The sequence below is a fragment of the Oceanimonas sp. AH20CE76 genome, assembly GCF_039654065.1.
Taxonomy (GTDB): Bacteria; Pseudomonadota; Gammaproteobacteria; order Enterobacterales; family Aeromonadaceae; genus Oceanimonas; species Oceanimonas smirnovii.
In genome coordinates this window covers 2,756,196-2,812,134 of the sequence record NZ_CP155481.1, presented here as the reverse complement: position 1 = coordinate 2,812,134, position 55,939 = coordinate 2,756,196, and the positions used below count along the sequence as shown (strand labels likewise).

58 protein-coding genes (1 of these 58 running past the window's edge) are annotated in these 55,939 nt (G+C 57.2%); 31 read left to right on the top strand and 27 right to left on the bottom strand.

The features are described 5' to 3' along the window. Positions 1 to 301: 301 nt before the first annotated feature. Positions 302 to 1,573: a dicarboxylate/amino acid:cation symporter gene (locus N2M06_RS13790; RefSeq protein ID WP_019934965.1), complete on the top strand. Its 1,272-nt coding sequence runs from the start codon at positions 302 to 304 to the stop codon at positions 1,571 to 1,573. 42 nt (positions 1,574 to 1,615) lie between these two features. Here N2M06_RS13790 and N2M06_RS13785 read toward each other — a convergent pair whose 3' ends face one another. Continuing rightward, on the bottom strand, positions 1,616 to 2,047 hold the full coding sequence (locus tag N2M06_RS13785) for a PACE efflux transporter (protein WP_019934964.1): 432 nt from the start codon (positions 2,045 to 2,047) through the stop codon (positions 1,616 to 1,618). A 91-nt stretch (positions 2,048 to 2,138) separates the two neighbouring features. On the opposite strand from N2M06_RS13785, the gene N2M06_RS13780 reads away from it, so the two are divergent. Further along, positions 2,139 to 3,026 carry a LysR family transcriptional regulator gene (locus tag N2M06_RS13780; RefSeq protein WP_019934963.1) on the top strand — a complete coding sequence of 296 codons (888 nt, stop codon included), beginning with the start codon at positions 2,139 to 2,141 and terminating at the stop codon, positions 3,024 to 3,026. Here the strand turns inward: N2M06_RS13780 and N2M06_RS13775 are convergent. Beyond that, positions 3,011 to 3,919 carry a folate-binding Fe/S cluster repair protein gene (locus N2M06_RS13775; RefSeq protein WP_346352185.1) on the bottom strand — a complete coding sequence of 303 codons (909 nt, stop codon included), beginning with the start codon at positions 3,917 to 3,919 and terminating at the stop codon, positions 3,011 to 3,013. The genes N2M06_RS13780 and N2M06_RS13775 overlap by 16 nt on opposite strands. 112 nt (positions 3,920 to 4,031) lie before the next feature. Here N2M06_RS13775 and N2M06_RS13770 point away from each other — a divergent pair, with 112 nt between their 5' ends. Together N2M06_RS13770 and N2M06_RS13765 are read left to right on the top strand one after the other, a co-directional pair. Further along, positions 4,032 to 4,295 (top strand): succinate dehydrogenase assembly factor 2, encoded by a 264-nt coding sequence (locus tag N2M06_RS13770; protein WP_019934961.1) that lies wholly within the window; start codon positions 4,032 to 4,034, stop codon positions 4,293 to 4,295. Then, complete coding sequence (locus N2M06_RS13765) at positions 4,264 to 4,647, top strand: protein YgfX (RefSeq protein ID WP_346351062.1); 384 nt, start codon at positions 4,264 to 4,266, stop codon at positions 4,645 to 4,647. The genes N2M06_RS13770 and N2M06_RS13765 overlap by 32 nt, the downstream gene beginning before the upstream one ends. Here the strand turns inward: N2M06_RS13765 and nadB are convergent. Beyond that, entirely contained in the window at positions 4,638 to 6,260 is a 1,623-nt protein-coding gene (gene nadB, locus N2M06_RS13760; RefSeq protein WP_019934959.1) for an L-aspartate oxidase, read from the bottom strand. The two genes, N2M06_RS13765 and nadB, sit on opposite strands and share 10 nt — an antisense overlap. 182 nt (positions 6,261 to 6,442) lie before the next feature. Between nadB and rpoE the strand changes: the two genes are divergently transcribed. The 11 genes from rpoE (at position 6,443) to N2M06_RS13705 (ending at position 16,528) form a co-directional block, all read left to right on the top strand. Further along, positions 6,443 to 7,021, top strand: coding sequence for an RNA polymerase sigma factor RpoE (gene rpoE, locus N2M06_RS13755; RefSeq protein ID WP_019934958.1), 579 nt, complete (start codon positions 6,443 to 6,445; stop codon positions 7,019 to 7,021). A 12-nt stretch (positions 7,022 to 7,033) separates the two neighbouring features. Further along, positions 7,034 to 7,591 carry an RseA family anti-sigma factor gene (locus N2M06_RS13750; protein ID WP_019934957.1) on the top strand — a complete coding sequence of 186 codons (558 nt, stop codon included), beginning with the start codon at positions 7,034 to 7,036 and terminating at the stop codon, positions 7,589 to 7,591. A gap of 14 nt (positions 7,592 to 7,605) precedes the next feature. Further along, positions 7,606 to 8,586, top strand: a complete 981-nt coding sequence (locus tag N2M06_RS13745; protein ID WP_317074238.1) for a MucB/RseB C-terminal domain-containing protein — start codon at positions 7,606 to 7,608, stop codon at positions 8,584 to 8,586. After that, positions 8,583 to 9,029, top strand: a complete 447-nt coding sequence (locus N2M06_RS13740; RefSeq protein ID WP_019934955.1) for a SoxR reducing system RseC family protein — start codon at positions 8,583 to 8,585, stop codon at positions 9,027 to 9,029. Before N2M06_RS13745 ends, N2M06_RS13740 begins: the two co-directional genes overlap by 4 nt. 96 nt (positions 9,030 to 9,125) lie before the next feature. Beyond that, positions 9,126 to 10,922, top strand: coding sequence for a translation elongation factor 4 (lepA, locus tag N2M06_RS13735; protein ID WP_346351061.1), 1,797 nt, complete (start codon positions 9,126 to 9,128; stop codon positions 10,920 to 10,922). 2 nt (positions 10,923 to 10,924) lie between these two features. Next, positions 10,925 to 11,839 (top strand): signal peptidase I, encoded by a 915-nt coding sequence (lepB, locus tag N2M06_RS13730; RefSeq protein ID WP_346351060.1) that lies wholly within the window; start codon positions 10,925 to 10,927, stop codon positions 11,837 to 11,839. Further along, entirely contained in the window at positions 11,839 to 12,507 is a 669-nt protein-coding gene (gene rnc / locus N2M06_RS13725) for a ribonuclease III (protein ID WP_019934952.1), read from the top strand. The genes lepB and rnc overlap by 1 nt, the downstream gene beginning before the upstream one ends. Beyond that, entirely contained in the window at positions 12,504 to 13,409 is a 906-nt protein-coding gene (era, locus tag N2M06_RS13720; RefSeq protein ID WP_019934951.1) for a GTPase Era, read from the top strand. Before rnc ends, era begins: the two co-directional genes overlap by 4 nt. A 2-nt stretch (positions 13,410 to 13,411) precedes the next feature. Then, positions 13,412 to 14,119, top strand: a complete 708-nt coding sequence (gene recO, locus N2M06_RS13715) for a DNA repair protein RecO (RefSeq protein WP_317074210.1) — start codon at positions 13,412 to 13,414, stop codon at positions 14,117 to 14,119. Next, a complete protein-coding gene (gene pdxJ / locus N2M06_RS13710; protein ID WP_019934949.1) occupies positions 14,112 to 14,849 on the top strand; it encodes a pyridoxine 5'-phosphate synthase in 738 nt (245 codons plus the stop codon). Before recO ends, pdxJ begins: the two co-directional genes overlap by 8 nt. A gap of 269 nt (positions 14,850 to 15,118) precedes the next feature. Further along, positions 15,119 to 16,528, top strand: coding sequence for an IS4 family transposase (locus tag N2M06_RS13705; RefSeq protein WP_346351059.1), 1,410 nt, complete (start codon positions 15,119 to 15,121; stop codon positions 16,526 to 16,528). Positions 16,529 to 16,570: 42 nt separating this feature from the next. Here N2M06_RS13705 and barA read toward each other — a convergent pair whose 3' ends face one another. Continuing rightward, positions 16,571 to 19,267, bottom strand: coding sequence for a two-component sensor histidine kinase BarA (barA, locus tag N2M06_RS13700; protein WP_317074261.1), 2,697 nt, complete (start codon positions 19,265 to 19,267; stop codon positions 16,571 to 16,573). Between the two features lie 80 nt (positions 19,268 to 19,347). Here barA and rlmD point away from each other — a divergent pair, with 80 nt between their 5' ends. The 5 genes from rlmD to N2M06_RS13675 all read left to right on the top strand — a co-directional run bounded on the left by rlmD (position 19,348) and on the right by N2M06_RS13675 (position 24,965). After that, a complete protein-coding gene (gene rlmD, locus N2M06_RS13695) occupies positions 19,348 to 20,661 on the top strand; it encodes a 23S rRNA (uracil(1939)-C(5))-methyltransferase RlmD (RefSeq protein WP_346351058.1) in 1,314 nt (437 codons plus the stop codon). 8 nt (positions 20,662 to 20,669) lie between these two features. Beyond that, positions 20,670 to 22,883 carry a GTP diphosphokinase gene (gene relA, locus N2M06_RS13690; protein ID WP_019936072.1) on the top strand — a complete coding sequence of 738 codons (2,214 nt, stop codon included), beginning with the start codon at positions 20,670 to 20,672 and terminating at the stop codon, positions 22,881 to 22,883. Positions 22,884 to 22,903: 20 nt separating this feature from the next. Then, complete coding sequence (gene mazG, locus N2M06_RS13685) at positions 22,904 to 23,707, top strand: nucleoside triphosphate pyrophosphohydrolase (RefSeq protein ID WP_019936071.1); 804 nt, start codon at positions 22,904 to 22,906, stop codon at positions 23,705 to 23,707. Positions 23,708 to 23,760: 53 nt separating this feature from the next. Then, positions 23,761 to 24,423 carry a sel1 repeat family protein gene (locus N2M06_RS13680; RefSeq protein ID WP_019936070.1) on the top strand — a complete coding sequence of 221 codons (663 nt, stop codon included), beginning with the start codon at positions 23,761 to 23,763 and terminating at the stop codon, positions 24,421 to 24,423. Between the two features lie 83 nt (positions 24,424 to 24,506). Next, positions 24,507 to 24,965, top strand: coding sequence for an Rrf2 family transcriptional regulator (locus tag N2M06_RS13675; RefSeq protein WP_346351057.1), 459 nt, complete (start codon positions 24,507 to 24,509; stop codon positions 24,963 to 24,965). A 7-nt stretch (positions 24,966 to 24,972) separates the two neighbouring features. Here the strand turns inward: N2M06_RS13675 and N2M06_RS13670 are convergent, their stop codons facing one another. Beyond that, entirely contained in the window at positions 24,973 to 26,247 is a 1,275-nt protein-coding gene (locus tag N2M06_RS13670; RefSeq protein WP_346351056.1) for a CNNM domain-containing protein, read from the bottom strand. 56 nt (positions 26,248 to 26,303) lie between these two features. Next, positions 26,304 to 27,095: a cytochrome c biogenesis protein CcsA gene (gene ccsA / locus N2M06_RS13665; protein ID WP_317074264.1), complete on the bottom strand. Its 792-nt coding sequence runs from the start codon at positions 27,093 to 27,095 to the stop codon at positions 26,304 to 26,306. 145 nt (positions 27,096 to 27,240) lie between these two features. On the opposite strand from ccsA, the gene ffh reads away from it, so the two are divergent. From ffh to N2M06_RS13635, 6 genes are all read left to right on the top strand, one after another. Beyond that, complete coding sequence (gene ffh, locus N2M06_RS13660) at positions 27,241 to 28,626, top strand: signal recognition particle protein (RefSeq protein ID WP_317074265.1); 1,386 nt, start codon at positions 27,241 to 27,243, stop codon at positions 28,624 to 28,626. Positions 28,627 to 28,791: 165 nt separating this feature from the next. After that, positions 28,792 to 29,043 (top strand): 30S ribosomal protein S16, encoded by a 252-nt coding sequence (gene rpsP, locus N2M06_RS13655; RefSeq protein WP_019936065.1) that lies wholly within the window; start codon positions 28,792 to 28,794, stop codon positions 29,041 to 29,043. A gap of 23 nt (positions 29,044 to 29,066) precedes the next feature. Next, positions 29,067 to 29,588 (top strand): ribosome maturation factor RimM, encoded by a 522-nt coding sequence (gene rimM, locus N2M06_RS13650; RefSeq protein ID WP_019936064.1) that lies wholly within the window; start codon positions 29,067 to 29,069, stop codon positions 29,586 to 29,588. A gap of 27 nt (positions 29,589 to 29,615) precedes the next feature. Next, the gene (trmD, locus tag N2M06_RS13645) at positions 29,616 to 30,362 is read left to right on the top strand and encodes a tRNA (guanosine(37)-N1)-methyltransferase TrmD (RefSeq protein ID WP_346351055.1); all 747 of its coding nucleotides are present in this window, start codon (positions 29,616 to 29,618) and stop codon (positions 30,360 to 30,362) included. A 32-nt stretch (positions 30,363 to 30,394) separates the two neighbouring features. Then, a complete protein-coding gene (rplS, locus tag N2M06_RS13640; protein WP_306079930.1) occupies positions 30,395 to 30,748 on the top strand; it encodes a 50S ribosomal protein L19 in 354 nt (117 codons plus the stop codon). A gap of 137 nt (positions 30,749 to 30,885) precedes the next feature. Then, positions 30,886 to 32,052 carry an MFS transporter gene (locus N2M06_RS13635; RefSeq protein ID WP_346351054.1) on the top strand — a complete coding sequence of 389 codons (1,167 nt, stop codon included), beginning with the start codon at positions 30,886 to 30,888 and terminating at the stop codon, positions 32,050 to 32,052. Positions 32,053 to 32,361: 309 nt separating this feature from the next. Here the strand turns inward: N2M06_RS13635 and mutH are convergent, their stop codons facing one another. Then, positions 32,362 to 33,039, bottom strand: coding sequence for a DNA mismatch repair endonuclease MutH (gene mutH / locus N2M06_RS13630; RefSeq protein WP_317074267.1), 678 nt, complete (start codon positions 33,037 to 33,039; stop codon positions 32,362 to 32,364). 613 nt (positions 33,040 to 33,652) lie between these two features. On the opposite strand from mutH, the gene rppH reads away from it, so the two are divergent. From rppH to nhaA, 5 genes are all read left to right on the top strand, one after another. Next, positions 33,653 to 34,210 carry an RNA pyrophosphohydrolase gene (gene rppH / locus N2M06_RS13625; RefSeq protein WP_026344952.1) on the top strand — a complete coding sequence of 186 codons (558 nt, stop codon included), beginning with the start codon at positions 33,653 to 33,655 and terminating at the stop codon, positions 34,208 to 34,210. A gap of 15 nt (positions 34,211 to 34,225) precedes the next feature. Continuing rightward, positions 34,226 to 36,484 (top strand): phosphoenolpyruvate--protein phosphotransferase, encoded by a 2,259-nt coding sequence (gene ptsP, locus N2M06_RS13620; protein WP_346351053.1) that lies wholly within the window; start codon positions 34,226 to 34,228, stop codon positions 36,482 to 36,484. A gap of 239 nt (positions 36,485 to 36,723) precedes the next feature. Continuing rightward, positions 36,724 to 37,542, top strand: a complete 819-nt coding sequence (lgt, locus tag N2M06_RS13615) for a prolipoprotein diacylglyceryl transferase (RefSeq protein WP_019936057.1) — start codon at positions 36,724 to 36,726, stop codon at positions 37,540 to 37,542. Further along, positions 37,539 to 38,333, top strand: coding sequence for a thymidylate synthase (gene thyA / locus N2M06_RS13610; RefSeq protein ID WP_346351052.1), 795 nt, complete (start codon positions 37,539 to 37,541; stop codon positions 38,331 to 38,333). Before lgt ends, thyA begins: the two co-directional genes overlap by 4 nt. A 176-nt stretch (positions 38,334 to 38,509) precedes the next feature. Next, the gene (nhaA, locus tag N2M06_RS13605; RefSeq protein ID WP_019936055.1) at positions 38,510 to 39,709 is read left to right on the top strand and encodes a Na+/H+ antiporter NhaA; all 1,200 of its coding nucleotides are present in this window, start codon (positions 38,510 to 38,512) and stop codon (positions 39,707 to 39,709) included. Between the two features lie 652 nt (positions 39,710 to 40,361). On the opposite strand, the gene N2M06_RS13600 is transcribed toward nhaA, so the two are convergent. The 20 genes in view from N2M06_RS13600 to N2M06_RS13505 are tightly spaced (at most 41 nt apart) and all read right to left on the bottom strand, a layout consistent with a single transcriptional unit that may run on beyond the window. Beyond that, positions 40,362 to 42,062, bottom strand: coding sequence for a hypothetical protein (locus N2M06_RS13600; protein ID WP_346351051.1), 1,701 nt, complete (start codon positions 42,060 to 42,062; stop codon positions 40,362 to 40,364). Continuing rightward, positions 42,049 to 42,615: a hypothetical protein gene (locus N2M06_RS13595; protein WP_346351050.1), complete on the bottom strand. Its 567-nt coding sequence runs from the start codon at positions 42,613 to 42,615 to the stop codon at positions 42,049 to 42,051. Before N2M06_RS13595 ends, N2M06_RS13600 begins: the two co-directional genes overlap by 14 nt. Continuing rightward, complete coding sequence (locus N2M06_RS13590) at positions 42,612 to 43,502, bottom strand: hypothetical protein (protein WP_346351049.1); 891 nt, start codon at positions 43,500 to 43,502, stop codon at positions 42,612 to 42,614. Before N2M06_RS13590 ends, N2M06_RS13595 begins: the two co-directional genes overlap by 4 nt. Further along, positions 43,499 to 44,050 carry a DUF4376 domain-containing protein gene (locus N2M06_RS13585; RefSeq protein WP_346351048.1) on the bottom strand — a complete coding sequence of 184 codons (552 nt, stop codon included), beginning with the start codon at positions 44,048 to 44,050 and terminating at the stop codon, positions 43,499 to 43,501. The genes N2M06_RS13590 and N2M06_RS13585 overlap by 4 nt, the downstream gene beginning before the upstream one ends. A gap of 10 nt (positions 44,051 to 44,060) precedes the next feature. Next, entirely contained in the window at positions 44,061 to 46,499 is a 2,439-nt protein-coding gene (locus N2M06_RS13580) for a phage tail protein (RefSeq protein WP_346351047.1), read from the bottom strand. Further along, positions 46,496 to 47,062, bottom strand: coding sequence for a phage tail protein (locus N2M06_RS13575; protein WP_346351046.1), 567 nt, complete (start codon positions 47,060 to 47,062; stop codon positions 46,496 to 46,498). The genes N2M06_RS13580 and N2M06_RS13575 overlap by 4 nt, the downstream gene beginning before the upstream one ends. Next, a complete protein-coding gene (locus tag N2M06_RS13570; RefSeq protein ID WP_346351045.1) occupies positions 47,055 to 48,239 on the bottom strand; it encodes a baseplate J/gp47 family protein in 1,185 nt (394 codons plus the stop codon). Before N2M06_RS13570 ends, N2M06_RS13575 begins: the two co-directional genes overlap by 8 nt. Further along, positions 48,236 to 48,562, bottom strand: a complete 327-nt coding sequence (locus N2M06_RS13565; protein WP_346351044.1) for a DUF2590 family protein — start codon at positions 48,560 to 48,562, stop codon at positions 48,236 to 48,238. The genes N2M06_RS13570 and N2M06_RS13565 overlap by 4 nt, the downstream gene beginning before the upstream one ends. Beyond that, positions 48,552 to 50,909: a phage tail tape measure protein gene (locus N2M06_RS13560; RefSeq protein ID WP_346351043.1), complete on the bottom strand. Its 2,358-nt coding sequence runs from the start codon at positions 50,907 to 50,909 to the stop codon at positions 48,552 to 48,554. Before N2M06_RS13560 ends, N2M06_RS13565 begins: the two co-directional genes overlap by 11 nt. Before the next feature lie 2 nt (positions 50,910 to 50,911). Beyond that, positions 50,912 to 51,058: a hypothetical protein gene (locus tag N2M06_RS13555; RefSeq protein WP_166670299.1), complete on the bottom strand. Its 147-nt coding sequence runs from the start codon at positions 51,056 to 51,058 to the stop codon at positions 50,912 to 50,914. A gap of 41 nt (positions 51,059 to 51,099) precedes the next feature. Further along, positions 51,100 to 51,363 (bottom strand): putative phage tail assembly chaperone, encoded by a 264-nt coding sequence (locus N2M06_RS13550; protein WP_346351042.1) that lies wholly within the window; start codon positions 51,361 to 51,363, stop codon positions 51,100 to 51,102. Continuing rightward, entirely contained in the window at positions 51,360 to 51,611 is a 252-nt protein-coding gene (locus N2M06_RS13545; protein ID WP_346351041.1) for a hypothetical protein, read from the bottom strand. Before N2M06_RS13545 ends, N2M06_RS13550 begins: the two co-directional genes overlap by 4 nt. After that, positions 51,529 to 52,149 carry a hypothetical protein gene (locus tag N2M06_RS13540; RefSeq protein ID WP_346351040.1) on the bottom strand — a complete coding sequence of 207 codons (621 nt, stop codon included), beginning with the start codon at positions 52,147 to 52,149 and terminating at the stop codon, positions 51,529 to 51,531. The genes N2M06_RS13545 and N2M06_RS13540 overlap by 83 nt, the downstream gene beginning before the upstream one ends. A gap of 9 nt (positions 52,150 to 52,158) precedes the next feature. Next, positions 52,159 to 52,530 carry a D-Ala-D-Ala carboxypeptidase family metallohydrolase gene (locus N2M06_RS13535; protein ID WP_346351039.1) on the bottom strand — a complete coding sequence of 124 codons (372 nt, stop codon included), beginning with the start codon at positions 52,528 to 52,530 and terminating at the stop codon, positions 52,159 to 52,161. After that, entirely contained in the window at positions 52,527 to 52,730 is a 204-nt protein-coding gene (locus N2M06_RS13530; RefSeq protein WP_346351038.1) for a TraR/DksA family transcriptional regulator, read from the bottom strand. The genes N2M06_RS13535 and N2M06_RS13530 overlap by 4 nt, the downstream gene beginning before the upstream one ends. A gap of 5 nt (positions 52,731 to 52,735) precedes the next feature. Beyond that, positions 52,736 to 53,191 (bottom strand): DUF2597 family protein, encoded by a 456-nt coding sequence (locus N2M06_RS13525; protein ID WP_346351037.1) that lies wholly within the window; start codon positions 53,189 to 53,191, stop codon positions 52,736 to 52,738. Then, positions 53,188 to 54,312 carry a DUF2586 domain-containing protein gene (locus tag N2M06_RS13520; RefSeq protein ID WP_346351036.1) on the bottom strand — a complete coding sequence of 375 codons (1,125 nt, stop codon included), beginning with the start codon at positions 54,310 to 54,312 and terminating at the stop codon, positions 53,188 to 53,190. Before N2M06_RS13520 ends, N2M06_RS13525 begins: the two co-directional genes overlap by 4 nt. Beyond that, entirely contained in the window at positions 54,309 to 55,004 is a 696-nt protein-coding gene (locus N2M06_RS13515) for a phage virion morphogenesis protein (protein ID WP_346351035.1), read from the bottom strand. Before N2M06_RS13515 ends, N2M06_RS13520 begins: the two co-directional genes overlap by 4 nt. Then, positions 55,001 to 55,498 (bottom strand): phage tail protein, encoded by a 498-nt coding sequence (locus tag N2M06_RS13510; protein WP_346351034.1) that lies wholly within the window; start codon positions 55,496 to 55,498, stop codon positions 55,001 to 55,003. The genes N2M06_RS13515 and N2M06_RS13510 overlap by 4 nt, the downstream gene beginning before the upstream one ends. Next, positions 55,495 to 55,939, bottom strand: partial view of a head completion/stabilization protein gene (locus N2M06_RS13505; protein WP_019934029.1) — the 3' portion only. It continues 14 nt past the right edge of the window; only the last 445 of its 459 coding nucleotides appear in the window; the start codon falls outside the window, past its right edge; it ends in the stop codon at positions 55,495 to 55,497. The genes N2M06_RS13510 and N2M06_RS13505 overlap by 4 nt, the downstream gene beginning before the upstream one ends.

The window sequence follows — 55,939 nt, the reverse complement described above, 5'->3', positions numbered from 1 at the left end:
GATGGCACGGTGAAGCACTGATGATCAGGCTTCAGGACTCATCCCAGTACAGTCAGCGAGGGCGTCAGTGTCAACCAGTTACCATTGAAACAGCTTGATTCTGCAAATTGTTTACATTTTTTTGATATTTTAATATTTATTTTGTGATCTTGATCACGTCAGGGCCGAAGAAGTGGATCATTGTGGTTGCTGTGGTGTTTTTTGAATGTAAAATTTCGGCGCTTACGGAACGACTGGTTAACTTATCTACAAAAATAATAAATAGCAGATAATTACTTTGGCTTTTTCTGAGGATGTAGAAATGAAAGGCTCCCTTTCCGCCCGAATCTTTACCGGGCTTTTTGTCGGTCTGCTGATCGGCAGTGCAATTCAGTATGTGTTTACGGATGTTTCTCTGCTCAATAACGAGCTGGTTGGCCTGGCTGAAGGCCTGGGCGGCATGTTTGTATCATTGATCAAGCTGATGGTGGTGCCGCTGGTCTATATCTCGATTGTGACCGGTATCTGTGAACTGCGTGATGTGGCCAGCTTTGGCCGGCTGGGCAGCCGTACCTTTGGTCTCTATATTATCAACACCATGCTGTCGATTGCCGCTGCCATTCTGGTGGGTGTGATATTTCAGCCCGGCCTGGGTGCCACTTTGCCCCATGGTGCCAGCGGTGCCGTTGAGCTGACCACCACAGAAACTCCGGATCTGGGTGCCATGCTGGTGAACATAGTGCCCAGCAACCCGGTCCAGGCCTTTGCTTCCGGTGATATGCTGCAAATCATTTTTATGGCTATTCTTACCGGCCTGGCCATTCAGGGCCTGGGTGCTACGGCGGCACCGGCAGCCCGTGCGTTTCGTATGGCCAATGAAGTGATGATGAAGCTGGTAGGTCTGGTCATGACCCTGGCACCTTATGGTGTGTTTGCACTGATGATAAGCCTTGGTGCTACCCTCGAAGCCGCCACCCTGATGTCGGTAGCCGGTTATGTGGCCATGGTGGTGATGGTGCTGGCGTTCTGGATTTTGGTGGTATATCCGCTGGCGGTCTGGCTGACGACCGGCATCAAGCCGGGTGTGTTCCGCAAGGCTACCCGAGAGCAGCTGCTGTTCTCTCTGTCTACTGCCAGCTCCAACGCCACCATTCCGGTGACCATGCGTACCCTGACCGAAAAGCTGGGTGTATCCAAGGCGGTAGCCGGTTTTGGTGTGCCCCTGGGGGCTACCATCAATATGTCGGGCTCGGCCATCTACATTACGCTGGCCGCCTTTTTCGCTGCCAACATCTCCGGTACGCCCATTCCCATGGGTGATCTGCTGACCGTGGGCATTACCGTGCTGCTGATGTCGGTGGGTGTGGGCGGTGTGCCCGGCGGTGCTGTAGTCATGGCCGGTGTGTTGCTGCATCAGATGGGCCTGCCGGTGGAAGCCATGGCCATTGTGATGGCAGTAGACCGCATTAACGATATGTTCTGTACCTCTTCCAATGTGGTGGGTGACACTGCCGTCAACACCATAGTAGCCAGAATGGAAGGCAATCCGGACAGCATCGATGACGATGTGACCGAGCCGGTTCGCAGCAAGTAACCAGCAGAAAAATAAAAAACCGCCGACAGGCGGTTTTTTATTTCAGCAGTTGTGTGCTGTGGGATTGGGAACCGGAAAAATCCGATCGTAAGCCAGATTGTAGAAAAAGGTATAAGTCAGATAAAAGCAGGACATGGCAATGTCCATGATAAAGGCATCCCACAGGCTGATATTCAGGTGCCAGGCAATCATCGGCAAAAACAGCAACAGCAGACCGCCCTCAAACAGTATGGCATGGAGTACGCGAACAGGAGTCGTTTTGCGTACGTCTCCCCGCAGTTTCAGCATGCCGTGATCAAACAGAATGTTGTAGAAGTAGTTCCAGACGGTGGCAATTACAGACCCCACCAGTGCCATTAATCCCAGCTCAAACAAATCGTAATGGAATACCAGACTGGCGAGAGGGGCAAAAATCAGCAGACCGATAATCTCAAAGCCAAGGGCATGTCGAATCCGATCTTTGGTGGTACGCATAAAAACTCCTTCAGAAAATGTGTTGCAGACCATGACATTCTATCTGCTATTGTTTGGTTAAAAAGTTAGTAAGTATCGGATTAAAAGATAGATGAGCTTTTCCATTGAACAGCTGCATGCTTTTGTAGCTACGGTTGATACCGGCTCTTTCTCGGCGGCGGCCCGTCGTCTGGGCAAGGCTCAGTCGGTAGTAAGCACAGCCGTGGCTAACCTGGAGATTGATCTGGATAACACGCTGTTTGTGCGTTCAGGCCGCTACCCGCAGTTAACGCCGGCAGGGGAGCGATTGCTGGCGGAAGCCAGAATCATTCTTGAGCGTTGTGAACATTTTCGCGGCGTGGCCAAAAGCCTGGGAGAAGGGGTGGAAACTCGGCTGGTGCTGGCGGTAGATGAGCTTTATCCGTCGGAGCAGCTGGGTGCCCTGATGGATGAATTTGCCCGGCGCTTTCCGTCAGTGGAGCTGGAGCTGTTGTTTCCGTTAATGGAGGATGTAAGCCGGCTGGTACTGGAGGAGCGTGCCGATCTGGGTATTATGTGGCGACAGGAAATTCTGCCATCGGCCCTGAATTTTCATGCCCTGGGACGAGTGCCGCTCAAGCTGGTGTGTGCGCCTGCCCATGCCCTGGCCGGCCAGCAGGTCGGCTGGGAAGAGCTGAAGCGTTATCGTCAGTTAATGGTGGCTACCCGTAACGACAGTGAAGAAAAAGTCCGCCTGCGGGTGGCCGCTGATGTATGGTGGGTGGAAAGTCAGTGGGTTATTGTTGAGCTGGTCGAGCGTAATCTGGGCTGGGCTTTTGTACCGGAACACGTAGTAGCGGACGCCCTGGCCAGAGGCCGTCTGGTGTCGCCGGCGCTGGAGTTTGACGATCAGGACTGGCCCGTGGCACTGGAGCTGGTGTGGCACAAGCAGCGACCTCTGGGAAAGGCCGCCGCCTGGTTAAAGGCCGCGGCAGTGGGGGCGGCTCAGTCTTCCAGCTGATAGGGCAGGGGCAGCAGCTGCAGCCGGCTGTCGGGCTGATCCTTGAAACGCAGCACGGTGCCGGCATCCAGCTCCTTATTCAGCACAGAGGTCAGCACACACTGATCATGCTGCTGGCATACACTGAGCACAGTACCGGCGCGCCGCCAGTTTTCCCCCAGCTGCAGTTCCAGATCCTGATTAACCGTCACCTGAGCGGTAGCCGTGCCCTGCAGAATAAACATGGCTTTCTTATTGGCTCCGCGATATTTGGCTCTGGCAACGGTTTCCTGCCCCATATAACAGCCTTTGGTAAAACTGATGCCGCCAATCGCCTGCAGGTTGAGCATCTGAGGTATATAGTCGCCCTGATGCTCGGCGCTCATATCCGGCAGACCGGCCTGGATCATCAGCCCTTGCCACTCCTGCTCTTCGCCTGTGGGCAAGTCGGGAAGCGTGGCGTCTTTGGGCAGCACCAGCAGGGCATGCTCGGCGGCTACCGGAATAATGACACCACCCTGCCACAGATTACCGTCACCTGCTTCGTGGCTCAGCCAGTGTGACAGGCCTTCACCGGCCAGGCCAAATACTTGCCATTGCGCACTGGCGTCTTCAATATCGGTTTTGGCAAATACCGCAAACTTTTTCAGCTCCGGCAGCTGACGCGCTACCAGCGAGCTGTTCAGCACCAGCAGCAGCTGTTCGCCCTGGTTGGCCAGCCAGAAAGAGGCCCACAGTTTGCCTTTGCTGTCACAATGGCCGCCGGCGCAGGCATCGCCTTCTGCCAGTGAGGTCACGTCGCAGGTTACCTGGCCCTGCAGATATTTGACCCGCTCTTCGCCGGTCAGACTGATCACGGCTCTGTCGGTCAGGGGATAAAGTTTGGGGGAGGAAGGGATGGTAAACACGGGAATACCCTCTGTTTCATTCTTAAAGTGTGACCCTCATGGTAAAGACGGCCAAGTTATTTGTCAGTATTCATTCGACCTTATAACATAAGCTTTGTTTTGCTAGATGGAAGCCGACATGCTCACAACCTCTGAAAAACCCCGCCTTGTCTGGGCATGCCGCCGCGGCATGCTGGAGCTGGACGTGATTCTGGGCCCCTTTGTGGAGCACGAGTACGACGCTCTTGACGAAACTCAGAAGGCTACCTTCTGCCGGTTACTGGAATGTGATGATCCGGACTTGTTCGCCTGGTTTATGGGGCATGAGCGTTCACAGGATGCAGCGCTGCAGGCCATGGTGAGTTACATTCTTGAGCGCAACCAGATTCGTAATCAACGCTGAGCCGTCATGGCTGCTCCGGCTTTATTTGCTGGGGCTGGCGCTGTGCCTGTGGCTTCCGGCTTCGCTGCTGTTGAGTACCGACCGGCTGCTCTGGTTTGCGCCTGTGTGGTTACTGGCGGTAATCATAATGTGGCAGCGCGCCCGGCACTACCGGCCACGGGGTGAGTTTAATGCCGGTATTATTACTCTCGACGGCCGCCGTGGTGAGCTGTCGCGCATCAGCCGGGCCGGTCCCGGCTTTTTGCTGCTGATATTACAGCAAGATCCCTGGCCGCCCTTGTGGATATTTCAGGATGCCGTGCCCGATGCAGTTTACCGGCGTCTGGCACGGCAGCTGTTTTATCAGGGCTGACGCGGGCGATAGTTGGCCGGGCTGAGTACCGTCGGAGCCGGATTATCGAGCTGGCCGGGGTAGTCCAGGGTGTAATGCAGTCCGCGTGACTCTTTGCGTTCCATGGCCGACAGCACAATCAGCTCTGCTACCTGCACCAGATTGCGCAGCTCAAGCAGATTATTACTGACCCGAAAGTTGGCGTAATATTCCTGAATTTCCTGTTGTAGCAACTCAATGCGACGCTTGGCCCGCTCCAGACGTTTGTTGGAGCGTACTATGCCCACATAGTCCCACATAAACAGTCGCAACTCGTGCCAGTTATGGTGAATAACCACTTCTTCATCCGAGTTGGTGACCTGGCTTTCATCCCATAGCGGCAGCATGGGCGGCTCGGGAGTCGTGGCAAGGCTTGCCAGCATATGCTCACCGGCAGCACGGGCAAACACGATGCACTCCAGCAGCGAGTTGGAGGCCATGCGGTTGGCACCGTGCAGGCCGGTGTAAGACACTTCGCCAATGGCATAAAGGCCATCGATGTCGGTGCGGCCATGACTGTCGACCATAACACCGCCACAGGTGTAATGAGCGGCAGGCACTACCGGCATGGGCTGCTTGGTGATATCAATGCCCACCTTGAGGCAGCGCTCATAAATAGTGGGAAAGTGCTGCACGATAAAGTCTGCCGGTTTGTGACTGATGTCCAGATACATGCAGTCGGCACCCAGGCGCTTCATCTCATGATCGATGGCTCTGGCCACTATGTCCCGGGGCGCCAGTTCGCCGCGCTCATCAAAATCAGGCATAAAGCGGCTGCCGTCCGGGCGCAGCAGGTGCGCGCCTTCACCGCGCAGGGCCTCGGTCAGCAGAAAGTTGCTGTCGTCCGGATGAAACAGGCTGGTGGGATGAAACTGATTGAACTCCATATTTGCCACCCGACAACCTGCCCGCCAGGCCATGGCAATGCCGTCACCGGAGCTGACGTCCGGATTTGAGGTGTACTGATAGACTTTTGAAGCACCGCCGGTGGCCATGGCCACAAAGCGGGCACGCACCGTTTCCACCCGCTCCTTATTGCGGTTCCATACATAAGCACCCAGCACCCGGTTGCCGGGTAACCCCAAACGGGCACTGGTGATCAGATCAAGGGCATTGACCCGCTCCAGCACATGAATATTGGGATGGCGCTGCACCTGCTCTATCAGTGTGGTCTGTACTGCCTTGCCGGTCGCATCGGCAGCATGAAAAATGCGTCTGTGGCTGTGGCCGCCTTCCCGGGTGAGGTGATAGCTGGCCTTGCCCTGTTCCAGTTCTTCGGTATCAAAGGGTACGCCCTGGCCAATCAGCCACTGAATGGCGTCGGGTGCATTACGGGCAGTGAACTCCACCACTTGCTTGTCGCACAGGCCGGCACCGGCTATCAGGGTATCGGTAACGTGAGATTCAACACTGTCGGTTTTATCAAAAACAGCGGCGATACCGCCCTGGGCATAGAGAGTAGCACCTTCGGCCAGCGGTCCTTTGCACAGCACATGTACCTGAGCATGGTCAGCCAGCTTTAATGCCAGAGACAGGCCGGCGGCACCGCTGCCAATGATGAGTACGTCGCAGAGGTATTCAACGGGATCCTTCATAAAGTATCATTGGCTCGAAATGGAGAGTCTTTGCATATTATCGCATGTGCGCTTTATGCGCAGCCGTATTTGGCTTTTTGAAATGTCTTCAGAACTTTTTCCCATAACGACAGTCCATGTAAGGTACGCTTGTGACGGGCTGGTGGTCGAGCACCGGAAAAATCGGAGGTTACACGGCTCGTATGAGCGAACATTTGACTGATCAGCAATTGATCGAGCGGGTACAGCGTGGCGATAAAAATGCATTTAACCTGCTGGTAAAAAAATATCAGTATAAAGTGGCGAACCTGGTGTCGCGGTATGTGTCCAATCCCGGAGATGTGCCTGACGTAACCCAGGAGGCATTTATCAAGGCCTACCGGGCATTACCCGGTTTTCGCGGTGACAGTGCCTTTTTTACCTGGCTGTACCGTATTGCGGTAAATACCGCCAAAAATCATCTGGTAACACAGCGTCGGCGACCTCCGGGTGCCGATGTGGACGTTGAAGATGCCGAGTATTATGGCGGCGGTGAGGCGCTCAAGGAGCAGGCTTCACCGGAGCGCCTGATGCTGACAGAGGAAATTCGCCGGGCTGTATATGACACCATAGACAGCCTGCCAGATGACCTTAAAACGGCAATTACCTTGCGAGAGCTGGAAGGGATGAGCTACGAAGATATAGCGAGTGTCATGGAATGCCCGGTGGGCACGGTGCGCTCTCGTATTTTTCGGGCGCGGGAAGCAATAGACAAGCGGGTCAACCCCTTGCTTCGGAGTTAACGGGGAAGTGATATGGCTAACAAAGAGCAAATATCGGCACTGGTAGACGGAGAAATTCAGGACAGGGTGTTACTGGAGGACGTTGCTGGCAACAGGGAGCTGGCTGATACCTTTGGCCGTTATCACCTGTATGGCGATGCGCTGCGTAACGAGTTGCCCAAGCAATTGCCCTTTGATCTGAGCGACAGTATTGCAGCTGCGATTGAGCAGGAGGAAATCCGGACACCGGGCAGCGGCACCGAACAGGCTGAGCACCATAACAAGGTGGTTCGCCCTGTGTTTGGTCTGAGCCGTATCAAGCCGGTACTTCGTCATGCGGGCCAGTTTGCCATTGCGGCCTCCGTATCGGCGGCAGTGATATTTGGTGTGCAGCAATACAGCCAGCCCGATGCGGCTCAGTCACCAGTGCTCAACACGCTGCCCATGAGTGGCGGAGCCTCCCCGGTGAGTCTGAATTACCAGAATGAGCAGCAGCAGCGCCATACCGAACAGCAGCGTCTGGAGCAGGAGCAACGTATCAACGCCCTCTTGATGGATCATGAATTGCAGCAGCGACTGCATCAGCACTGAGGTAGTGGTTTTTGATGATACGCAAACTGGGTGCAACACTGACCCTGCTTTTAGTGACCATTGCTCCGGTCAGAGCGGCAACCGACGCTGACCCCGAGGCTTTGTTGCGTACCATGCAGCAGGCTTATCAGCAGCTTAATTTTGAGCTTACTCTCATTGATTCCGGTATTGGTCCTCCGGAGCCCAAGCGCCTGACCCGCGGACATCTCGACGGTCAGGCGCTGACACACCTGCTTCACCTTAATGGCCGCCCCAGAGAGTTTGTGCAGCGAGACGCTGAAACCAGTTTTTTTGATTATGGTCCCGAGGGTTATACCCTGAAAGACTCCCGGTTACCGGGACTGTTCACGCGTGTGCAGCAGCTGCCGCTGGAACAACTGCTGGATCAGTATGAAGCCGTGATTGCCGGTCGCAACCGTGTGCTGGGACGCACCGCCAATCTGGTACGGCTTTTGCCAAAAACCGAGCACTACTACGGTTATGTGCTTTGGCTGGATCAGCAAACCGGGCTGCTTCTGCGCCTGGATACGCTGGATGAAGACGCGGCTCTGGTGGCTCAGAGCATGGGGGTGGCGCTGGTGCTCAGTGATAAGCCGGCCCCCTTGTTAAAAGAATTGCAGACAGTGAAATTGCCACCGGCCATGCCTTTGGCTGAAGGCCATGCACCTGAGCCAAAGGCTGCATCCTGGCAGGCGGGCTGGCTGCCGGAAGGGTTTAAGATACACAGGCAAAATCGTCATCGTCTGCCACTGACTGAGCAACCGGTGGAATATCTGATGGCTTCAAACGGTATAGTGGATGTTTCCGTGTATGTGGCTGAATCTTCACAGAATGAACCGCGCCAGCAGCTGGTACGCCAGGGGGCAACTCACCTGGTCAGCCTGGTCAATCCGGCCCGCATGGAAGTGACAGTGGTCGGAGACGTACCGGCAGAGACGGCCAGGCGTATTGCCGAGTCGGTAGCACCCCGTTCAGTCAATAACAGCACGCCATGATTGAAGAAATAGCCACAGTAGTGGCAGTACACCCAAATGGCGTGGAAGTCAGCTGCTTCAGTAAGTCGGCCTGTGGTCAGTGCCGGCAAAACAGCACATGCGGCACCGGCCTGGTATCCAAAGCCCTGCCGGGGCGTGATCATCGCTTTGTGATTGCCACCGGACTCACGCTTCAGCCCGGTCAGCAGGTGCGTATCGGTATACCCGAGCACAGCCTGATTACCGGCGCACTGCTGGTCTATTTGTTGCCACTGGTGTTTATGCTGGCCGGCGGCCTGCTGGCGGGGCTGGCCGGAGCCGCCGACAGCGGCTCCATCCTGGGCGCGGCAGCCGGCGGCGGCATGGGTTTCTGGCTGGCTTCATGGCTGGCACGCCGGCGCAGTGGTGATGATCAGCCGGTGATACTGGATACCCTGATACCAACGGTCAGGGCAGCGGATTAGTTGCCCTGAAGCCGACTAAGGATTGGTCACTGTGCCGCTAATCCGGTAGAATCCGCCCTTTATTGTCGCCATTGACTACGGACGCCTTATCGCATCATGAAGCATATTCGTAATTTCTCCGTCATCGCTCACATCGACCACGGCAAATCTACCCTGTCCGATCGCCTGATCCAGGTGTGCGGTGGCCTGACCGACAGGGAAATGCAGCAGCAGGTACTCGACTCCATGGATCTGGAGCGTGAGCGCGGCATTACCATCAAGGCCCAGAGTGTGACCCTGAACTACCAGGCACAGGACGGTAATCAGTATCAGCTGAATTTTATTGATACCCCCGGACACGTGGACTTCTCCTATGAGGTATCCCGCTCACTGGCCGCCTGTGAAGGGGCGCTGCTGGTAGTGGATGCCGGTCAGGGGGTTGAGGCACAGACTCTGGCCAACTGTTATACCGCCCTCGACATGAATCTGGAAGTGGTGCCGGTACTGAACAAGATTGACCTGCCTCAGGCCGAGCCGGAGCGGGTGGCGGAAGAAATTGAGGATATTGTCGGCATCGATGCCCTTGATGCCGTACGCTGCTCCGCCAAAACCGGTCTGGGTGTGGATCAGGTGCTGGAAACCATAGTACAGAAAATTCCGTCTCCGGAAGGAGAGCCCGAGGGGCCGCTGCAGGCACTGATCATTGACTCCTGGTTCGACCCTTATCTGGGGGTAGTGTCACTGGTGCGCATCAAGCACGGCAATCTGAAAAAGAACGACAAGATCAAGGTAATGAGCACCGGCCAGGTGTGGGGTGTGGATCGCATCGGTATCTTTACGCCCAAGCAAAAAGACACTGACGGCCTTAACTGTGGCGAAGTAGGCTGGGTGGTATGCGGCATCAAGGACATTCACGGTGCGCCCGTGGGTGACACCCTGACCCATGCCAAACACGGGGCCGAGAAGGCGCTGCCGGGCTTTCAGAAAGTGAAGCCGCAGGTTTATGCCGGCCTGTTCCCGATTTCCAGTGATGACTATGAAACCTTCCGCGATGCCCTCGACAAGCTGGCGCTGAACGACGCTTCATTGTTTTATGAGCCGGAAACCTCCAACGCCCTTGGCTTTGGCTTCCGCTGTGGTTTCCTGGGCATGCTGCACATGGAAATTATTCAGGAACGGCTGGAGCGGGAATACGATCTGGATTTGATCACCACGGCACCCACGGTAGTGTACGAAGTGGTCAAGACCGACGGTGATGTTATCTATATCGACAGCCCGTCTCAGCTGCCGGCCATCACCAGCATTGACGAAATTCACGAGCCCATTGCCGAGTGTAATATTCTGGTGCCGCAGGAATACCTGGGTAACGTCATTACTTTGTGTATCGAAAAACGCGGTGTGCAGACCAACATGGTTTACCACGGTAACCAGGTGGCACTGACGTACGATATTCCCATGGCGGAAGTGGTGCTCGACTTCTTTGACCGGCTCAAGTCCACCAGCCGTGGCTATGCCTCGCTGGATTATGGTTTCAAGCGCTTTGAAGCGGCAGACATGGTGCGCCTCGATATCATGATTAACGGCGATCGGGTGGATGCGCTGGCCATTATTACCCACAAGGAAAATGCCCAGTTCCGCGGCCGTCAGCTGGTGGAAAAAATGCGTGAGCTTATTCCGCGGCAGATGTTTGATATCGCCATTCAGGCGGCCATCGGCAACCAGATTATCGCCCGCAGCACCGTGAAAGCGCTGCGCAAAGACGTGACTGCCAAGTGTTATGGCGGCGACGTCAGCCGTAAAAAGAAACTGCTGGCCAAGCAGAAAGAAGGCAAGAAGCGCATGAAGTCGCTGGGCCGGGTTGATATTCCGCAGGATGCCTTCCTCGCCATTCTGCACGTAGGTAAGGACAAGTAACCATGGCAAGTACCTTTGCCCTGATCCTGGTGCTGGTGACCCTGGTCACCGGCATTATCTGGGCCTGTGACAAGTGGATCTGGGCGCCCCGACGGGGGCGCGAGCTGGCCGAGGCGCAACAGAGCCACGGCAACAAGGTGGACGCGGCCGCGCTGGCCAAAGCCGCCGCGGCCCCGGGCTGGATCGAACAGGCCAGGTCAATTTTTCCGGTGATTGCGGCAGTGCTGGTACTGCGATCTTTTATTTATGAGCCGTTTCAGATCCCCTCCGGCTCCATGATGCCCACTCTGCTGGTGGGGGATTTCATTCTGGTGGAGAAGTTTTCCTACGGACTGAAAGAGCCGCTCAGTAACACCACACTTATTCCCACCGGCAAGCCGGAGCGGGGCGATATTGCGGTGTTTAAATATCCGGAAAATCCCCGCATTGATTACATCAAGCGCATTGTGGGGCTGCCCGGTGACCATATCGTTTATCGTGACAAGCAACTCTATATCAAGCCTGCCTGTAACGGTAACGACTGTCCCGGCTATGAACCGGTGCCGCTTACATTTAAGCAAAGTGGTGAGTTTACCCAAATGGGAATTCCGCTGGCCCGTTATCAGGAAAACCTGACAGAGCGGCCGCATGACACCCTGCAAAACCCGCTGCTGCCGGACAGAGTATCCATGTATTATCGCCAGCCTGGTACAGCGATAAACGAGTGGATAGTACCGGAAGGGCACTATTTTGCTCTGGGTGATAACAGAGACAACAGCACCGACAGCCGGTTCTGGGGCTTTGTACCCGAAGGCAATCTGGTGGGTAAGGCGGTTGCTATCTGGATAAGCTTTGAGTTTGAACGCAACGCCGACAGCTGGCTGCCCGCCTGGGTGCCCAGTGATGTGCGTTTCAGCCGAATAGGCGCAATTCATTAATGAAAAAACTGAACAATCTGCAAAACAAGCTGGGCCATACCTTTAATGACGAGGCTCTGCTGGTAAGGGCGCTGACTCACCGCAGCGCCGGCTCCCGCCACAATGAGCGGCTGGAGTTTCTGGGCGATTCCATTCTCAGCATGGTGATTGCCGATGCCCTGTTTCATCGCTTTCCCAAGGTCAATGAAGGCGACATGTCACGCATGCGCGCCACCCTGGTGCGGGAAAAAACCCTGGCCGAGCTGGCGCGGGCTTTTGAGCTGGGCGAATACCTTATTCTTGGTCCCGGAGAGCTGAAAAGCGGCGGTTATCGCCGTGAGTCGATTCTGGCCGATGCGGTGGAGGCGCTGATTGGTGCGGTTTATCTCGACAGCGGCATCGACAGCGTTACTCAGCTGCTGCTGAGCTGGTACGACCGCCGGCTGAACGATATTCAGCCCGGCGTGGAGCAGAAAGATCCCAAAACGCGGCTGCAGGAGCTGCTGCAGGGCAAGCGCAAGCCATTGCCGACTTATGAAGTAGTAAATGTCATAGGCGAAGCCCATAATCAGAAATTTACCGTGCACTGTGTGGTGGATGGCCTGGCCGACCCTGTGGTGGGTATTGGAACCAGCCGCCGCAAGGCAGAGCAGGCGGCGGCCGAGCAGGCCCTGGAAACCTTGTTATGACAGAACAACAGCAAACCTATTGCGGCTTTGTGGCCATTGTCGGCCGTCCCAACGTGGGCAAATCCACCCTGTTGAACCGGCTGCTGGGGCAGAAGGTCAGCATTACCTCGAAAAAGCCGCAGACTACCCGCCACCGCATCATGGGCATAGACACAGACGGCGACTATCAGGTTGTTTATGTGGATACCCCCGGGCTGCATATTGAAGAAAAGCGCGCCATTAACCGGTTGATGAACCGGGCTGCCACCAGCTCACTGGGCGATGTGGAAATGGTGGTCTTTGTGGTGGACGGCACCCAGTGGACCAAAGATGACGACATGGTGCTGAACAAACTGCGGCGCATGAGCTGTCCTGTGGTGCTGGCCATCAATAAAATCGACAACGTCGACAGCAAGGAAGCCCTGCTGCCGCACATGCAGTGGCTGGCCCAGCAAATGGACTTTGCCGACATAGTGCCGATTTCAGCAGAAAAGGGCACCAATGTAGACACCATCGCCAAATTGGCCCGGTCCCGGCTTAAGCCTTCTCTGCATTATTTTCCGGAAGACTACATCACCGATCGCTCTTCCCGCTTTATGGCGGCGGAAATCATTCGTGAAAAGCTGATGCGCTTTACCGGTGACGAGCTGCCTTATTCGATTACTGTAGAGATCGAGCGCTATCAGGTGGATGAAAAGGGCGTGGTGCATATTAATGGTCTGATCCTGGTAGAGCGCAGCGGCCAGAAGCGTATGGTCATCGGTAACAAGGGCGAAAAACTGCGTACCATAGGCACCGAAGCCCGGCTCGATCTGGAGCGGCTGCTGGAGCAAAAGGTGTATCTGGAGCTGTGGGTCAAGGTTAAATCCGGCTGGGCCGATGACGAGCGCGCCTTGCGCAGCCTGGGTTACGGCGACGACTGATCATGGCGCATGCCGCCTTTGTTATTCACAGCCGCCCCTACCGGGAAACCAGCCAGCTGGTGGAAGTGTTCACCCGTGAGCAGGGGCGGCAGAGTCTGGTGGCCCGGGGCAGCCGTCAGCCCCGCTCACCGTTAAAAGGGCTGCTGCAGCCCTTTGTCCCCTTGCGTCTTACCTTTGGCGGCAAGGGCGATCTGAAAACCCTCTACAGTGCCGAAGCCACGGCACCGGCCATTCGGCTGGCAGGACCGGCGCTGTACAGTGGTCTTTATCTGAACGAACTCATTTACTACCTGCTTGAAGTACAAACTCCCTTTGATGAGGTGTTTGATGTTTATGTGGAAACTCTGCAAAAGCTGACGGTCGGCAGTGTCCTTGAGCCCTGTTTGCGCCATTTTGAGTTTTATATGCTGAGTGTGCTCGGTTATGGCGTGGATTTTACTCAGGATGCCGAGACGGGAGCAGCGGTTTCAGCCTCGGGCTGGTATGCTTACCGGCCGGAAGCCGGTTTCGTGGCGCTGAGCAAGGCCGAGCCCGGTGCCTACCGGGGTGACTGGTTATATGATTTGGCCGAACTCAGGCTGGAGTCGCCGGAGGTGCTGAACGCTGCCAAACGCTTCAGCCGCACCGCGCTGGCCCCTTATCTGGAAGGACGAGTGCTGAAAAGCCGGGCCCTGTTTATCAAAGGAAAGAGAGGAAATTCCAGTGAGTGAACTGTATTTGGGTGTGAATATTGACCATATTGCCACGCTGCGTAACGCCCGGGGCACCAGTTATCCTGATCCGGTACATGCCGCCGCCATTGCCGAGCAGGCCGGTGCTGACGGTATTACCGTGCACCTGCGGGAAGACCGCCGCCATATCATCGATCGTGATGTCGAGATTCTGGCACAGACCATTGAAACCAGAATGAACCTGGAAATGGCGGTGACCGACGAGATGATTGATATTGCCTGTCGCATCAAGCCGGCTTTTGTGTGCCTGGTACCGGAAAAGCGGGAAGAGGTCACCACAGAGGGCGGTCTGGATGTGGCTGGTCAGCCGGAAAAAATCACTGAGGCGGTGGCCCGGCTGCAAGCTGCGGGCATTAAGGTGTCTTTGTTTATTGATGCCGACCGGGCTCAGATAGATGCGGCCGTCGCCACTGGCGCACCCTATATAGAAATACATACCGGGCGTTACGCTGATGCTGCCGACGAGGCCGAACAGCTGGCCGAGCTCAAGCGTATCGCGGCATCAGCTTCCTATGCCCATGACGCCGGCCTTAAGGTGAACGGCGGCCACGGCCTGCATTACCACAACGTCAAGCCCATTGCCGCCATTCCGGAAATGCTGGAGCTGAATATCGGCCACGCCATTATTGCCCGGGCCGCCTTTGACGGTCTGGAAAAGGCAGTGCGCGACATGAAGCGCCTGCTGCGCGAAGCCCGCCAGGGCATTTGAGCTGTAAGCCGTAAGCTGTCAGCGGTAAGAAAAACCCGGACCATCAGGTATCCGGGTTTTTTGTAGGCGCCTTGTTCAGGAACACTCGGTACCCGCCAGGCAACACCTCTTACGGCTTATAGCCTGTCTCTTAGTCACAAGTTTTTCTTGACATCAATTGAAAATAAAAGGTTGGCCGTAGTGCACTACGGCCAACCTTTTCCACCTAATGTTATTCTCAAACGCCCTATCACTATGATCTAATGGCATTTTGACTCAAAGAGCGTGCCATGTTTGAAGCCGATCCAACCCAGTGGGCAACATTGATTTTCGGAAATGCCAGGCTGGGTGACCCCCGTCGAACCAGAAGACTGACCAAGATGGCGGCAGACATGGCGGCACGCGCTGACGGCTCTGTTGCCGAGGCTGCGGTCGATCCTGCCAGCATTGAAGGGGCATACCGTTTTATTCGCAACGAGGTGATTTCACCGGACACCATTGCTGACGCCGGGTTTGAACGTACCCTTGCCATTGCCTCAGTGCGCCCGCTGGTGCTGGCGTTACAGGACACCACCGGACTCAGCTACAAGCATGCGGTGCGTGAGGAGCTGGGCGAGGTCAACTCCGCCAGTAACAAGAAAGCCTCAGCCAAAGGCAGAACCCTCTATGCCCATTCCACGCTGATGCTGGATGCCGATAATGAGTGCGTGATTGGGTTGGCTAACCAGTATTACTGGCACCGTGAGCAGAAACAAACCGGAAAAGGTCATCAGCTGCAGTGTCGTGAACGGACTAAAAAAGAAAGCTATAAATGGCAACGCGGTATGGAAACACTGGCCGGCCGAGTTAATGACATGAGCCATATCATCGATGTGTGTGACCGGGAGGCTGATATCTATGAATATCTCGCTTACCAGCAGCAGCATCAACATCGCTTTGTGGTGCGCGCCTCCGATAACCGTAATGTCCTCGACGACGAGACCTCGACAGGCAAACTGCATGATGTGCTGCAGGCACTGAAGCCCGTGGCGTGTTACCAGGTCTATGTGGCTCAGCGAGGTGGACGACCGGCCCGAACCGCCCATGTAGCCTTGAGCTATACCCAGCTGACCATCAAAAAGCCACAACGCGCCAACGCGGAGAAAACCCTGACGTTGAACGTGGTGTACTGTCAGGAAGTCGATCAGGACAGGAAAGACCCATTGCAGTGGATCCTGTATACATCAGAGCCGCTGCCTGATGCCGCAGCCGCCCTGCGTATTGTCCGTTTTTATGAGCTACGCTGGCGAATTGAGGAGTTCCATCGGGTGTGGAAATCCGAAGGCACCAAGGTGGAAGACGTGCGCATGCAGACTCGGGAAAACCTGCGCCGGATAGCGGTGGTGAAAGCGTTCATCGCCGTTCGCTTGATGCAGTTGAAAGAAGTGGCGCAGAATCGGGAAGATGCAAAAGCGGTGAGCTGCGAATGCCTGCTGCCCTCGATTGCATGGCGATTGCTCTGGCGTAAGACAGAGAAGAAGGCAGCCTTCCCGACACATCCCCCTTCGCTGTACTGGGCCTATTACGCTCTGGCCCGACTTGGCCGCTGGCATAACACCGCCAGGAATGGTCGGGTAGGAACGAAAGCGCTGTGGAGTGGCTGGTTCACCCTGATGAATTACGTCGAGTCCTATGAGTTGTTCCATGGACTCGACTTGTGACTAAGAGACAGGCTTATAGCTGACAGCTTACGGCTGCTGCTTTTATAAGAAAGCTTTCGCTTCTTCCCGCACCTGCTCAATCCGCTCTTCCAGCTCCAGTAATTCCGGCTCCAGATGATCGAGCGGTTGCTTGTCGAGCAGAGCCTGTTCCAGCCCGGCCAGCAATGACTGCAGCTGAGGCACACCGCAATAAAGGGTACCGCCGTGCAGCTTGTGCAGCGGTCCGTAGAGTGTTTCACTACTTAACTCACCGGCCAGAGCCGCACTCAGCACAGGTGAAAACTCATCCAGACTCTGCAGCAGCAAGCTCAGCATTTCTTTAGCCAGTGTTTCCCGCTCACCTGCTCTTTGCAGGGCCTGAGTCCAGTCGATAAGCCCGGTCGTTTTGGGCTGGCGGGCACAATGGCTGATAATGCGTGCAAGAATAGCTTCGTCAATCGGCTTGGCCAGATAATCATCCATGCCCTGACCCATAAGCCGGTCACGCTCGCCGGCAATGGCATGAGCAGTGACCGCCACTATGGGGGTGGTGGCATTGAGTCCGCCCTGACGGCGAATTTCCTGCGTGGCCTGAATACCGTCAAGCACCGGCATCTGAATATCCATAAAAATAATATCGTAGTGATTGGCCGTGGCCAGATTGAGTGCATCCTGGCCATTGCGGCCGGTATCCACCTGGCTGACCAGCTCACCCAGCATGGCACTGATAAGTTTGAGGTTGGCCGGGTTGTCGTCTACTGCCAGCACTCGCAGTGGTTGCTTGCTGGCGGGCGGAGGCAGGGCAATGGGGACCGACGGCTCCTCATTCTGGCTGCGTGGTCCGGCAAGAGCATGGGCCAGTTTCTGATAGTGCGCCGGTTTGCTCAGGCAGTGGCTGGCACCGGCGGCCAGCAAGGAGTCGCTCAAGGTTGGATCGGTAGAGCTCAGCAAAATAACGGTCTGATTTTCAAAAGCCAGCTGGCGCTTCAGCTCCTGCTCCATCTGGCTGGGCAGAGCATGAGGTCCAAAGCCCAGCAGGGCGATATCAATGGGCTGATCAGCATCAGGCTCATACAATACCTGCATATCCCATTCCCGCAGCAGGGCACTGGTGGCCCGGCGACTGAAGCCGTCTTCTTCCTGATATAGCACCGTCTTGCCTGCCAGCTCCGCCAGCGGCAAAGGCTCTGCCAGAGGCAGGGCAGCTTTATTCAGCTCCAGGGTAAAGCTGAATACCGAGCCGGTGCCGGGCTCGGAATACAGCTCGATGTCACCGGCCATTTGATGTACCAGCTTTTGGGTAATTACCAGTCCAAGGCCGGTACCGCCATAGCGGCGGGAAATACTGGAGTCGGCCTGATTAAACGCCTGAAACAGCTGGCGGCGCTGGTTGTCGGAAATGCCGATGCCGGTATCCTGTACATGAATGCACAGGCCGGTGCGCTCGGGCTGGCCAGCGGGGCGGGCGTCTACGCGAATATCCACGTTACCCTGCTCGGTAAATTTAATGGCGTTGCCCACCAGGTTGTTGAGCACCTGCTGCAGCCTGAGCGGATCACCCACCAGGCTGTCGTGCACAGCGGCATCAATGCGCAAAGACAACTCCAGCCCCTTGTCATGAGCACTGGGTGCCAGCAGCACCATGACTTCCTGCAGCGTGTCACGCAGAGAAAACGGAATTTGCTCCATTTTCAGCTTGCCTGCTTCCAGCTTGGAAAAATCAAGAATGTCATTAATGATGCCAAGCAGGTTTTGCGCGGAGCGCTCTATGGTCTTGAGGTAATCGAGCTGACTGGCGGTGAGTTTGGTTTTTTGCAGCTGGCGGGCAAAGCCGATCACGCCGTTCAGCGGCGTGCGCAGCTCGTGGGACATGTTGGCCAGAAACTCGGTTTTAACCCGGGCCGCTTCCTGAGCCCGCTTTTTGGCCATATCCAGCTCTATGTTCTGTATTTCTATCTGCTCCAGGGTTTCGCGCAGATCTGACGTGGCCTGATCAATGTTTTGCTGCATTTCATCATGATATTCCGACAGCGACTTGGCCATGGCGTTGATGCCGTTTTTGAGCATTTCCAGCTCACCGGTAAACTCGCCGCTGACCCGGGTATCGAGCCGGCCTTCCCGAATTTTGTATACCGCACTTACCATGTCGGTAATAGGCTGAGACACCCCCTTGATCAACCGTACGCCGAACAGGGCGCTGACACACACACCCAGCAGTACGATCAGGCCGGCAAAAAAGGTATCGCGATAATGCAGCAGCATGGCTGAATCATCGGTCAGCTGCATGGCTACATAGCCCAGAGGGTGAGTGGCTGATTCGTCCCACAGAGCGTCGGCGCGGGTGGCGTCGGTCAGCACCGGAGTGCGTAAAATAATACCGTCTTCACGGCTGTCCACATTGGTGGTGGAGGGAATCACCATGCCGTCCGGCAGCCGCAATAATTTATAGTCTTTATGGTAATTGGAGGTAACCAGCAATTTGCCGTCGGCATCAAACAGCGCGATGGACGTCACCAGGGGCGTATTATTACGGTGAATATTGCTGAGCAGCCGGTTGAGTGCCTCGCGGTTGCGAGCCGTCAGGGCCAGTTCACTGGCCAGCGCCAGCGGCTCAATCACGTTGACCCCTTCCTGGATCAGGGCATCTTCCAGCTGCTGATAGCGGTTTACGGAAAAGTACCCCGCCAGCAAAATGCCGATAATCAGGGTGGGAATAATGGTAAAGGCCAGTACCCGGGCTCGCAGGCCATATTTGGTCATAATCGGCTTATGTGGGAGAATATGCGTTTAAAAGACAGTAGTCTCATGATGACATAGCCGGTTCGAGGGCTCCACGTTTTATGGTTCAGTTCTTCAAAGTCAAAAAGCCTTCAGCACCGGCCAAAGCGCCTCTGGATATTCATATTCTTGAGCTTAACGGCCATGGTATGGGCGTGGCCCGTCATCAGGGCAAACCCCTGTTTGTGGCCGGCGTTCTGCCCGGGGAACAGGTGCGGGTACAACTGACCACGCAAACCAGTCGTTATGCCACTGCCACGCTGCAAAAGGTACTTAGCGCCTCACCGGATCGGGTAAAACCTTTCTGTGCACATATTAACGACTGCGGTGGCTGTAATTTGCAGCAGCTGCCTTCCAAAGGACAGCGCCGGTTAAAGCAAAAAGCAGTATTAAGCCTGTTCAGTCGTCACGGCATTGATGATCTGCCCGCTACCGAGTGGTTATATGGCGCAGAACAGGGTTATCGCCGGGCAGCCCGGCTGGCCATTCGCCGCCAGGGTAAGGGCGTGGCACTGGGGTTTCGTCAGCCTCAGTCTCATGATCTGGCAGAAATCGCTCATTGTGGTGTACTCACTCCCTTGCTGTCGGAGCTGATTGCGCCACTGCGGCAGTTACTTAACCGTCTGCGCGCGGTAAAACAACTGGGGCACCTGGAGCTTTACCATGCGGCCGAGGGGGTGGCGCTGCTGCTGCGGCACAAGGGCGCATTGCCGGCGGCAGATCTGGATATACTGCTGACCTTTGCTCAGCAGCGTAACCTGGCGCTGTTTTTACAGGACGATGCTGGCCGGCGGCCTTTACATGTGCCGTTTCCGCTTTATTATCAGTTGGATAATCTGAAACTTGCATTCACACCCGGTGATTTTATTCAGATCCATGATGAGCTGAACAGTCGCATGGTGCAGCAGGCGATAAACTGGCTGGCCCCCGAGCCCGGCACGCCGGTGTTGGATTTATTTTGCGGTATTGGTAATTTCAGTCTGCCCCTGGCTGCTGCCGGTCATCCGGTGACGGGCGTGGAAGGCGTAATGGAAATGGTGGAACAAGCCAGAGGCAATGCTGAAGATAATCAGCTGGCGCAGGCGCGCTTTTACCGCGCCGATCTGGCTGCCGACTTTACGCAGGAGCCCTGGGCCAGGGAAGGGTTTTCCCAGGTGCTGCTTGATCCCGGGCGGGCGGGGGCAGAACAGGTGATGCCCTACCTGGTGGCGCTGGCCCCTGAGCGGTTACTGTATGTATCGTGCAACCCCGTTACCCTGGCCCGGGACAGTGAAGTCTTACTGGCCGGAGGCTATCGCCTGAGCCGGCTGGGGCTTATCGACATGTTTCCCCACACGCCCCATTGTGAAGCAATGGCGCTGTTTGAACTGACTTAAGGACGCTTATGGTTGCCGTGCGCGAAACTCATCTCAAGTCGAGCTTCTGCCTGCAGGAGTGGGCCGATGGCCTTCCGGTAGACGTTAATGAGCGGGCACGGCTGAAAGCCATTTATGAGTATTGCCGGCAGTTGGACATCAGCCCTGACGGCAGTGCTCGTCTGCTGGCACAGGGTGTGGAAATGGTCGGTATTCTGCTGACCTTGAGTATGGATGCCGACACCCTCAAATCGGCTTTGCTATACCCGTTTCTCGAATATAAGGCGCTGACCCCCGAACAAGTTCAGGAAGATTTCGGCGATAACATCTGCCGCCTGCTGCAGGGGGTGGCCGATATGGAAGCCATTCGTTCGCTGCAGCACGTGCACGGCGACAAGGGTAATGAGGCTCAGGCCGACAAGGTGCGGCGCATGCTGCTGGCCATGGTGGAAGATGTGCGCGCCGTGGTGATCAAGCTGGCGGAGCGCATCACCTGCCTGCGTGAGGTGAAGCGCGCCGATGAGGAAACCCGGGTGCTGGTAGCCAAGGAAATTGCCAACATCTACGCGCCGCTGGCCAATCGGCTGGGTATTGGTCAGCTTAAGTGGGAGCTGGAAGATCTGTCATTTCGCTATCTGCACCCGGATACCTACAAGCGCATTGCTAAGTTGCTGGATGAGAAGCGGCTGGCCCGGGAAGCCTATATCAGTGACTTTGTCGCCGGCCTCAAGACAGCACTGAATGACGCCGGGGTCGAAGCCGAGGTGTATGGCCGGCCCAAGCATATCTACAGTATCTGGCGCAAAATGCAGAAGAAGAGCCTCGACTTTGACGAGCTGTTTGATGTGCGCGCGGTGCGGGTGGTCACTCACAGATTACAGGACTGCTACGCCGCCCTGGGCATAGTGCATACCCAGTGGCGGCATATTCCCCGGGAATTTGACGACTATGTTGCCAATCCCAAGCCCAATGGTTATCAGTCCATTCATACCGTGGTGATTGGGCCTGAAGGCAAAACCGTGGAAATTCAGATCCGCACCGAGCAGATGCATCAGGATGCCGAGCTGGGGGTGGCCGCACACTGGAAATATAAAGAAGGTCCGGGCAGCGGCAAGCAGGGCGGCTATGAAGAAAAAATTGCCTGGCTGAGAAAACTGCTGGCCTGGCAGGAAGACATGGCGGAAAGCGGCTCTCTGGTGGATGAGCTGCGCAGTCAGGTGTTTGAAGACAGAGTCTATGTGTTTACGCCCAAAGGAGATGTGGTGGATATGCCCGCCGGGGCCACGCCGCTGGACTTTGCCTACTATGTGCACAGTCAGGTCGGGCACCGTTGTATCGGAGCCAAAATCGACGGACGCATAGTGCCCTTTACCTATCAGCTGCAAACCGGCGATCAGGTGGAGATTATCACTCAGAAGCAGCCGAACCCCAGCCGGGACTGGATGAATCCCAATCAGGGCTTTTTGCGTACCTCCCGTGCCCGTTCCAAGGTCGCCACCTGGTTCAAGAAGCAGGACAGGGACAAGAACATCATTGCTGGTCGCGAGCTGCTCGACAAGGAGCTGGAGCGGCTGGGTATGGGCTTTGCCAGCCTGGATAAAAAGACCCTGGAGCGCTTTAATGTGACCAGCCTGGATGATCTGCTGGCCGGCATTGGCGGCGGTGATCTGCGCATCAATCAGCTGCTCAACTACCTGCAGAGCCAGCATAAAAAGCCCACCAGCGAAGAGCAGGATCAGCAGGTGTTGCGGGAGCTGGAGCAAAAAGCACTTAAAAAACCGCAAGACACCAAACCTAAAGGCCATATAGTGGTGCAGGGAGTGGGTAATCTGCTGACCAATATTGCCCGCTGCTGTCAGCCCATTCCCGGGGACGAAATCACTGGTTTTATTACTCAGGGGCGGGGTATTTCCATTCACAGGGCCGACTGTGAGCAGCTCAAGGAGCTGGCACTGCAGCACCCCGAGCGGGTAGTGGATGCGGTGTGGGGAGAAGACAATGGTGGCGGTTATCAGCTGACGCTGCGGGTGGTGGCCAATGACCGCTCCGGCCTGCTGCGAGACATCACTACCATACTGGCCAATGAAAAAATTAATGTACGGGGAGTGAACAGCCGCATTAACCGCAAGCAGCAGACCGCCACCATCGACATGGATCTGGATGTTTTTAACATTGATACCCTGAGCCGTACTCTGGCTCGTATCAGTCAGCTGCCTGATGTGCTGGAAGCCCGCCGGCTGTAAATCAACTACGGAACTCAAGCATGACACAGCAACACTATTCTCTGGACGATCTGCTGGGCATTATGGCTGCTCTGCGGGATCCGCAGCGGGGCTGCCCCTGGGATCTGAAACAGGACTTTGCCAGCATAGTGCCTCACACCCTGGAAGAGGCCTATGAGGTGGCCGACACCATTGCCCGTGAGGCCTGGAATGAACTGCCCGGTGAACTGGGAGATCTGCTGTTTCAGGTGGTGTTCTACTCCCGTCTGGGAGAGGAACAGTCTCGTTTTGATTTTAACGATGTGGTGCAGGCCATCAGCGCCAAGCTGGTCAGCCGTCACCCCCATGTGTTTGGCGACAAACAACTCAATGACGAAGCCGCCATTAAAGCCAACTGGGAAGCCACCAAGGCCGAAGAGCGTAAAGCGAGAGACGCTGCCGCCACGAGCGCTCTGGATGATATTCCCCTGGCCCTGCCGGCGCTGAGCCGGGCCAACAAGATGCAAAAGCGCTGTGCTGCCGTGGGCTTTGACTGGAATGAGCTGTCTCCTGTGGTCGACAAAATTCGCGAAGAGCTGGATGAAGTCATGGAAGAAATAAACCAGCCTGAGCGCGATGACGACCGCATTGCCGATGAGCTGGGCGACCTGCTGTTTGCTACTGTTAATCTGGTACGTCACCTTAAGCAGGAGCCGGAAAGTGTGTTGCGCCGGGCCAATAGCAAGTTCGAGCGCCGCTTTCGGGCAGTGGAGCAAATGCTGACGGAGCGGGGCAAAAACTGCCAAAGCAGCTCGCTGGCAGAAATGGATGACTGCTGGAGACGGGTTAAACAGCAGGAAGGCTGAACTCAATATTCAGCGGTGCTGGCCGATAACCAAGGCAGTTGAGGAGATGCTCCATGAATTATTTTCCCTTATTGCTTTTGTGTGCAGCGCTGCCTTTATGGGCCGCGGAGACGCCTGCCGGTGCCGGCCAGACGGATGTTGCCAGAGTGCTTGACGGTTTGAAAGCCGTGCCCTTGTACGAAGAAGACGAGCTGATCCTCCTGATTAATAACAACCAGCATCTGCAGCGGGTGCGGGATCGGGACGAGTGTCAGCTGGTGCAGGATATTGAAGCCCGGGCCGAGGTGCTGCGGCTGCCTTCTTATCAGTTTTTGTGGGGCGATATGCTGGCCTGGGGTGTTTGTGTGCCTGCGGAACCGCGCCGTGGTCTGCAAATGATGTGGTCAGCGGCCCGCCAGGGCATGCCGGCGGCACTGGAGCAACTGGGGCGTTATTATTATACCGGCACCCTGGTGCAGCAGAACCGGGAACGAGCCGCCCCCTTGATGCAGGAAGCAGCCAGTCTGGGCTTTGAAAAAGCGCAGTTCACCTGGGCTGCCTGGCTGCTGGAAGGGGCGGGCAGCCCGCTCGATTATCCCCAGGCCTATCTCTGGCTTAAGCAAATTGTCACTGACGACAAGAGCAAATATCAGCAGGCCGAGCGTCTGACTCAAGGACTGGCCAAACGCATGCCGGCCCAGAAGGTAAAAGAGCTGAATCATCAGCTGCTTTATTAAACGGGCTGACATTTAATGTCAGTTTTTATCCTGAATGTGTATCATGTGCATATGTTCGCCCCCATTATCAGGACATTACTAGCATGAAGCTGACGACCTATACCGACTTTGGCCTGCGGGCCCTGATGTATCTTGCTACTCTGCCAGAGGGAGAGCTGACCAGTGTGGCCAAGGTGTCGGCTTTGTATGATGTGTCCCGTAATCATATGGTCAAAGTTATTAACCAGCTGGCCCGGGAAGGGTATATTTATGCCCTGCGTGGCAAGAACGGCGGCATTCGGCTGGCCCGGGAACCCGGGCATATCAATATCGGACGAGTAATCCGGCTGCTGGAAAATAATCTCAGTGGCATAGACTGTGGCCGTCCGGCCTGTCATCTGGTGCCTGCCTGCCGGTTAAGAAGCGCGCTGGCCGAGGCCATGGAGGCGTTTTTGCAGGTGATGGAACAATATACTCTGGCTGATCTGATCAGCAACCGCGATGAACTGCTGCCTATTTTCAGCCACCTTGAATCAGAAAGCCTGCGCCGCAGCGCAGGCTGAACGCTGCTTAACGCCCCGGTAAATAATACTGGGGCTGTACCCGTACCTGCTTGATCACGTTATTTTCCACTTCCAGAATTTCTATCGGATAGCCCGCCACCCGCAGGCCGATATTGGCCTCTGGAATGTCTTCCAGATATTCCAGAATCAATCCGTTGAGTGATCGGGGGCCATCGGTCGGCAGATCCCAGCCCAGCTCCTTGTTCAGATCCCTGATGCTGGCGGTGCCTTCAATCAGATAGGAGCCGTCGTCCTGAGGCTGAATTTCATCACTCAGAGTCGGGCTGATCGTAGTGGTAAAGTCACCGACAATTTCTTCCAGAATATCATCCAGGGTGATCAGACCCTGAATATCGCCGTATTCATCCACAATCAGGCCAATACGCTCCTTGTTGCGCTGAAACTTGAGCAGCTGCACGTTGAGCGGCGTGGCCTCGGGAATAAAGTAAAGCTCCCGGGCGGCGCGCATCAGGCTGGGTTTGCACAGCTCTTCTTTAGCCAGCAGGCGCAGCGCGTCACGAGCATGAATAAAGCCCAGCGCATCGTCGATATTATCCCGGTACAGCAGCACCTTGGTATGGGGGCTTTGCAGCAGACGGCGGTTAATGCTTTTCCAGTCCTGAGTGATGTCGATGCCGTAAATTTCATTACGCGGCACCATGATATCGTCCACGGTCACCTTTTCCAGATCCAGGATGGACACCAGCATGTCCTGGTGGCGACGAGGAATAAGACCGCCGGCTTCGTTCACTATGGTGCGTAATTCTTCAGAGCTGATGGCAGTGTCCTCGCCTCCCTTGGGGTTGATGCGAAACAGCGCCAGCAGGCCGTTGGAGATGGCGTTGATGGCCCATACCGCGGGGTAGAGCAACACCATCAGTGGCCGCAGAATAATGGAAGCAGGAAAGGCGACCTTTTCCGGATAGAGTGCGGCCAGAGTCTTGGGAGTCACTTCCGAGAAAATCAGTACTGCCAGGGTCAGACCTATGGTGGCCACCGCCACACCGTAATCACCAAACAGCCGAATGGCCAGCAGAGTGGCAATGGCTGAAGCCAGAATATTGACCAGGTTGTTGCCAATCAGGATCAGGCCTATTAACCGGTCAGGGCGGGACAGCAGTTTCTCAACCCGGGTAGCGGCCTTATGGCGATTTTGTACCAGATGTCGCAACCGGTAGCGATTGAGCGACATCATGCCGGTCTCTGAGCTGGAGAAAAAGGCGGAAACAAACAGTAGTGTAATCAGGATGCCGGTTAAGGCACCCGTCGATATGTCGTCCAAACAGACCGTCCTGTGTAAAAAACCTGATCAATTTCTACGAGTTTGCCGAAAGTCTGTCAAGAACCGAGCAATACTTCCCGAACAAAGCGACTGCCAAAATAAGCCATGGTCAGCAGCAAACTGCCGGCCACACTGGTCCAGATAACCTTGCGGCCACGCCAGCCAAGCCGGTGATGGCCCCACAGCAGCCCCACATAAACACACCAGGCAATGATGGTGAGCACGGCCTTGTGTACTTTGCCCGGGCTGAACATTTCCTGCAGAAAAAACAGGCCGCTGGAAATGGACAGCGTCAGTACCACCACACCGGCAAAAATCAGCCGGAACAGATAGCGCTCCAGCGTCATCAGCGGCGGCATGGCAGGCAGATTGGTCAGCTTGTGTTTTTTCAGCCGGTTATCAAGAAAGCCCAGCAGAATGGCCAGCAGGCAGGCAATGGCCAGCAGCGAATAGGACATCAGGCCCAGCGTAATGTGCACCAGCACTTCGGGGCGGGTTTCCAGATACATGGTGTAGCTGCCCGGTAACAGAATATCTGCCACCAGCAGCAAACAGGCAAAGCTGTACACCACCGGCATCAGCAGCCACACATTAAAGCGGGTGACCAGCACCGACATCAGGCCGGCCACAATCAGACTGACCAGAGACGCCACATTAAGCATGCTGAGGTTCTGCCCCGGCACCAGTATTACTGTGTCTATCAGCCAGGCACCATGCAGCAGCAGGGCAAAAACGGCAGCCAGCAGGCCGTAACGACGGCTTTTGTTGTGTGGGGTAAACAGGTTATGCACACAGGCAAAGGCCGCCAACAGGTAAAATGCCATCGCCAGAACAGCAAGCAATTCCATAATGAATGTCAGCCATTTATCGGAAATATAAAAAGAAAAGTCAGTATACCCTCAAGCGCTTGCCCATCGCCAGCCGGGTTCGCTTAAGTTCGGGGCCTAACTTGGTTATACTGGTCGCAATTTTCGCCATTAGCGGACGCAGTTCATGTTTGAGAATCTCACAGAAAGGCTGTCGCGCACGCTGAAGAACATCAGCGGCCGCGGACGCCTCACCGAAGAAAATATCAAGGAAACCCTGCGCGAAGTGCGCATGGCTCTGCTGGAAGCCGACGTGGCCTTGCCGGTAGTGCGCGAATTCGTCAACCGGGTAAAAGAGCGGGCAGTTGGCCAGGAAGTGTCCAAGTCGCTGAGTCCGGGCCAGGCTTTTATCAAAATTGTGAATGCCGAGCTGGTCTCTGTGATGGGCGAAGCCAATGAGGCGCTGGACCTGGCGATAACACCGCCGGCGGTAGTACTGATGGCCGGTCTGCAGGGGGCGGGTAAAACCACCTCTGTGGGCAAGCTGGCCAAATACCTGAAAGAGCGCGAGAAGAAAAAAGTGCTGGTGGTCAGTGCCGACGTCTATCGTCCGGCCGCAATCAAGCAGCTCGAGACCCTGGCCGCCGACCTCGACGTGGAATGCTTTCCCAGTGATATCAGTCAGAAGCCGGTAGACATTGGCCGCAACGCAGTAGATTACGCCCGCAAGAAGTTCTTTGATGTGGTGCTGGTGGATACCGCCGGTCGTTTGCATGTCGACGAAGACATGATGACCGAAATTCAGCAGCTGCACGGTGCCATTAATCCGGTAGAAACCCTGTTCGTGGTGGATGCTATGACCGGTCAGGATGCGGCCAACACCGCCAAGGCCTTCAGTGAAGCGCTGCCGCTGACCGGTGTTATTCTCACCAAGGCCGATGGTGATGCCCGGGGCGGTGCCGCCCTGTCTGTGCGCCATATTACCGGCAAGCCCATCAAGTTTATCGGTATGGGTGAAAAGGTGGATGCGCTTGAGCCTTTCCATCCAGACAGAGTGGCTTCGCGCATTCTGGGCATGGGCGATATGTTGTCTCTGATCGATCAGATGGAGCGGTCGGTCGACAAGAGCAAAGCCGCCGAGATGGCGAAGAAGCTCAAAAAGGGCAAGGGTTTTGATCTGGAAGACTTTCGTGATCAACTGGTGCAGATGCGCAGCATGGGCGGCATGATGAGCCTGATGGACAAGCTGCCGGGCATGAGCCAGCTGCCCGACAACGTCAAGGATCAGGTGAACGACAAGCTGACCGTACGCATGGAAGCCATTATCAACTCCATGACTCCCAAGGAACGCCGTCGTCCCGAACTGATTAAGGGCAGCCGCAAGCGCCGCATTGCTTTGGGATCCGGCACTGACGTGCAGGAAGTGAACAAGCTGCTCAAGCAGTTCACCCAAATGCAGAAAATGATGAAAAAAATGTCTGGCAAAGGCGGCATGCGCAAAATGATGAGCCAGATGCAGGGCATGATGGGGCCGGGCGGCCTGGGTGGCGGCGGTCGCCGCGGCCCGTTCTGAACCGGTACTGAATTTGCCGCCGGGTTTCACCGGTGGCATTACGTGGTTGCGCAGTTCCCTTTTGGTTGCATTCTCGCCTGTTCAGAGTACAATTGCGCGGCTTATTTTAAGCTGAGGTTCGCACTGTTGGCGAACCTTGTTCGTTTCAAGTGAATAGAGGACGATATGGTAACCATTCGTTTACAACGTGGTGGCGCGAAAAAGCGTCCGTTCTACCAGGTAGTAGTTGCAGACAGCCGCTACGCTCGCGATGGTCGTTTCATCGAGAAAGTAGGCTTCTTCAACCCGCTCGCTGCCGGCCAGGCTGAAAAGCTGCGTCTGGACATCGAGCGCATCAACCACTGGGTAGGTCAGGGTGCAAGCCTGTCCGAGCGCGTGGCCAAGCTGGTCAAAGACGCTTCCAAAGCCGCTGCCTAAGTCGGTCGGGCGAGGAGGGAAAGGTGAGTGAACCTATCGTAGTAGGCCGCCTGGGTGCTGTTTACGGCATTAAAGGCTGGTTGAAAATCAACTCCTTTACCGAACAGCCCGATGGCATTTTCGATTATCAGCCCTGGCTGATAAAAGATGGCAAAGGCTGGCGTGAAATTCAGGTCACCGGATGGAAACGCCACAATCAGAGTCTGATTTGCAAGCTGGCCGATATTGACCAGCGTGAAGAGGCTCAGGCACTGACCGGTGCCGACATTGCAGTCAGCGCCGAGGCATTGCCCTCGTTGCCGGCGGATGAATTTTACTGGCGCGATCTGGTTGGCTGTCGAGTGAGCAATACACGGGGTTACGACCTGGGTGTGGTGTCTCAGTTGATGGAAACCGGCTCCAATGACGTGCTGGTGGTCAAAGCCAATGCCAATGATGCATTTGGCCAACGGGAACGGTTAATTCCGTTTCTGGAACAACAGGTGATCAAGTCTGTGAATATTGCGGACCGAATCATTGAAGTAGAGTGGGATCCGGATTTTTAATCCCGGTCGTCCTGCGCGGAGAGAATCATGTGGATAGGGGTTGTCAGCCTCTTCCCGGAGATGTTCCGGGCAGTCAGTGACTACGGGGTGACCGGTAGGGCCGTGAAAGACGGTCTGCTGACATTTGAAAGCTGGAATCCGCGGGATTTCACCCGGGACAAACACCGCACTGTCGATGACAGACCCTACGGGGGCGGACCGGGCATGCTGATGATGGTGCAACCATTGCGCGACGCCATAGCGGCGGCGCGGGCAGCAGCGGGCGAGGGCGCAAAGGTCATTTACCTTTCACCTCAGGGCCGCAAGCTGGATCAGCAAGGTGTATGCGAACTGGCGCAACAGGAAAAATTGATCCTGGTGGCCGGACGCTATGAAGGTGTGGATGAGCGCGTAATTGAAGCCGATATCGATGAAGAATGGTCGGTGGGCGATTATGTACTCAGTGGCGGCGAATTGCCGGCCATGGTGCTGATTGATGCGGTGGCCCGAATGGTGCCCGGCGTATTGGGCGACATGGCCAGTGCGGAGCAGGACTCCTTCAGTGAAGGGTTACTGGATCATCCTCACTACACGCGCCCCGAGCAACTTGAGGGAATGGCCGTTCCTGATGTCTTGCTCAGTGGCAACCATGCAGACATAGCGCGCTGGAGAATGCAGCAGGCACTGGGCCGTACCTGGTCGAGAAGGCCGGAACTGCTTAATAACCTAGCTCTGACTGACGAGCAGGAACAGCTTCTTGCCCAATTTGTCCGCCAACAGCAGGACAAACAGTAGAGTTTTCAGTTTACCCTAGGTAAGGAAATATCATGAGCAATATCATCAAGCAGCTTGAAGAAGAACAACTGCGCAGCGACATCCCCGCTTTTGTACCGGGTGACACCGTGCGCGTACAGGTACGTGTAGTTGAAGGCGGTAAAGAGCGTCTTCAGGCTTACGAAGGCGTTGTTATCGCCAAGCGTAACCGTGGTCTGCACTCTTCTTTCACCGTGCGTAAAATCTCCAGCGGTGAAGGCGTTGAGCGTACCTTCCAGACTCACAGCCCGCTGATCGGCAGCGTGGAAGTGAAGCGTCGTGGCGCCGTGCGTCGTGCCAAGCTTTACTACCTGCGCGAGCGCTCCGGCAAGTCCGCTCGTATCAAAGAGCGTCTGGCCACCAAATAAGCCGAACCGGCTGTCGAACAAGGCCCGCATTTGCGGGCCTTTTGTGTTTCTGGCTCCCAGCTCTTTACCCTCCTTTTGGTTTCAGGCAAGACGGAGTATGATGCTTTACTTGTTTCTAATGTAACCAAGGATTTGTGATGCCGTTTACCGTATGGGGCCTGGCGGTGGCCCAGGCGCTGCTGATGTCGGGCAATATTTTGCTGGTGTCGGTGTCGGCACTGATCGGCCAGCAGCTGGCGGATGCCTCCTGGCAAATTACCCTGCCGGTAGCCTGCCAGTTTGCCGGCCTGATTGTAGCCACCCTGCCGGCAGCGCATCTGATGCAGCGGTTGGGTCGCAAGGCCGGCTTTATGCTGGGCAACCTGTTTGGCCTGCTCGGTGCCTGGGTGGCATTACAAGGGTTGATAGGCGAGAGCCTGAGCCTGTTTGCCTGCGGTACCTTTCTCACCGGCATCGCCATTGGGGTGGGCCAGCAATATCGCTTTGCCGCGCTGGAAGCCTGCGATACCGGCCAGCATGCCAGAGCCATCAGCCTGGTGATGGCCGGCGGCATTCTGGCCGCAGTCATTGGCCCCAATCTGGCTATCTGGTCTCAGGACTGGCACGCCGCCAGCCCTTATGCCGGTGCGTTTTATGGTCTGTTCGGCCTTTATGTGGTGGCGCTGCTGTTGATCCTGCTGCTGCCCCTGCCGGCCGCCACGCCGGTAAAACCCGGTGAGCGGCTGCGCTCTTATGGTGAGCTGCTGCGTCAGCCGCTGCTGCTGGCAGCGGTGGCCTCGGGCATGATTGGCTATGGCATTATGGTGCTGTTGATGACCGCCACGCCCTTGTCGATGGAGCATCACAGCCATGATTTTCCTGATACTGCCATGGTGATTCAGTGGCATGTGCTGGGCATGTTTGTGCCATCCTTTTTTACCGGTGGTCTGATTCGTCGCTTTGGCACCCGCACTGTGATCCTCTGGGGCTGTGCGGCTCTGCTGCTGAGTGTGGCCGTTAATCTGTCCGGGATCGGCTTCTGGCACTATTGGTGGGGCATGTTGCTGCTTGGGGTGGGCTGGAACTTTACCTTTATCGGTGCCACGCATCTGCTGACCTTCAGTTATCAGCCGGCAGAAAAAGCCAGAGTACAGGGCATGAACGAGTTTCTGGTGTTTACCGCGGCTGCTTTTGGCAGCCTGTTTGCCGGCCAGGGGGTGACCCTGCTGGGCTGGACCGGCCTGAACCTGTTTGCCCTGCCCTGGATCCTGCTGGTATTTGCCCTGATCTGGCGGCTTAATACTCGTGAGCCGGTGGCGGCCTGATTTTGCCTGGCCGTGCAGTCGCGTCGGCCAAAGGGCACTGTTTCCGCGGCACGCCGTGAATACCTCCCTGTAGGCTCCGTCGCGCCATCCCTGGCGCGAAGGGCCGCTGAAACAGATACCCTTTGTCCTCCTGACTCGCCACCGCGTAGCCGGATGCTCTTTCAACAGGCAATGCCGGAGTCAGCAGAAGCAGCAGCAGGGATTGCCGAAGCCGACCGTCAAATATCATGGATGACATTTGCCGAGCGTTACATGGAAGTACTTGAAGCGTGTCGGTGTAGGTAACCCTGTTGCTGCTTCTTACACGGCTCACAGCATAAAATGCCGGGCCAGCAGAGCGGCGGTGAAACTGGTTTTCAGATAAAAACCCCGGGGGCGGGTTTGAATGTAATTGCCGTCGGGGCCAATGGCATCGGTAAGGGCACGGCCGTTGGCGGCCTTGGGCCTGAGCTGCAGGGCCTGGCCATGGCGTGCGGTAATTTCCTGCACTCGGCCGAGGCTTATCAGCTCCATGATTTCTTCCCAGTCCTGGCGCAATAACCATTCTTCTTCTTCATTCGGCGTCCATAACAGTGGCTGGCCAATCAGCCGTTCGCCGGGGGGCATATCTCGTTCACCGATCACCGGAATCCATAACACCCTGGACAGCTTGTTGCGTACATTGCTGGTTTCCCAGCTGAGGCCAGCAATATTCAGCAACGGTGCAACGCACACAAAGGTGGTTTCCAGAGGCCGGGCGGCCGCGTCAAGCGGTATGGTTTTGAGCTCCACTCCGAGTTCGGGAAAGTCCTGTTCAGGTTTGGAGCCGGCACTGGCACCCAGGCTTAACTCCAGCAGCTGGCCAATCCAGCCTTTGTCCCGGCGCAGGTTGTCCGGCACCGGCTGGTTCAGATTATGAGCCAGAGCAGCCAGCGGAAGACCGGCCAGCTCCTGAGCATGCTCCAGCAATTGTGAGACGCTTTCAGGGCGCAAGATAGGGTTGTTCAAAAATCAATCACCTTGGTTTGTACTTGTTTCTGCCAGTGGTGACAGGCAGCAGACCGATCTTATACGGGTTTTACTCAGGTATGAACATACCGTTACACAAGCTTATCCACAGAAAAACTGGATAAGTGATATTCTGCTTCTTTCCGGACGTCATTTTGCTGCTGAGGCCAACAAAATGTGATGAGAGCGCTGCATGATCCGGCGGATCATTCACTAGTTTTGTGGATAACCCCAAAGTGGTTATTTATTGATCTGCGGTAGTTATCAACATGATTGATCCTGCAGGATCGCCTGATCAAAGATCCAGCCTGATCCATATGAGTGATATTAAGATATTGTTTTTTATATTATTTTTTTATTGTTTATGAAGTTGATCACAAAAGGCAACGCTTACAGCTCACCTGATTAAACTCGGCTATACCGTTTTTATCACAGTATTATTCACAGGTTCTGGGGGAAACCATTCGGCAAGTCAGGTTTTTTTGTTTATAACTGTTGACAAATTAAAGAGTTATTCAAGTCATGTCGTTATATGAATATGCAGGCTCGATTTGCCGGAAATGGGGGAATATGGAACAATCATTCCATGTTAGCTTTTTAGTCTGGTGATTGCGTGATAGATGGCGACGGATTTCGTCCCAATGTAGGCATAGTGATCTGCAATCGCAAAGGCCAGGTATTGTGGGCCAGACGCTATGGCCAGCATTCCTGGCAGTTTCCCCAGGGGGGAGTAGATGACGGTGAAAGCCCCGAACAGGCCATGTATCGGGAGCTGTACGAAGAGATAGGGCTTAAGCCCGAGCACGTTACCCTGTTGGCGGTGACGCGTCACTGGCTCAAGTACAAGCTGCCAAAACGCCTGGTTCGGTGGGACAGTAACCCTGTCTGCATTGGGCAGAAGCAGAAATGGTTTCTGCTGCGATTGGACCCGGAACAGGAACCACATATTGAGTTTGGTTGCCACGGGCATCCTGAGTTTGATGACTGGCGCTGGGTAAGCTATTGGTATCCGGTACGTCAGGTGGTGTCTTTTAAACGGGAAGTTTACCGGCGGGTGCTGCGGGAATTTGCGCCTATTGTCATGGCTGAGCAAAGTCGTAACCACCATGATCAGGGTCGTTACCGGTCGGAACAGGGACGCCAGCGGGACAGGCGCAGACGACACAGATAATCAAAAGGAGCGGCAGTGTTAAAGGAACTGAGGGAAATTGTCCAGCGGGTCACCTCCAGCTCCGACTTGAACGAAGCCATGGCGGAGCTGGCCCAGCAGACCCGTCAGGCTATGCTGGCCGACTGCTGCTCTATTTATCTGCGCCGGGAACAGGACGCCTTCTATCTGCTGGCAGCCACTGACGGTCTGGCACCCCAGGCCGTGGGTCGTGCCCGTATTCCTCTCGGAGAAGGTATAGTGGGCCTGGTGGGTGAAAAAGAAGAGCTGATCAACCTGGCAGATGCCCGCCTTCATCCTCGCTTCAAATACCTGCCTGAAGCCCGCGAAGACAAATTCCGCTCCTTTCTGGGTGCTCCCATTATTCATCAGCGTAAAACCCTGGGTGTGCTGGTGGTTCAGCAAAAACAGGTACGCCTGTTTGAAGAAGGAGAAGAGTCCTTTCTGGTGACGCTGGCGGCTCAGCTGGCTACCGTGATTGCCCATGCCGAAGCCAAGGGCAACCTTAAGTCACGCAACTGGCGGGGGATGCTTAAAGGACTGGCGGGATCGCCCGGGGTGGCCATCGGCAAGGCCTGGGTCTGGCGGCCCAGAGTTGAGTTGCACAAGGTGCAGCTGCGCCGGGCGGATGATCTACCAATGCAACACCAGCGCCTCGATAAGGTACTGCAGCAGGTAGAAGAAGAGCTGGACAGCATGGCACTGCGCTTTCAGGAGTCTTCGTCTGCCGAGTCCATCGCCGTTTTTGAGGTGTATCAGTATATTCTCAAGGATCCGGTATTCATTGGCCTGATTCGGGATGAAATAGAGCAAGGCTGGACTGCCGGCAGCGCGGTCAAACGCGTGTGCGAACAGCAAATTGCCCAGTTTGGTGACATGGCAGACCTGTATCTGCGTGAGCGTGCCGCCGATATTCGGGATTTGGGCCAGCGGCTGCTGACCCGGCTGATCCACGAAGATGAAGGCCCCCTCAGCCTGAGCGAGCCCATGGTGCTGGTAGCGGATGAGATCAGTGCCACCCTGATCGCTGAAATACCCCGTAATAAGCTCAAGGCCATAGTGTCAGCAAAGGGGTCCATTAACTCACATGCCGCTATTCTGGCCCGGGCTATGGGGATACCGGCAGTGATGGGTATTGATCATTCCTTTGAGCTGCTGGAAGAGCGGTTGATGGTAGTGGATGGTTACACTGGTGAATTGCTGGTGGAACCACCGGTATCGGTATTGAAAGAATACCGCCGCATGATTGCCGAAGAAGCCCAGATGGATGAACTTTTTGCCACTGTGCGGTCCGAAGCATCCATTACGCGGGATGAGGTAAAAATCTCTCTCTTGCTGAATGCCGGCCTTAGTGCTGACGCTGATATCGCCATGAACGATACTGCTGACGGTGTCGGTCTGTTCCGTACCGAAATTCCTTTTATGATGCGCGACCGGTTTCCGTCTGAGCTGGAGCAGGTGCACAGTTATCGCCGGGTGCTCACCAGTTATGTGGGCAAACCGGTGTGCATGCGTACTCTGGACGTGGGCGGAGACAAGCAGCTGCCGTACTTTCCCATTGTGGAAGAAAATCCGTTTCTGGGTTGGCGGGGTATTCGCCTGACCCTGGATCATCCCGAGATCTTTCTGGTGCAGCTGAAGGCTATGCTCAGAGCCAGCATAGGGCTGGATAACTTATCCATTATGCTGCCCATGGTGGCCAGCCTGGAGGAAGTTCGCGTTGCCCGCCGGTTGCTGGACAGAGCCTGGCGTGAAGTCTCGATAGAAACCGCTGATGAACAAGGCATTATTCGTTATCCCAGTCTGGGGGTCATGATAGAGGTGCCTTCGCTGTTGTATCAGCTCACCGAGCTGGCCCCGCTGGTAGACTTCTGGTCGGTGGGCACCAATGATCTGACACAATATTTACTGGCGGTGGATCGTAACAATGGCCGGGTTGCGGATATTTATGACTCGCTGCACCCGGCGGTGCTCAGAGCGCTGCAGCAGATCATTGACACTGCCCGCAAGCATGCCCGGCCGGTGTCCATTTGTGGTGAGCTGGCCGGGGATCCCATTGGCGTACTGGTGCTGATGGCCATGGGCTACCGCCGCTTCAGCATGAACAACAGCAATATCATGCGCATTAAATACATAGTGCGGCAGTCGCGCATTGATGAGCTGCAGAAACTGCTGCAGGAAGCACTCAGCCACCGCCATACCGGAGCCTTCAAGGGCATCTTCGGCCGCTACCTGGAAGAGCGCGGCCTCGGCGGTCTGCTGCGCTCGGGGTTGTAGCGGTTCGCAGAGCGAAGCAGCAGCGCGGTTGCGCTGCGCCGACACGCTACAAGTACCTCCATGTAACGCTCGAAAATGCCATCCATGGCATTTAATGGTCGGCTCCGGCAATCCCCGCTTCTGCTTCGTCAGCCCCTGATGGTGAAGCAGTGCTTTTGGCATGACGAAATGCACAGGTCCACAGACACTCATCACGGTTTGCCTTACAATACCCGCTTTCCATTTTTCGGGGTAAGCGCATGTCTGATTCTCATTGGGTGTTTCCCGGTTTCGATCCCATTGCCATAGAGCTGGGGCCGTTGGCGGTGCACTGGTATGGCCTTATGTACCTGCTGGGGTTTGTATTTGCCTGGTGGCTGGGCAACCGGCGGGCGGCACAACCGGGCTCGGAATGGACCAAAGATCAGGTATCCGATGTGCTTTTCTACGGCTTTCTCGGTGTGATAGTGGGGGGCCGCCTGGGTTATGTGCTCTTCTATCAGTTCGACACCTTTCTGGCCGATCCGGTTTATCTTATCAAAATCTGGTCCGGTGGCATGTCATTTCATGGCGGCCTGGTGGGCGTGCTTACTGCCTTCTGGCTGTTTGGCCGCAAGCACAATAAAACCTTCTTTGCCGTGGCCGACTTTATCGCGCCACTCATTCCCTTTGGCCTGGGAGCCGGACGGCTGGGCAACTTCATTAATGGCGAACTCTGGGGCAGAGTGACCGATGTGCCCTGGGGCATTATTTTTCCGGCAGCGGGCATGCTGCCGCGACATCCGTCCCAGCTGTATCAGTTTGCCCTGGAAGGGGTGGTGCTGCTGATTATTCTGAATCTGGCCTGGCGTGCCCGTCCGCCCCGGGGCGTGATTTCCGGGCTGTTTTTGCTGTGCTACGGCTCGTTCCGCTTTTTGGTAGAGTTTGTACGCCAGCCCGATGCTCAGCTGGGATTGTATCTCGACTTTTTCAGTATGGGTCAGTTGTTGTCGTTGCCAATGATGATTGGCGGCGCCTTGATGTTATGGGCGGCCTGTCGTCGTCCCCACTGGTTTGGTAACGGAGCAAAAACCGCATGAAAGCCTATCTCGAGCTGATGCAGCATATTCTGGATCATGGTGAGCACAAAGAAGACAGAACCGGCACCGGTACCCTGTCGGTATTTGGCCATCAGATGCGTTTTAATCTGGCCGAGGGTTTTCCGCTGGTCACCACCAAAAAATGCCATCTCAGATCCATTATTCATGAGCTGCTGTGGTTTCTGAACGGTGATACCAACATCGCTTACCTTAAGGAAAACGGTGTCAGCATCTGGGATGAATGGGCTGATGAAAACGGCAGTCTGGGGCCGGTATACGGCAAACAATGGCGCAGCTGGGAAACCGCCGACGGCCGGGTTATTGACCAGATCAGCCAGGCTCTGGAAACCATTAAAACCAATCCTGACAGCCGCCGCATTATCGTTTCTGCCTGGAACGTGGGTGAGCTGGATAAAATGGCGCTGTCGCCCTGTCATACACTGTTCCAGTTCTATGTGGCCAATGGCAAATTATCCTGCCAGCTGTATCAGCGTAGCTGTGATGTGTTTCTGGGGCTGCCGTTCAATATTGCCAGCTATGCGCTGCTGACCATGATGATGGCCCAGCAGGCAGATCTTGAGCCGGGTGATTTTGTATGGAGCGGCGGTGACGTGCACCTTTACAGCAATCACCTGGAGCAAGCCCGGCTGCAGCTGAGCCGTGAGCCCAGAGCATTGCCCGTTATGCGACTGGCGCGCCGCCCGGATTCACTGTTTGATTATGTATATGAGGATTTTATTCTGGAAGACTACCAGCCTCACCCACATATCAAAGCACCGGTTGCCATTTGACAGATATTTGTTTGTAAATAAAGCTATACTTTAGTTTAACATTTCATTTTCATCGGAATTTACAAAACGTTTTGCACTTTGTTTCGGTATTCCCGAGGTATTAATCAGAAACAACCGATTATAACCTCTGTAACAAGCTGATTACACTCGGGCGATTCTTTGAGAAGGAGCTCGTTATGTCTCATGTGCTTAAACGCTTTCTGGCCATGGAGTCGGCCGGAGGTATTCTGTTAATTATTGCGGCCCTGATCGCCATGCTGATGGCCAATACCGGCTTGTCTGGTATGTATCAGGGCTTTCTTAATATGCCCATTCAGCTGCGCATCAGTGATCTCAACCTCGATAAACCCCTGCTGCTGTGGGTGAACGACGGCATGATGGCGGTATTCTTTCTGCTGGTCGGCCTTGAAGTGAAGCGGGAAATGGTGGAAGGCGCGCTGTCCACTCGTGAAAAAGCCATGTTCCCGGCTCTGGCGGCCATTGGCGGCATGGTGTTTCCGGCACTGTGGTTTATGTTGTTCAATCTGGGCGAGCCTGCCAACCAGAGCGGCTGGGCCATTCCGGCGGCCACTGACATTGCTTTTGCTCTTGGGGTGATGGCGCTGCTGGGCAAGCGGGTGCCGCTGACTCTGAAGATCTTTTTGCTGGCGCTGGCGATCATCGATGATCTGGGTGCCATCATTATTATTGCTCTGTTCTACAACCACGGCGTCGACTTTACCGCCATGGCGGTCGGTCTGCTGGGTATTATCGGTCTGGTCTGGCTTAACCGGGCCCGGGTCAGTAATCTGGTGCCCTATTTGCTGCTGGGCTGGATCCTGTGGGTAGCCGTGCTCAAGTCGGGCGTGCATGCCACCCTGGCCGGCGTGATCCTTGGGTTTCTTATTCCGCTTTATGGCCAGCGGTTCTCGCCGTCCAAACAGCTGGAGCACTTTCTTCATCCCTGGTGTGCCTTTGTGATCTTGCCGTTGTTTGCTTTTGTTAATGCGGGCGTATCACTGGAAGGTTTGTCGCTTGCCGATCTGACGTCGGCGTTACCGCTGGGCGTGATGGCTGGCCTGCTGCTGGGTAAACCCATGGGTATCTTTTTGGTCAGCTGGCTGTCGGTGCGGCTGGGTTATGCCCAGTTACCGGCGGGCGTGTGTTTTAAACAGATTTTTGCGGTGTCGGTGCTGTGTGGCATTGGCTTTACCATGTCTATCTTTATTTCTTCGCTGGCCTTTGCGGATCAGGTTCAGCTGGCCAATCTGTCGCGCCTGGGTATTCTGATGGGCTCGACACTGGCGGCGATCAGCGGATATGTGATGCTGAGGCGGGTGCTGCCAAAAAAGGAGCCGCTGAAGCGTAAGGTTCCGGCACACACACAACTGGTGTAACCATCACCTTTACCGATGATGAACCGGCCGGGTATAAAAACCCGGCCGGTTTCTTTATGATGGGGCATTGCATGGCGGAGACGACATATTGTCACACCTGAATTACAACCATCTTTACTATCTATCATTCTTAAATCCCTTTTAAATCAATATCTTAGTTTTATCTTTCTGCGTTAATGGCGACATTTTGGCGGCATTTGTTCAAGTGGCGACGCCATTGATCTGATTTGAAATTCTCATTCCCTCGCTTTCCAGGCGTGACGCGGCTTTGCGCTTGTCAGGTGGTTTGCCTGTGTCAGGCTAGTGCCCACGTAAACGGCACGAACGTCAGGCGGTGAGCGGGTTTACCGATCCTGCCGGTGATCTGCCGGCGCTGTAATTCTTTCATTTTCGTGCAATTTCCTTCATTGCTTGCAGATCCTCAGATCAACGCGAGATCCCAATAACGGCGGGGGCTGGCGGTTGGTTTTGCACACCCGCAGAATTTCATAATTTTTATGACGCAAAGCGCGAAGGCGGGCGCGGAGGAGCGCGGTTTTCGTGGGGTGAGTGCGTGCGTGGACGGTTTACGTGGCGTCGCTGGCCTGGGCGCTGCTGGGGTGCGGATACAAGAAGGCGGCCGCTGTGGGCCGCCTGGGTGGGTGTGTGGGGCTTAGCCGGTGAAGCTTTGCAGATTGCCCTTGATGGTGCCCACGTTGCCGGCGTGGCCGGCTACCTGGCCCTGCACGTTGGGCGGGGTGTTGTGGTTGGGGTGGGTGTGGTTGTCGAGCTTCTGCAGGGCGTTTTGTACCTCGGCCATCATGCTGATCATGAGGGCCAGCATGTTGTGGGTGCCGTTGCCCAGCACGATGCTGTTGCCCTTGATCACCTGGGCCTGGGCGGTGCTGCTGCGGGTGCCGGTGATCTGCTCGGTGGTGTTGCCCTGGGTGGTGCGCTGCTCATCGCCGGTGATGGTGGTGGTGCTGTTGCCGCCGATGCTGTGCTGGTAGTCGGCACCGGTGACGTCCACCCGCTCGCCGGCGGCCACCTGCTGCAGGTTGGCGAGGGTGGCCAGGGTGAGGTCGTCGCCGGCCAGCAGCTCAATAGCGCCCAGCGCCTCTATGAGTTTGCGGCCGGCCACTTCCTCGGTGCTGTGCTGGGCCACGGTGGTGTGCTGGTTGCCGAACTCGCCCTGGTAGTCGTCGGCCTGCTGGCTGAGCTGGGCGGCAATGTGGTGAATGGCCTGGTCGGTGGCCAGGGTGTGGTTGCCGGCGTTGTCGGTGCGCTGATACACCTCACCGCGCTGCTGGGTGAGCTGCTCGCCGGGCTGAATATCGGGCAGTGACCAGCCGCTGCCCAGCACGGTGCGGATGAAGGGCTGATCGGCACGGCCAAAGGCAAAGCCCAGCTCCACCAGGGTGCCTTCCACCGGGTACTGAAACTGGCCTTGTTCGGGGCCACCAAACAGCACAGGAACGGGCACGGCCTTAAACACGGGCACTTCGTCGTCGGGCTGGCCGTTCTCGTCCAGCTGTTGCACGTCCACGGCATAGCGGGGGCGGAACGGGTCGTTCAGCTCACCAGCCCGGGCGGTGTCGGCGGCGGCCACTACTCGGCCGAACACCGGCAGGTGAAAGCCGGCGGCCAGTTCGGGAAAGGACTGCTCCATCTGCCGCTGCTGGGCGGTTTTCTGCTTGCCCTGCCAGCGCAGGGTCATGTTGGTACCGTCGAACTCCAGATGAGTGATGCGGTGGCCATTGACCAGGGCACCGGGGCGCATGACGGGGGATACCAGCATGGTGAGACTGTTGCCACCGGCCTGTTGGCTGGTGATCTCGGCTTCCAGGGTTACTGCTCGGGAAGGCCAGCGGGAGTGCTGATAGCTGCCGGCATAAATATTGCCATCGGGTTGTTGGTACCAGCAGAACTCGGGGATTTGAAAGGCGCGACCGGCGTTCTGCAGCAACTGGGCACCGGTACCGGCGGTTGTGAAGTTGGGAATGGGGGTATCGACGTAACCGGCGTCGGGCAGCACAAAATTGAGCCCGGTCTCTTCGGCCAGCTCGGTGATCACGCTGCGAAAGGTGGCGTGCTGCTTGCTCATGGTAAACCGGAAGCCCAAGGCGCATGACAGCTCCTTTACCAGCAGACGGCTGTGGCCGTTGTCGGCGGGCTCGGCACGGGTGACGATGCCGGTAAACCAGCGGTGCAGGGTGGTGCCATAGCCCATGTCGAAGAGCACCAGGGTGTTGGGCTGCACGCTGCCCTGTACGGTCACAAATCCGCGACCGGCGGAAGAGAGCTCCAGTATCCATTTATCACTTACCAGATGACGTTCTTCGCCGTTAATGGTGATGCGTTTATTCAGTTTCATCTGGTTCTTCTTCCTTCTTTTTACCGGCTACTTTGTCGTCCAGGTACTTCAACACTTTTTCAGTCCTGCTCAGTTCTCGCTTTTCCTCTCCCTCTGCGGGTGGCGGCTGTACCGGTGTGGTGCCCTCGGTGCTCTGGGCAATGGTGGCTTCGGGTTTAGGGGCGCGTTGTTCGCGCTTTTCGGGTACCGAGAGGTGCTCGCGCAGGGTGAAGGACACACGCCAGGCCAGCAGTCCTTCCTGCTCGGGGGCCATGATGCGGCCGGCGAATTTCACCTGGTAGATTTTTACCGCCTCGGCCAGTTCGCAGCCGATGCGGTAGATTTTGCGGGCGTTGCCATCGCTTTTGTCCTGGGCCAGTTCAAACAGGCGAGCCAGAGCCATGGGATCCTTGAAAGGGATCAGCCCGGTGATTTGCAACTCCTTGCCTTTTTCACCCTGTTCGGCACCGTTGGTGCCGGAAGTCTGTCCGGAGGTGTCCTGTTCCTTGAATTCCATACTCAGGGTGATGCGGGGAGATTTAAGGCGCAGCAGTTCGCCGTCGAGGGCAATCATGGCAGCAGCTCCTTGAAAAACGTCAGAGGTTGGTCTGAAGCCAGCAGCACGGCGGCAGTATATGCCCGCTCATAGCTCGGAAGGCCGCCGGTGAGGCTGGCAGCCACGGTGCCCGGGTTGCCGCTGGCCTGCAGGGCGTAGAAGTTACCGCTCAGCCCGGCCTTAAGGTCGTTCAGGGCCTGCTGTTGCTGGCTGAGCCAGTCGGCCCGTTTGGCGGCCAGGGCGGTAAGTTTGGCCACGGGGGTCTGTGCATCGGCAGCAAGAGATTCCAGCTGCGCCAGTTGTGCGCCCAAAGCAGCGGCAGCCGGACGAAGGGGCGCAGCGTCGTGCCGGCCTGGTACCCACTTGGGGGTGAGGGTGGTGCTTGGGGTTTGCATGCGGGTCTGGTCATGCTGCAGCTCGGCCTTAGCCCGGCGGGCACAGGTGCACAGCTCCGGGATGGGCAGCACGCGAGTGAGGCTTTCCAGGGCATTGGCGAACTCGCCCAGGGTGGCGGCAGTTACCAGCAGGCCCAGCACCTGCAGCTGCCCCTGGGGGCGGTGCGGGTCGGCGTTGTCCTGCAGCTTGTCGGCCAGGCGCTGGGCAGCGTTGCCCGGGGCCAGATAATGGCCGCTCTGTTCCTGGCGGCCCACATCGTGGTCGTAGGGGGTCACGGTAATACGCTGGCCACTGACCAGCAACTGGTTGAGCTGGTCACGCAGGTGCAGCAGGCCGGCGGCCTCGGGGCTCAGGGTGTGAAGCTTGAAGCTGACCGCGCCGGCGGCACTGTTCAGGGCACTGATTGCCTGCTGCTGGGCGGCGGGCAGCCCGGCCAGCACGGAGCCGGCGGCGGTTTCAATACTGGCCGCACTCGGCGGCCAGGTCAGGGTGCGTTGGCTCCAGCTCATGCCGGCTCCTCAATGGGCCAGCCGACGGGGTAGGCCTGCACGTCTTCAATGGTGGTGAGGGCGGCGACGTCGGTTTTCATCTGCCGTTGGCGGTCGTGAATGCGGCCACCCTGCTGCACGATGGCGGCATAAAGCTCGCGCAGCTGCTCCAGGGTCATGGGGCGGTCGGTGTTGTCGGCATCAGTCCAGTAATCCAGCGGCATGGCACCGGCCAGCAGCACCGACTCGATACGGGCGCGGCTGGTGGGGTCGGCATCCCAGCGGTGGCCGTTGTGCTCTACCGGGGCTTGTTCCTGACTATCGCGCCACTGGTTGATTTGGGTGTGTTTAGTAGTCAGAACCTCAGAAATTGGAGGCTGCTCAGCTGTAAACGGCAGAATTTCACCAAACTCTCCCGCCAAGGCTCGGGCGTATAGCTCTCGGCCACGTTCAACGCAGTCAGTAGGATCGGCAACAAATTCAATTTCACCGAATTCAGCCGACTCCATGGTGAGCACAACATAGGTTTGCTTGGCGTTGCCCCATACAGGCTGTCCAATTACGTGCATTTGCTTTTCCTTATGCTATTCGCTGAAAAATCCCACCAGATATCCCGCCGGGCGTACCACCATATCCCCGATATACCCATGTTCCTGGCAATGCGGCTCCTCTGTATCCTGCGTACCAATCTGAAGCATAGGTGCCATAATTGCCTGTATTCAGGTAAAGCTTGCAGGTTTTGTTAAGGTTATCTGTTGCATAATTGGTATGTACCCACGCCGTTAAAATGTGTCCTATTGGAAATGATGTGTTGGCATGATTCGAACCGGTATAAACATCATTTTGCTTGTAATAACTGCCGTGCTGACCATCCAGTTTGTCTGAATCAGCTGCTTTAGCTGTTTTTCCCAGATAGCGTCCGTCACTCTGAGATTTGGTGTAATAGCGGTCGTCGTGGGTATGGCCTGAGGGCGGGAAAGTGGCTGGCTTGCCGGTAATATTTCCCCAGGCGCGGTAATAACTGCCGTGCTGTCCGTCCAGTTTGTCTGAATCTACGGCTTTGGCGTTTTTGCCCAGGTAATAGTTATCGGTTACGCCAGCTCGGAATTGTTCTGGGGTGGTGGGGCGAATGTAGTTGTTACCTGCCGTATCCACCTGCGTCATAATGAAATTGACGGAGGCATTGGTAGTATCATATTCAGAGCGAAACAGGCGGGCGTTAATGTCGCCGCTACTACTACGTTTGACGATAGTGCTGCCTGTGCTGTTTTCCGAATCAATTGCGCCGTTCAGCCTGGCTGAATCAGCCGCTTTCCCGTTTTTAGGTAACCGACCATTGGCGTTGTCGTTGGCCGCCTTGACCGCGCCCGCCGTAGCGAATTTGGCGTTGCTGGTGTCGGTCACACTGCTGGTGGCGGGGTAGTTGGGCACATTGCCCAGGCCAACGTCTGCCTTGCTGGGTTTGTTGGCGGTGGTGTACGTTTCCACCCAGGCTGACCAGCTCGTCCCGTAATAGCCGCGCATGTAAATGGTGCCCGGCGAGCCATACGGAATGTAGGTCTGCACCACGCCGGCTGCTTCGGTCACAATCAGCGTCCCCGCAAGTAATACCGGGTAGTTACGGGCTGCCGTGGCGTGGGCATTGGCACTTTGATAGTAAAATCCCGGCGCAGTGATTGCGTTCAGAGCGCTGGTGCCAAGTGCGGTGGCATTCTTTATGTCTCGGGCAATCCCGGCATACCGCCCGTCCCCTTGCGCTTTGGTGTAATAACGGTCGTCGTGGGTATGGTTGGACGGCGGATAAGTCGCTGGTTTGCCGGTGACTTCGGCAAAGCTTGGCCAGCGGCTGGCGGTGGCTGGCACGCCGGTCAGGTTGGCCCAGGCTCGGTAATAAGCACCGTGCTGCCCGTCCAGCAGATCGGCGTCCAGGCCGGAGTTGGCCCCATCCACGGTTTTAAGTTTGGCCAGCACATCGGCGGCGGTGTAGCTTGCGGCATTGAGCTTGTTGCTGTTCAGCGCGTTGTAGCCATCAGCCACCGCTTTGCCAGTGGCGTATTTAGTCGCGCCGCCGGTGGCGTCGGTATAGCTGTGGGACCAGCTCCAGTTCTCCAGTTTATTCAGGCCCACCTGATCTTTGGTGTGGGCCTGGGGGCGTTGTTCGTGCCACCACAGGCCACCGCGGCCGCGCAAGTCTGTCACGGCACCATTGGCGGCAAGGGTGGCCAACGGGGTCACGTAATGGGGATATCCGGCTTCGTCTGTGTAATCGGTGAGCGGGGTGCTGCTGGCCTTTATTTCCACATGGGTATGCCAGTCCGAGAGCAGGGTGCCGGCGTGGTACACGTCGGCATAGAGGGTGGCAGGGCGCTGGCTCACCACCACCGATTGCTGGCTGGCGAGCAAGGCGCGCAGGCCGGCGATATAGCCCAGGCCCGGGGCCACCAGAAACTCATCCACGCCCTGGCCGGGAGTCACGGCAAAACCCCCGTCGATAAAGGCAGCGTCGCCGTAGTGGTCGAGGGCCTGCAGGCGAATATCTGCATCCAGTCCCATCAGACGGGCGGTAAAGTCGATTTGCCAGGTGCTGGCGTCCACCTGGGTATTGGTGGCCTCGGCGGCACCCTGGTACTCCATCAGCATGGACTTCACCAGGCTGTTGCCGGGGCGGTTGGTCAGGTTCTTGAATTTGTCTTCATCGGCCTTGTGCACCACCATGGCTACCATTCCGCTGGCTTTATGCACCAGATACATGGCGTTAAAGGTAAAGTCACCCACCTGGGTATCCATGATGATGGAGTAAGCCACGCCGTTGGCGTTGACCTTGCCGCGCTGATCCACCGGCTGGCGGTGGACTATCTGGCCGGCGGGGGGCAGACCGGCGGCGCGGTCGATGGGGGCGAGCAGGTCGAGGCCGGGAATGTAGGCCAGCACGAACTCGTCGGGCACCACCGGCTGGCCACCCAGCTGCAGCTCGGCCAGGTGCTGTTCAAAGGCGAGGGTAATGGCGGTTTGGCTCATCCTAATTTGGCTCCAAATACTTGATAACTGCCGCTGAAACGAGCGGCATGCAGGCGCAGCTGCTTGGGATACACCACTTGAAAACGGTAACGGCGGCAGGTGCGACCGTAGTGTTGGAGCAGCACCTGCAGCAGTTGTTGGTTGGCGGCCAGCTCCATGTCGGCCAGCTCGATGGTGATCACGTCCCAGGGCTGGTTCGGCTGGCGTTCGTGTACTTCCACCCAGCTAATGCCCAGTCGTTCAAAGATGCGCTTGAAGCCGGCGGCCTCGCCGGCGTCTTGAGCGTTGGCAAAGGCGTATTTCACTCGCTTGCGATACAGGCTCAGCGGTTCGTTACTGAAGCGCTGAATACCTCTGTCCCATGCCAGCAGGTCCAGCATGGCCTCGCTGCATTCCAACGGGTCGAGTTGACGCAGCGGGAACAGCAGCCAGTTCCGGGCTTTCTGCCAGAAGGCGCTCAGTCCTTTGCTCATAAAATGCGGCTCCCGTTGTTCCCGGCCATCCATCCACCAGGGGGCTTTGTGCTCGGGTAGTTCCGGGGCCTGTTGCCGATGTTTATCCATGCAGAGTTACCGTAAGTGAAGACAGGCGCGGAATGCTTCGGGCGCTGTCAATATCGGTCTGACCAAAGGCCAGAGTGTCGATGTCGGGCAGGGCGGCATGCAGCTCGGCCCCCAGACGGCTGAAACTGAACCGGCCAAAGGGTTTGGTGCGGGTAATGCCGGAGTAATCAGCGGTCTCCCGAAAAGCTGCGCGTATCATGGCCTCGGCATTGGCCTTAAGCAGGGCCTTTTCTTGGTCGCCCAGAAAGGCCCGGGGCCAGAGGTCCAGGGTAATCGCGTGCTGGGTGTCGGGCAGGGCAAAACACTGCAGATCGTCGCCGTGACCATGGTTGCCGTCGTGGCTCACGTGGGTGTTGAGCTTGTCGAGCAGGGCCTGGGGCGTGGCACCCACTTCCATCAGAATGTAGGCATTGGCGGTGCCCGGGCCGCGCGGGGCGTCGTGCTCGAAGAAAATGTTGTCGGAGCGAATGCCGGCCACGGCGGCCAGCATGGAGCGGTACACGGCATCAATGTGATAGCGGCCCACCACCGAATACTGGTTCTGAATGCGCAGCCCCAGGGCGTCGTCGTCTTCCTCGTCGTCTCCGGGCTCGGTGATCCAGTCCACCGGGTTGGCCACCCGCTCAATGCCGTTCACCGCCGTGGGCAAAATGCAGAAGTAACCGGCGGGCAGGTTCCAGGCGCTGCCGGCCTCGGTGGCTTCGCACACCACGGGGGCGCTGGCCATGCCGGCGGGAATGGTGACGCTGGCCACCACCGCCAGGGTGTAACTGTGGCCATTGATGCGCTCGGTGGTGACCCTGGTGCCGGCCTCAATGGTCACGGCGGTGGTCGGGTCGGTTTTAAAGAACTCCACCAGCCCCCGGGTGGCCTTGGCGGCCTTGCGCTCCAGCCCCACGTCCCAGGCCTTTAAGTCCTGGTAGTAGCCTTTGGCGGTGGCGGCAAAGCTGTTGGGCAGCACATGGCCCACCAGCAGGGTGTTGAGCAGCCACATGGCCGGTTTTACCACAATGGCCCGCTGCAGCCGCCAGAACGGCGACATGCGGCTGTCGTTGGTGATGATGGAGCCGGCGGCTTCCACTTCCCGGGCCAGCTCCAGCTCCAGGGCCTCGGTGGTGGTGGGAATGCCCTCGGCGGCAATCAGCCGGGTAAAGTCTACGTTTGGGCGGGCGTTCACAGGGTCACCTCCAGTTCGCCGAATTCATAGGTGCGGGCGGTGAGCAGATAGCGGTCGGCGGCCTCTTCGCGCACCTCGGCGGTGCCGGGCACAATGCGGGTGTCCTGCTCTACCAGAATGCGGATTTGGGTGCGCACGTCGGCGCGCAGGGTGGGGCTGCGCTCGCCAATCAGCGCCCGGGCCAGCCCAGACTCCAGCACGGCATGTTTAATGTCTTGCCCTATGCTGTGGCGGTTGTCGGTGGTCACCGGCTGGGCACCGGCGTCGAGCACCAGGCCGCCGTCTTCCACCAGCAGGTCGATGTATTTGCGGTCAGAAGCCATGCTGAAGTTCCTCCCATTCGGCCAGGGTGCCGGGATCCATGCCCTGTTCGTTCTTGATATGCACGTCGCCAAAGTGCACGGTTTTGCCGTTGTTCTGGTTGGCCACTTTGGCCAGCTGTGGCATCAGGGGCGACGGCGGCGACTGCACCGACTCGGGGGTGCGGGTAGTACGCAGCTGCTCGTTAATGCCGGCCATCAGCTGATCGCTTTTCACTGCCGGCGTGTCGGTGACGTGCGGTTGAGTGGTTGGCGTGTTTGCCAGCGGAGACTCAGGCACCAGTGACGGCAGAAACAGTGCTTCATTGGAATGAATGAATGAGCCGCCCACATGAGAGCCGCCGGTATATACCCGGTTCACTTCCTGAGTGGCCGGCGAAAATTCAAAGTCCAGATCGTCGAAATATTCCCGGAATACATCCTGTTTCAACGGCGCTATTCCTGCCTGCACAGGCTGCAGATCGCGGTCTACCTGCTGGGTGGCAGCGGGCAGGTCGGTATTGGCGGTCTCGGGCCAGTGTTGGTTGACCAGCTGGCTGGCCGGGGCAACGTCCGTTGGTACCGGCTGCAGGGTGCGGGATACCTGCTGAGTGGCCGGCGGCACAGCGGCGGCCTGCTGGGGCCCAGCAGCGATTTGCTGAGTCGCTGCGGGCATATCCGGGGTTTCCGGCAGTTCCATACTGCTGCCCAGGTCGATGTCGATGCCGGGGATCAGGTTTATTTTTTCAATCAGCCAGTTGATGGCACTGCCTATCAGCTTGATGGGGCCAAGATTGGCGAGGGTGTCCATGAATGACTGCCACTTTAGCTGCACCGTATCCAGAAACCCCATCAGCGTGGCGAAGGCTTCGCTTTCCATGATGCTGGCTTTGAGACTGTCCCAGTTGCGGGCCAGCCATACGGCACCTGCGCCAACCGCTACCAGAGCCATCATGATTAAACCGAAGGGGCCGGTAATAAAGGCCAAGGCGACTCGCGTGGCAGCCAATGCAGCGTTAAACAACCATACCGCCGCTGTTCCGGTGGCTGTGACAGCCGCCCAAGCAAGCGTAAGCGTCCGGCTTAAGATAAGGCCGATGCGCAGCAGCCTCAGTACCTTCACCACACCCATAATTCCGCCCTTGTAAAAGGTCAGAATGCCGCCACCAATGCCCATGATGAGGGTCCAGCTGGCGGCCACGGCGGTCAGGCTGGCAATGCCAATGGCGGCCCAGGTCACCACCTCGGTCAGATGGGGGAACATGTCGGTCCATTCCACCAGCACGGCCATGCCATCCACGATGGAGCCCACCACCGCATTGATGGTGGGCAGCACACTGGCCCCGGCCCCGGCACGCAGGGCAAACCAGACGTGTTCCAGTCGTTGCCACTGGTCGGTCATGGCCCCGGCCATTTGGGTGGCCTTGTCCATGCCGGTCTGTTTGCCCACGTTGTCGATGCTGGCAGCCAGCCCGTCCACGTCGGGGATCATCTGCTTGATAAGTGCCACGGCTTCGTCAGAGCCGAAGGCTTTTTTCAGTGCATCCGATTCCGCCACTGTGAGGGTGTCGCCAAACTTGTCTTTCAGCTTTTGCAGTATCTGCACCATGCCCAGCATGTTGCCGTTGCCGTCGACAAAACTCATATTGAGCTTGTCCTGGGCACCGGCAATGCCGGCCAGAAACGCCTTGTACTTGGTGCCGGCTTCCGAGCCGGACATGGTGGCCTGCAGGGTGCCGAGCACCGCCATCTGTTCATGCATGGCAATACCCGCAGCGGTACCGGCGGCACCGATGCTGGTAAAGGCGGCACTCATTTCCGCGCCGGTAGTCTTGAACGACTCCACCGCCTGCGCGGTCTGGCCGGCCACCATGGCGGCGAAGTTATCCCGGCCCATGGCGTCGGCCTGTTTCTTGAACACGCCGTACATGGTGCCCATGTAGGCGGTTACGGTGGCGGTATCGGCCTTGGTGGCGGCGGCCAGCACGGCGGACGACTTGGTGATCCCGGCCAGCTCATCGCCGGTGAGATCGCCCATGGCGGATTTGATGTCGTAGGCGGCGCCCACGAACTCGGTGGCCGACTTGCCGAACTCAATGGAAAACTCGGTGGCGGTCTGGCTCAGCTGGTCGAGATCCTGCTGCACCACGCCCAGGGACTTCACCTCACTCAGAGCATTGTCCATTTCAATGGCGGGCATCAGTGCCTGATACAGCGCCACGCCGGAGGCGGCGAGGCCGGCAGCACCGCTGATCATGCGGTCCATGCTCTGGCGGCCCAGCTCTCCGGTTTCCCTGATCTGCTGGTTAATGCCTTGTATGGGCCGGGTGACCTTGTCGACCAGGCTCACCGTCAGCATTAATTGTTCCATGCTCATGTGCCGTTAAATGCCTTTGCTATGCCGGTTGCGATGGCGTTGCCGGTGTTGTCCCAGTGCTGCTTGTCGAGCCAGATGGCCCGGGCCAGGGCTTCTTCGTCGTCGGGTTCATGGGGCAGGTAGTGGCGGCGCAGTGCCAGCACCTGCTCCAGTTGGTTGCCCTCTATCGCGTTAACCCGACGGGTCAGTTTTTTATGCTGATCTCAAGCTCGGGGACGAACGCTTCATTTACCTTTGCGGCAATCTTGAGGCCGGCACCGGTCAGGGCCAGCAGCTTGGCCAGGGCGTCTTTGCTGTCGGCGGTGACTACCCGGTTCAGGTAGTTGTGTGCCGGCGCGACCTTGTCATCCATGGTCAGTTCGTTGATGTACTTGTTGTAGGCCTGAGTGGTGGGCTCAAACGTCAGATCGGTGCCGTTCACGGTCAGGGTGATGATTTGCTTGCTCATTTGATGTTCTCCAGTTTTTTGTCGAGACGGGTAAAACCGTCGTCTATGCGCTTTTCAATGCGGTCGACGCTTTCCTTCAGTTCGGGCTTGGTGGCGTAGTTCTCTGCCACATGGGCCCGCAGGTTGGCGTTGTCGACCTGATTCTTGTGTACCTTGCCGCTCAGGCTACTGAGAATAGGGGTCAGCACGGCGGCCAGTAGCAGCCCCAGTGAGATCCCCACGCCCAGCCAGTCGGGTACTTGCCCCAAGGTGGCCTCCTGCAATGCGGTCGATTTGTTTTTGTTTTTCCGCGCTGCCCCGGGAGCTGCCCACCCAGTAGGTGACGGCGGCAAGGAAAGCGGTCACGATTTGGCCGGCCAGATAGAACACCACGTCTTTGGAACCATCAGGCACCGGCATGGCCATCAGCCCGATGGTGAGGGCCACCACCATGACCGCCAGCGCAATGGTCAGCCGTGCCGGCATGGTGTTTTCTTTATGCTCTTTGCGGGCGTTCTGCACGTCGCCCAGAAAGATTTCGGTTTCCTGCAGCTGAATATCCACCAGCCTGAGGTTGTACTGGCGGATCTGCTCCCGCTCTTCATGGGCCCACTGCTGCAGTTTTAAGGCGGCCTCGGGGTTTTGCACCAGCTCACGCTGTACGGCATCGGGTCGGCTATCAGTGCCGAGCACGCCGGCAATCTGGGCACCAATGGTGGCGGCCACGCCCGCGGGGCCGGTGAGCAGCGGGGCCACGGTGCCGGCAATGCGGCCCACTGTGGTGGCAATGTCTTTCCAGTCGCTCATGGCGTCTCCTTAGTTCTTGCCCCAGCGTGCCGGCGTTTCACGCACATCAATGTGAGTGAAGGTGGCATAACGGCCGATGCCGTAGCGGCCCGGGTAGGTGCGTTCCAGGTAGTCGGCCACCTGCGCCGGCAGCAGGCCTTTCACACGAATGTCGGCGGCCTTGCCCAGCTTGTGCACGCTGTTTCTGGCACCGCCTACCCGGCGGTTATGAAGGTCGCAGCGGCAGGCGCTGGTGATGATCACCGGGCGGTTGCCCAGGTCTTTGCGCAGCTGCTCCAGCACGCCCAGCAGCTCGGCGTCCACGGCATCAAAGCCACAGCCGCATTTGCAGGCAAACTCACGGCGGGCGAAGTGCAGGTTTTCAAAGGGGGTCTGGTTCATCGTCTTTTCTCCAGCAGGGTCTGGCAGCCCACGCACAGGGTCACACCGGGCAGGGCTACCCGGCGGGCCTCGGGGATGGGGTCGTCGCACTCTTCACACTGGTGGCGGCTAGGTGCGGTGCAGTGGTGGCCGGTTTGCGCGGCCAGCTGCTGGGCCAGCAGCCAGTCGCTCGTGTCATTGGCGCGGTCAATGGCATCCATGGCGGTTATCCAATCAGGTGACGGGTATCGTCAGCGGAGAGGTAGGGCACGCCGTTGATGCGCACGAACTCGGGATCGGTGACAAAGCCCTTAATCTTGTGCACCTGCTTGCTGCCGCCCTTGCCGTCGATGTCGAGCAGGTCGGAGATCTGCAGCTTGATGCCGAAGGCTTCAATGCGGAATTCTTCCTTGTCTGCCTTGGCGTAGAACAGCGCATCGTGGGGCTCAATGCCCCGCCAGCTGCCGGCCCGGCGGGCGGCATCGCTCAGCAGGTTAAAGTTCTTGGTGTCGAACTCGTATTCCACGTCGGCGGTGACGTCGCCGTCCACATAGCCGTCGGTAATGCCACGGGTCTGGGTAACGGCGGTGCTGTCGTTGATGGTAACGGTGGCTTTTTCAACGTGAACCATGACCCCAAGGATCTCCACGTCAAAGTTCATACCGGAAATGCGGCGGCTCATTGGTTGTCTCCCGGGTTGCTGAGATCAAGGATGATGTTGATGCCAATTTTCTTGGGGCATTCGTAGGGGCGCGCCATGACATAGATGGCCACCTCGTATCTGCTCAGCCATTCAATGGCAATGTCGTCGTCGTCGGGGGGCATGACCTCGCCGGGAAAGGTGATGCCGGCAATGGTCACCGATTTGCTCATAACACGCAGATCGCGCATGAAATAGAGCTTGGCGGCGGCAATGCTGCCCGGGGTGCTGTTGAGCTGGCGATCACCAATGCGGCCAATGGCGCGAATGCGCAGTTTGCGGGCCACCTTGTCGGCCACCCGGCGGTTTTCCACCACCTGATAATCGCCGCCTTCCACGTCCAGCATGTTGCCGTCGGCCCAGTACACGCCGTCATAATCCGGGAACCACCAGGGCACGGAGTAGCGGGCCGCTTCCAGGGTCTGCAGGGTGGCCAGAGACAGCTCGGTGCCGTTGCTGTCGACCGGTGCCGGGCCCAGGCCGACCACAGCCCCGGTCTTCACCCGCATGGGGGTGTCGGCCACGGTCACCGCGCGGTTGCACAGGCGTCCGGCCATGACGCCGGCATTGTTGCCGTGCAACTGGGGCACCAGCATGACGCCGTCGGCGGCAATGCCATCGGCCAGTGCGACCATGTCGGCTTCATAGGCGGGCCAGTCCTGGGCATCCACACCATCGGTCACAATGCCGTTGGTGGCCAGGATCATGAATTGCCAGCGGCCCCAGGTGGCAATCAGCTGATTGCGCAGGGCCTGGGCGGCATTGATCTGCTCGGCGGTGGTCACCGGCTCCAGCAGCACTACCGCCTCAAAGGATGCGACCTTTTGTGCGGCCAGCACCGCTTCGGTCCAGTCTTCGGCCAGGGCAAGCACGTGGGCGTGGGCGCTCCAGTTCTGGCCGGCGTTCTGCATGGCGGCCTGCAGGTTAGTTTTTAACGGGCTGCCTTCAATGCCCAGCAAGTCGTCCAGATCTGACTGGGTGTTAATGGACAGCAACTTGCCGTTGTTCTTGGTGGCCTGGCCCACAAACAGGAAATGTCGCTCCACCTCTTCGGTGGGGCCCTGCATCTGGTTCAGGTTGTTGACCTGGATAGTTGGGATCATGAACTAGCCCCTTTGGTTTGTTGTTTCTTCACGTTCCAGCCGTAGCCAATGCCCTGCATTACCCGGCGGATGATTTTGGCGCGCTCGGCTTCATTGGCTCCCATAAACTGACGTGCAGGCAGTTCAATGTCCCAGCTGCGTTTTACCGGCTCGTCCCTGAGCTTTTTAATCAGCATCCCGGCCTGGCGATAACTGAGGTTTTCCTGAATCCATTTGCTGGATGCATTGATGTACTTGCCGCGCTTGCCCCGACGCTGGTAGCCCAAGAGACGCAGCCGCTTGGCCTGGGCCTTGGTGGCAGTATCCGGCTCTTGCCGCGGCTTGTTGCGTGAGGCCTGCTCGGCAGTACGGCGCTGGCTCATGCCATCGTTGTGCGTTCTGCCTACCACACCGGCATGTACCGGCATTTTTCCCTTACGAAAACGCAGGGTCATGTCGATGGCGGTGTTGTCGATGGCCAGCAATCCCGGCAATCCGGTGAGCATCTTTTTCTTGCCGCCCTTGCGTGGCTTGCGTTTGCGCGGTGCCCAGGCCTTTCCTTCCGGGGTGCGTTGCTGTCGCACGTTACGGGCAGAGGCTTTTTTCAGCTCGTTGCCCAAGCGCCACAAAAAGCGGGTGCGCTTTTTGGCGGGCATGGTGGCCAGCTTGAGCCGGTCGGTAATGGGCAACACATCAAGGTCGAACCGGATCACACATCACCTGCCAGCGGCCAGGGGCCGTTTTCGTTCACCCACAACTTGCCGTACTCCGCCACCCAGATCTCATAGGGGGCCAGGCGGTAGCGTTCGCCGCCGTAGCGGATGGGGCCAGCAGCGTCGGGCACCATCAGCAGGGGCTCGGAAAACAGCACGCTGATGGTGAGGTCGGCGCTGTGCTCGTCTATGGGCTCCACGTCGTAATCGGGGTCGGGCAGCTCCAGCCGTTCGCGATCTGTGTCGTGGTCCTGCAGCCATGCGGCCACGGTGGCCAGCACCACGGCCGGATCCAGTTCGCGGAACGGCAGGTCTTCCACCATAAATACCGCCTGGTAGTTGAGCCGGGCCAGCTCCACACCGGTGCCGCCATCCTTGGGTGTGAGCTGCAGGGTGCCGTTCTGCATCCAGGCATCAAAATCCTTACGGCACTTGGCCGGCAGCACGTCCTTGATGGCGGTGCTCAGCTGGTGCAGGTAGTAGCCCTGGCTCATAGCAATTCAATCCCGCAGCGGTGAGTGCCCTTGATGGCCCGAATGTGCTGCTGGCTTTCGGCCAGCAGAGCGGCCCGTACATCACCGCTCTGGGTGGCCTGATTGTTGCCGGTGTCGCGTTGGCTCAGGCTGCCGGCCTCGGTAACCAAATCGGCCTTGGCTCGGGCAAACACCGCCTGGCGATAAAGCGCCGTGAGCATGTTCTGGGTGCCCACGGAAGGGCCGGGCACGGCGGCGGCATTGCCGTGCCCCTCGGCCAGCAGCCTTGATTTGGTAAACACCAGCTCAAGGTTGACCTGGGCCACCGCAGACAGCACCGCCGCCGCCACGGTGGCAGGCTGCAGATCGGCGGGCATGGCGCGGTCGCGCTCAAAGTCGCCCACTTCAATGTCGGGCCAGAAACCATCGTTGGTGATGGTGCTTTGCTGATAATCGGTGCTG

Excerpts from the sequence above, each read along its gene's own strand:
- N2M06_RS13790 (WP_019934965.1), top strand. The coding sequence starts at position 302 with ATGAAAGGCTCCCTTTCCGCCCGAATCTTTACCGGGCTTTTTGTCGGT.
- N2M06_RS13785 (WP_019934964.1), bottom strand. The coding sequence starts at position 2,047 with ATGCGTACCACCAAAGATCGGATTCGACATGCCCTTGGCTTTGAGATT.
- N2M06_RS13780 (WP_019934963.1), top strand. The coding sequence starts at position 2,139 with ATGAGCTTTTCCATTGAACAGCTGCATGCTTTTGTAGCTACGGTTGAT.
- N2M06_RS13770 (WP_019934961.1), top strand. The coding sequence starts at position 4,032 with ATGCTCACAACCTCTGAAAAACCCCGCCTTGTCTGGGCATGCCGCCGC.
- nadB (WP_019934959.1), bottom strand. The coding sequence starts at position 6,260 with ATGAAGGATCCCGTTGAATACCTCTGCGACGTACTCATCATTGGCAGC.
- rpoE (WP_019934958.1), top strand. The coding sequence starts at position 6,443 with ATGAGCGAACATTTGACTGATCAGCAATTGATCGAGCGGGTACAGCGT.
- N2M06_RS13750 (WP_019934957.1), top strand. The coding sequence starts at position 7,034 with ATGGCTAACAAAGAGCAAATATCGGCACTGGTAGACGGAGAAATTCAG.
- N2M06_RS13745 (WP_317074238.1), top strand. The coding sequence starts at position 7,606 with ATGATACGCAAACTGGGTGCAACACTGACCCTGCTTTTAGTGACCATT.
- N2M06_RS13740 (WP_019934955.1), top strand. The coding sequence starts at position 8,583 with ATGATTGAAGAAATAGCCACAGTAGTGGCAGTACACCCAAATGGCGTG.
- lepA (WP_346351061.1), top strand. The coding sequence starts at position 9,126 with ATGAAGCATATTCGTAATTTCTCCGTCATCGCTCACATCGACCACGGC.
- lepB (WP_346351060.1), top strand. The coding sequence starts at position 10,925 with ATGGCAAGTACCTTTGCCCTGATCCTGGTGCTGGTGACCCTGGTCACC.
- rnc (WP_019934952.1), top strand. The coding sequence starts at position 11,839 with ATGAAAAAACTGAACAATCTGCAAAACAAGCTGGGCCATACCTTTAAT.
- era (WP_019934951.1), top strand. The coding sequence starts at position 12,504 with ATGACAGAACAACAGCAAACCTATTGCGGCTTTGTGGCCATTGTCGGC.
- recO (WP_317074210.1), top strand. The coding sequence starts at position 13,412 with ATGGCGCATGCCGCCTTTGTTATTCACAGCCGCCCCTACCGGGAAACC.
- N2M06_RS13705 (WP_346351059.1), top strand. The coding sequence starts at position 15,119 with ATGTTTGAAGCCGATCCAACCCAGTGGGCAACATTGATTTTCGGAAAT.
- barA (WP_317074261.1), bottom strand. The coding sequence starts at position 19,267 with ATGACCAAATATGGCCTGCGAGCCCGGGTACTGGCCTTTACCATTATT.
- rlmD (WP_346351058.1), top strand. The coding sequence starts at position 19,348 with ATGGTTCAGTTCTTCAAAGTCAAAAAGCCTTCAGCACCGGCCAAAGCG.
- relA (WP_019936072.1), top strand. The coding sequence starts at position 20,670 with ATGGTTGCCGTGCGCGAAACTCATCTCAAGTCGAGCTTCTGCCTGCAG.
- mazG (WP_019936071.1), top strand. The coding sequence starts at position 22,904 with ATGACACAGCAACACTATTCTCTGGACGATCTGCTGGGCATTATGGCT.
- N2M06_RS13680 (WP_019936070.1), top strand. The coding sequence starts at position 23,761 with ATGAATTATTTTCCCTTATTGCTTTTGTGTGCAGCGCTGCCTTTATGG.
- N2M06_RS13675 (WP_346351057.1), top strand. The coding sequence starts at position 24,507 with ATGAAGCTGACGACCTATACCGACTTTGGCCTGCGGGCCCTGATGTAT.
- ccsA (WP_317074264.1), bottom strand. The coding sequence starts at position 27,095 with ATGGAATTGCTTGCTGTTCTGGCGATGGCATTTTACCTGTTGGCGGCC.
- ffh (WP_317074265.1), top strand. The coding sequence starts at position 27,241 with ATGTTTGAGAATCTCACAGAAAGGCTGTCGCGCACGCTGAAGAACATC.
- rpsP (WP_019936065.1), top strand. The coding sequence starts at position 28,792 with ATGGTAACCATTCGTTTACAACGTGGTGGCGCGAAAAAGCGTCCGTTC.
- trmD (WP_346351055.1), top strand. The coding sequence starts at position 29,616 with ATGTGGATAGGGGTTGTCAGCCTCTTCCCGGAGATGTTCCGGGCAGTC.
- rplS (WP_306079930.1), top strand. The coding sequence starts at position 30,395 with ATGAGCAATATCATCAAGCAGCTTGAAGAAGAACAACTGCGCAGCGAC.
- N2M06_RS13635 (WP_346351054.1), top strand. The coding sequence starts at position 30,886 with ATGCCGTTTACCGTATGGGGCCTGGCGGTGGCCCAGGCGCTGCTGATG.
- lgt (WP_019936057.1), top strand. The coding sequence starts at position 36,724 with ATGTCTGATTCTCATTGGGTGTTTCCCGGTTTCGATCCCATTGCCATA.
- thyA (WP_346351052.1), top strand. The coding sequence starts at position 37,539 with ATGAAAGCCTATCTCGAGCTGATGCAGCATATTCTGGATCATGGTGAG.
- nhaA (WP_019936055.1), top strand. The coding sequence starts at position 38,510 with ATGTCTCATGTGCTTAAACGCTTTCTGGCCATGGAGTCGGCCGGAGGT.
- N2M06_RS13600 (WP_346351051.1), bottom strand. The coding sequence starts at position 42,062 with ATGAAACTGAATAAACGCATCACCATTAACGGCGAAGAACGTCATCTG.
- N2M06_RS13595 (WP_346351050.1), bottom strand. The coding sequence starts at position 42,615 with ATGATTGCCCTCGACGGCGAACTGCTGCGCCTTAAATCTCCCCGCATC.
- N2M06_RS13590 (WP_346351049.1), bottom strand. The coding sequence starts at position 43,502 with ATGAGCTGGAGCCAACGCACCCTGACCTGGCCGCCGAGTGCGGCCAGT.
- N2M06_RS13585 (WP_346351048.1), bottom strand. The coding sequence starts at position 44,050 with ATGCACGTAATTGGACAGCCTGTATGGGGCAACGCCAAGCAAACCTAT.
- N2M06_RS13580 (WP_346351047.1), bottom strand. The coding sequence starts at position 46,499 with ATGAGCCAAACCGCCATTACCCTCGCCTTTGAACAGCACCTGGCCGAG.
- N2M06_RS13575 (WP_346351046.1), bottom strand. The coding sequence starts at position 47,062 with ATGGATAAACATCGGCAACAGGCCCCGGAACTACCCGAGCACAAAGCC.
- N2M06_RS13565 (WP_346351044.1), bottom strand. The coding sequence starts at position 48,562 with ATGGCTTCTGACCGCAAATACATCGACCTGCTGGTGGAAGACGGCGGC.
- N2M06_RS13560 (WP_346351043.1), bottom strand. The coding sequence starts at position 50,909 with ATGGAACAATTAATGCTGACGGTGAGCCTGGTCGACAAGGTCACCCGG.
- N2M06_RS13550 (WP_346351042.1), bottom strand. The coding sequence starts at position 51,363 with ATGAGCAAGCAAATCATCACCCTGACCGTGAACGGCACCGATCTGACG.
- N2M06_RS13540 (WP_346351040.1), bottom strand. The coding sequence starts at position 52,149 with ATGAGCGACTGGAAAGACATTGCCACCACAGTGGGCCGCATTGCCGGC.
- N2M06_RS13535 (WP_346351039.1), bottom strand. The coding sequence starts at position 52,530 with ATGAACCAGACCCCCTTTGAAAACCTGCACTTCGCCCGCCGTGAGTTT.
- N2M06_RS13530 (WP_346351038.1), bottom strand. The coding sequence starts at position 52,730 with ATGGATGCCATTGACCGCGCCAATGACACGAGCGACTGGCTGCTGGCC.
- N2M06_RS13525 (WP_346351037.1), bottom strand. The coding sequence starts at position 53,191 with ATGAGCCGCCGCATTTCCGGTATGAACTTTGACGTGGAGATCCTTGGG.
- N2M06_RS13520 (WP_346351036.1), bottom strand. The coding sequence starts at position 54,312 with ATGATCCCAACTATCCAGGTCAACAACCTGAACCAGATGCAGGGCCCC.
- N2M06_RS13510 (WP_346351034.1), bottom strand. The coding sequence starts at position 55,498 with ATGAGCCAGGGCTACTACCTGCACCAGCTGAGCACCGCCATCAAGGAC.